General features: G+C 63.5%; 56 protein-coding genes and 1 pseudogene. 51 read left to right on the top strand and 6 right to left on the bottom strand.

Annotated elements, in window-relative coordinates; genetic code table 11:
* Window positions 1–72 precede the first annotated feature (72 nt).
* From rpsJ to BN1233_RS19895, 42 genes are all read left to right on the top strand, one after another.
* Window positions 73–381, top strand: coding sequence for a 30S ribosomal protein S10 (gene rpsJ, locus BN1233_RS20100; protein ID WP_009764298.1), 309 nt, complete (start codon window positions 73–75; stop codon window positions 379–381).
* A 46-nt stretch (window positions 382–427) separates the two neighbouring features.
* Window positions 428–1,159 carry a 50S ribosomal protein L3 gene (gene rplC, locus BN1233_RS20095; RefSeq protein ID WP_046865496.1) on the top strand — a complete coding sequence of 244 codons (732 nt, stop codon included), beginning with the start codon at window positions 428–430 and terminating at the stop codon, window positions 1,157–1,159.
* Complete coding sequence (gene rplD / locus BN1233_RS20090) at window positions 1,159–1,779, top strand: 50S ribosomal protein L4 (protein ID WP_046865357.1); 621 nt, start codon at window positions 1,159–1,161, stop codon at window positions 1,777–1,779. The genes rplC and rplD overlap by 1 nt, the downstream gene beginning before the upstream one ends.
* Window positions 1,776–2,072, top strand: a complete 297-nt coding sequence (locus BN1233_RS20085; RefSeq protein WP_046865356.1) for a 50S ribosomal protein L23 — start codon at window positions 1,776–1,778, stop codon at window positions 2,070–2,072. Before rplD ends, BN1233_RS20085 begins: the two co-directional genes overlap by 4 nt.
* Window positions 2,073–2,092: 20 nt before the next feature.
* Window positions 2,093–2,938 (top strand): 50S ribosomal protein L2, encoded by an 846-nt coding sequence (gene rplB, locus BN1233_RS20080; RefSeq protein ID WP_046865355.1) that lies wholly within the window; start codon window positions 2,093–2,095, stop codon window positions 2,936–2,938.
* Between the two features lie 9 nt (window positions 2,939–2,947).
* Window positions 2,948–3,226 (top strand): 30S ribosomal protein S19, encoded by a 279-nt coding sequence (gene rpsS / locus BN1233_RS20075; RefSeq protein WP_046865354.1) that lies wholly within the window; start codon window positions 2,948–2,950, stop codon window positions 3,224–3,226.
* Between the two features lie 2 nt (window positions 3,227–3,228).
* Window positions 3,229–3,615, top strand: a complete 387-nt coding sequence (gene rplV / locus BN1233_RS20070; RefSeq protein ID WP_046865353.1) for a 50S ribosomal protein L22 — start codon at window positions 3,229–3,231, stop codon at window positions 3,613–3,615.
* A gap of 10 nt (window positions 3,616–3,625) precedes the next feature.
* Window positions 3,626–4,339 carry a 30S ribosomal protein S3 gene (gene rpsC, locus BN1233_RS20065; RefSeq protein ID WP_046865352.1) on the top strand — a complete coding sequence of 238 codons (714 nt, stop codon included), beginning with the start codon at window positions 3,626–3,628 and terminating at the stop codon, window positions 4,337–4,339.
* Window positions 4,340–4,363: 24 nt separating this feature from the next.
* Complete coding sequence (gene rplP / locus BN1233_RS20060; RefSeq protein WP_046865351.1) at window positions 4,364–4,777, top strand: 50S ribosomal protein L16; 414 nt, start codon at window positions 4,364–4,366, stop codon at window positions 4,775–4,777.
* Window positions 4,778–4,787: 10 nt separating this feature from the next.
* A complete protein-coding gene (gene rpmC, locus BN1233_RS20055; protein ID WP_046865350.1) occupies window positions 4,788–5,000 on the top strand; it encodes a 50S ribosomal protein L29 in 213 nt (70 codons plus the stop codon).
* A gap of 13 nt (window positions 5,001–5,013) precedes the next feature.
* Entirely contained in the window at window positions 5,014–5,253 is a 240-nt protein-coding gene (gene rpsQ / locus BN1233_RS20050) for a 30S ribosomal protein S17 (RefSeq protein WP_046865349.1), read from the top strand.
* Window positions 5,254–5,427: 174 nt separating this feature from the next.
* Entirely contained in the window at window positions 5,428–5,796 is a 369-nt protein-coding gene (gene rplN / locus BN1233_RS20045) for a 50S ribosomal protein L14 (RefSeq protein WP_027317113.1), read from the top strand.
* A complete protein-coding gene (rplX, locus tag BN1233_RS20040; RefSeq protein ID WP_046865348.1) occupies window positions 5,796–6,113 on the top strand; it encodes a 50S ribosomal protein L24 in 318 nt (105 codons plus the stop codon). Before rplN ends, rplX begins: the two co-directional genes overlap by 1 nt.
* Complete coding sequence (rplE, locus tag BN1233_RS20035; RefSeq protein WP_046865347.1) at window positions 6,106–6,672, top strand: 50S ribosomal protein L5; 567 nt, start codon at window positions 6,106–6,108, stop codon at window positions 6,670–6,672. The genes rplX and rplE overlap by 8 nt, the downstream gene beginning before the upstream one ends.
* A 38-nt stretch (window positions 6,673–6,710) precedes the next feature.
* The gene (rpsN, locus tag BN1233_RS20030) at window positions 6,711–7,016 is read left to right on the top strand and encodes a 30S ribosomal protein S14 (RefSeq protein WP_046865346.1); all 306 of its coding nucleotides are present in this window, start codon (window positions 6,711–6,713) and stop codon (window positions 7,014–7,016) included.
* A gap of 12 nt (window positions 7,017–7,028) precedes the next feature.
* On the top strand, window positions 7,029–7,427 hold the full coding sequence (gene rpsH / locus BN1233_RS20025) for a 30S ribosomal protein S8 (RefSeq protein WP_046865345.1): 399 nt from the start codon (window positions 7,029–7,031) through the stop codon (window positions 7,425–7,427).
* A gap of 36 nt (window positions 7,428–7,463) precedes the next feature.
* Entirely contained in the window at window positions 7,464–7,997 is a 534-nt protein-coding gene (gene rplF, locus BN1233_RS20020; protein WP_046865344.1) for a 50S ribosomal protein L6, read from the top strand.
* 12 nt (window positions 7,998–8,009) lie between these two features.
* Window positions 8,010–8,372 carry a 50S ribosomal protein L18 gene (gene rplR / locus BN1233_RS20015; protein WP_046865343.1) on the top strand — a complete coding sequence of 121 codons (363 nt, stop codon included), beginning with the start codon at window positions 8,010–8,012 and terminating at the stop codon, window positions 8,370–8,372.
* 77 nt (window positions 8,373–8,449) lie between these two features.
* Window positions 8,450–9,019 carry a 30S ribosomal protein S5 gene (gene rpsE, locus BN1233_RS20010; protein ID WP_046865342.1) on the top strand — a complete coding sequence of 190 codons (570 nt, stop codon included), beginning with the start codon at window positions 8,450–8,452 and terminating at the stop codon, window positions 9,017–9,019.
* A gap of 11 nt (window positions 9,020–9,030) precedes the next feature.
* On the top strand, window positions 9,031–9,240 hold the full coding sequence (rpmD, locus tag BN1233_RS20005) for a 50S ribosomal protein L30 (protein ID WP_046865341.1): 210 nt from the start codon (window positions 9,031–9,033) through the stop codon (window positions 9,238–9,240).
* Window positions 9,241–9,250: 10 nt separating this feature from the next.
* Complete coding sequence (gene rplO, locus BN1233_RS20000) at window positions 9,251–9,724, top strand: 50S ribosomal protein L15 (protein ID WP_046865340.1); 474 nt, start codon at window positions 9,251–9,253, stop codon at window positions 9,722–9,724.
* Window positions 9,725–9,905: 181 nt separating this feature from the next.
* Window positions 9,906–11,243 carry a preprotein translocase subunit SecY gene (gene secY, locus BN1233_RS19995; RefSeq protein WP_046865339.1) on the top strand — a complete coding sequence of 446 codons (1,338 nt, stop codon included), beginning with the start codon at window positions 9,906–9,908 and terminating at the stop codon, window positions 11,241–11,243.
* A 50-nt stretch (window positions 11,244–11,293) separates the two neighbouring features.
* Entirely contained in the window at window positions 11,294–11,875 is a 582-nt protein-coding gene (locus BN1233_RS19990; protein ID WP_046865338.1) for an adenylate kinase, read from the top strand.
* Between the two features lie 190 nt (window positions 11,876–12,065).
* The gene (locus tag BN1233_RS19985; RefSeq protein ID WP_046865337.1) at window positions 12,066–12,245 is read left to right on the top strand and encodes a hypothetical protein; all 180 of its coding nucleotides are present in this window, start codon (window positions 12,066–12,068) and stop codon (window positions 12,243–12,245) included.
* A gap of 334 nt (window positions 12,246–12,579) precedes the next feature.
* Entirely contained in the window at window positions 12,580–12,948 is a 369-nt protein-coding gene (gene rpsM / locus BN1233_RS19980; RefSeq protein WP_046865336.1) for a 30S ribosomal protein S13, read from the top strand.
* Window positions 12,949–13,022: 74 nt separating this feature from the next.
* Window positions 13,023–13,412 (top strand): 30S ribosomal protein S11, encoded by a 390-nt coding sequence (rpsK, locus tag BN1233_RS19975; protein WP_046865335.1) that lies wholly within the window; start codon window positions 13,023–13,025, stop codon window positions 13,410–13,412.
* Between the two features lie 34 nt (window positions 13,413–13,446).
* The gene (locus tag BN1233_RS19970) at window positions 13,447–14,517 is read left to right on the top strand and encodes a DNA-directed RNA polymerase subunit alpha (RefSeq protein WP_046865334.1); all 1,071 of its coding nucleotides are present in this window, start codon (window positions 13,447–13,449) and stop codon (window positions 14,515–14,517) included.
* A 117-nt stretch (window positions 14,518–14,634) separates the two neighbouring features.
* Window positions 14,635–15,057 carry a 50S ribosomal protein L17 gene (gene rplQ / locus BN1233_RS19965; RefSeq protein ID WP_046865333.1) on the top strand — a complete coding sequence of 141 codons (423 nt, stop codon included), beginning with the start codon at window positions 14,635–14,637 and terminating at the stop codon, window positions 15,055–15,057.
* A 134-nt stretch (window positions 15,058–15,191) separates the two neighbouring features.
* The gene (locus BN1233_RS19960; RefSeq protein ID WP_046865332.1) at window positions 15,192–16,595 is read left to right on the top strand and encodes a Do family serine endopeptidase; all 1,404 of its coding nucleotides are present in this window, start codon (window positions 15,192–15,194) and stop codon (window positions 16,593–16,595) included.
* A gap of 48 nt (window positions 16,596–16,643) precedes the next feature.
* A complete protein-coding gene (locus tag BN1233_RS19955) occupies window positions 16,644–17,957 on the top strand; it encodes a replication-associated recombination protein A (RefSeq protein ID WP_046865331.1) in 1,314 nt (437 codons plus the stop codon).
* Between the two features lie 208 nt (window positions 17,958–18,165).
* A complete protein-coding gene (locus BN1233_RS19950) occupies window positions 18,166–18,525 on the top strand; it encodes a DUF190 domain-containing protein (RefSeq protein ID WP_046865330.1) in 360 nt (119 codons plus the stop codon).
* Window positions 18,522–18,926 (top strand): fluoride efflux transporter CrcB, encoded by a 405-nt coding sequence (crcB, locus tag BN1233_RS19945; protein ID WP_244470617.1) that lies wholly within the window; start codon window positions 18,522–18,524, stop codon window positions 18,924–18,926. The genes BN1233_RS19950 and crcB overlap by 4 nt, the downstream gene beginning before the upstream one ends.
* A 128-nt stretch (window positions 18,927–19,054) precedes the next feature.
* Entirely contained in the window at window positions 19,055–19,492 is a 438-nt protein-coding gene (locus tag BN1233_RS19940; RefSeq protein ID WP_046865329.1) for an EamA family transporter, read from the top strand.
* A 126-nt stretch (window positions 19,493–19,618) separates the two neighbouring features.
* Window positions 19,619–20,836 (top strand): RluA family pseudouridine synthase, encoded by a 1,218-nt coding sequence (locus BN1233_RS19935; RefSeq protein WP_046865494.1) that lies wholly within the window; start codon window positions 19,619–19,621, stop codon window positions 20,834–20,836.
* A gap of 3 nt (window positions 20,837–20,839) precedes the next feature.
* Window positions 20,840–21,445 carry a GNAT family N-acetyltransferase gene (locus BN1233_RS19930; RefSeq protein WP_046865328.1) on the top strand — a complete coding sequence of 202 codons (606 nt, stop codon included), beginning with the start codon at window positions 20,840–20,842 and terminating at the stop codon, window positions 21,443–21,445.
* Window positions 21,446–21,533: 88 nt separating this feature from the next.
* Window positions 21,534–22,118 (top strand): DUF2939 domain-containing protein, encoded by a 585-nt coding sequence (locus BN1233_RS19925; RefSeq protein WP_046865327.1) that lies wholly within the window; start codon window positions 21,534–21,536, stop codon window positions 22,116–22,118.
* Window positions 22,119–22,270: 152 nt separating this feature from the next.
* Window positions 22,271–22,978, top strand: coding sequence for an HAD-IA family hydrolase (locus BN1233_RS19920; protein WP_046865326.1), 708 nt, complete (start codon window positions 22,271–22,273; stop codon window positions 22,976–22,978).
* On the top strand, window positions 22,975–23,763 hold the full coding sequence (locus BN1233_RS19915) for an ATP12 family chaperone protein (RefSeq protein WP_046865325.1): 789 nt from the start codon (window positions 22,975–22,977) through the stop codon (window positions 23,761–23,763). The genes BN1233_RS19920 and BN1233_RS19915 overlap by 4 nt, the downstream gene beginning before the upstream one ends.
* A gap of 99 nt (window positions 23,764–23,862) precedes the next feature.
* On the top strand, window positions 23,863–25,395 hold the full coding sequence (locus BN1233_RS19910; protein WP_046865324.1) for an acyl-CoA carboxylase subunit beta: 1,533 nt from the start codon (window positions 23,863–23,865) through the stop codon (window positions 25,393–25,395).
* Between the two features lie 10 nt (window positions 25,396–25,405).
* Window positions 25,406–27,406, top strand: coding sequence for an acetyl-CoA carboxylase biotin carboxylase subunit (locus tag BN1233_RS19905; RefSeq protein WP_046865323.1), 2,001 nt, complete (start codon window positions 25,406–25,408; stop codon window positions 27,404–27,406).
* Window positions 27,407–27,539: 133 nt separating this feature from the next.
* Window positions 27,540–27,908: a hypothetical protein gene (locus BN1233_RS19900; RefSeq protein WP_046865322.1), complete on the top strand. Its 369-nt coding sequence runs from the start codon at window positions 27,540–27,542 to the stop codon at window positions 27,906–27,908.
* A 195-nt stretch (window positions 27,909–28,103) separates the two neighbouring features.
* A complete protein-coding gene (locus BN1233_RS19895) occupies window positions 28,104–28,397 on the top strand; it encodes an acylphosphatase (protein WP_046865321.1) in 294 nt (97 codons plus the stop codon).
* 9 nt (window positions 28,398–28,406) lie between these two features.
* Here BN1233_RS19895 and BN1233_RS19890 read toward each other — a convergent pair whose 3' ends face one another.
* A complete protein-coding gene (locus tag BN1233_RS19890; protein WP_147707395.1) occupies window positions 28,407–28,691 on the bottom strand; it encodes a hypothetical protein in 285 nt (94 codons plus the stop codon).
* 443 nt (window positions 28,692–29,134) lie between these two features.
* Here BN1233_RS19890 and BN1233_RS19885 point away from each other — a divergent pair, with 443 nt between their 5' ends.
* The 8 genes from BN1233_RS19885 (at window position 29,135) to soxA (ending at window position 35,415) form a co-directional block, all read left to right on the top strand.
* Window positions 29,135–29,602: a (2Fe-2S)-binding protein gene (locus BN1233_RS19885; protein WP_046865319.1), complete on the top strand. Its 468-nt coding sequence runs from the start codon at window positions 29,135–29,137 to the stop codon at window positions 29,600–29,602.
* A gap of 23 nt (window positions 29,603–29,625) precedes the next feature.
* A complete protein-coding gene (locus BN1233_RS19880; RefSeq protein ID WP_046865318.1) occupies window positions 29,626–31,800 on the top strand; it encodes a xanthine dehydrogenase family protein molybdopterin-binding subunit in 2,175 nt (724 codons plus the stop codon).
* A gap of 178 nt (window positions 31,801–31,978) precedes the next feature.
* Entirely contained in the window at window positions 31,979–32,092 is a 114-nt protein-coding gene (locus tag BN1233_RS51145) for a c-type cytochrome (RefSeq protein ID WP_425311728.1), read from the top strand.
* A 10-nt stretch (window positions 32,093–32,102) separates the two neighbouring features.
* Window positions 32,103–33,371: an NAD(P)/FAD-dependent oxidoreductase gene (locus BN1233_RS19870; RefSeq protein WP_046865316.1), complete on the top strand. Its 1,269-nt coding sequence runs from the start codon at window positions 32,103–32,105 to the stop codon at window positions 33,369–33,371.
* Window positions 33,355–33,816: a sulfur oxidation c-type cytochrome SoxX gene (gene soxX / locus BN1233_RS19865; protein ID WP_425311727.1), complete on the top strand. Its 462-nt coding sequence runs from the start codon at window positions 33,355–33,357 to the stop codon at window positions 33,814–33,816. Before BN1233_RS19870 ends, soxX begins: the two co-directional genes overlap by 17 nt.
* A gap of 21 nt (window positions 33,817–33,837) precedes the next feature.
* Window positions 33,838–34,302 (top strand): SoxY-related AACIE arm protein, encoded by a 465-nt coding sequence (locus BN1233_RS19860; RefSeq protein ID WP_046865314.1) that lies wholly within the window; start codon window positions 33,838–33,840, stop codon window positions 34,300–34,302.
* Between the two features lies 1 nt (window position 34,303).
* Window positions 34,304–34,624, top strand: a complete 321-nt coding sequence (gene soxZ, locus BN1233_RS19855; RefSeq protein WP_046865313.1) for a thiosulfate oxidation carrier complex protein SoxZ — start codon at window positions 34,304–34,306, stop codon at window positions 34,622–34,624.
* Window positions 34,621–35,415: a sulfur oxidation c-type cytochrome SoxA gene (gene soxA / locus BN1233_RS19850; RefSeq protein WP_052763857.1), complete on the top strand. Its 795-nt coding sequence runs from the start codon at window positions 34,621–34,623 to the stop codon at window positions 35,413–35,415. The genes soxZ and soxA overlap by 4 nt, the downstream gene beginning before the upstream one ends.
* A 189-nt stretch (window positions 35,416–35,604) precedes the next feature.
* On the opposite strand, the gene BN1233_RS19845 is transcribed toward soxA, so the two are convergent.
* From BN1233_RS19845 to mgtE, 3 genes are all read right to left on the bottom strand, one after another.
* Complete coding sequence (locus BN1233_RS19845) at window positions 35,605–36,777, bottom strand: isovaleryl-CoA dehydrogenase (RefSeq protein ID WP_046865312.1); 1,173 nt, start codon at window positions 36,775–36,777, stop codon at window positions 35,605–35,607.
* Between the two features lie 117 nt (window positions 36,778–36,894).
* Window positions 36,895–37,755 (bottom strand): glycoside hydrolase family 25 protein, encoded by an 861-nt coding sequence (locus BN1233_RS19840; protein WP_244470619.1) that lies wholly within the window; start codon window positions 37,753–37,755, stop codon window positions 36,895–36,897.
* A gap of 211 nt (window positions 37,756–37,966) precedes the next feature.
* Window positions 37,967–39,376, bottom strand: a complete 1,410-nt coding sequence (gene mgtE, locus BN1233_RS19835; protein ID WP_425311731.1) for a magnesium transporter — start codon at window positions 39,374–39,376, stop codon at window positions 37,967–37,969.
* A gap of 186 nt (window positions 39,377–39,562) precedes the next feature.
* On the opposite strand from mgtE, the gene BN1233_RS47105 reads away from it, so the two are divergent.
* Window positions 39,563–39,700, top strand: a complete 138-nt coding sequence (locus BN1233_RS47105; protein WP_154678279.1) for a hypothetical protein — start codon at window positions 39,563–39,565, stop codon at window positions 39,698–39,700.
* A gap of 50 nt (window positions 39,701–39,750) precedes the next feature.
* Here the strand turns inward: BN1233_RS47105 and BN1233_RS51140 are convergent, their stop codons facing one another.
* Window positions 39,751–39,969 carry a NepR family anti-sigma factor gene (locus BN1233_RS51140; protein WP_425311726.1) on the bottom strand — a complete coding sequence of 73 codons (219 nt, stop codon included), beginning with the start codon at window positions 39,967–39,969 and terminating at the stop codon, window positions 39,751–39,753.
* A gap of 347 nt (window positions 39,970–40,316) precedes the next feature.
* Window positions 40,317–40,638: pseudogene (locus BN1233_RS48460) on the bottom strand (hypothetical protein); the annotation flags it as partial.

Raw genomic sequence — 40,638 nt, 5'->3', positions numbered from 1 at the left:
AATCAGAGGACGGGTTTGGGGCGCGGCCGGCACGGTCGGCCGCGCCTTTCCTATTGAACAGGGCACGCCCAAATGAACGGTCAAAATATCCGCATCCGCCTCAAGGCGTTCGATCACCGGATCCTGGACGCTTCGACCCGCGAGATCGTGTCGACGGCGAAGCGGACCGGCGCCCAAGTGCGCGGACCCATCCCGCTGCCGACGCGCATCGAGCGTTTCACGGTGCTGCGCTCACCGCACATCGACAAGAAGTCACGCGAGCAGTTCGAGATGCGCACGCACAAGCGGGTGCTCGACATCGTGGACCCCACACCCCAGACCGTGGACGCGCTGATGAAGCTCGACCTCGCCGCGGGCGTGGACGTTGAGATCAAGCTCTGAGCCATTTGGCTTGGGGCTCTGGACATCGCGCCGAGAGGATATGCACATGCGCTCAGGCGTTATTGCACAAAAGGTCGGGATGACACGCATCTTCACGGATGCGGGTGAACACGTCCCTGTAACCGTCCTGAAGGTCGATCACTGCCAGGTGGTCGCCCACCGGACCAAGGACAAGAATGGCTACACCGCGCTGCAGGTCGGCGTCGGCAAGGCGAAGGTGAAGAACGTATCGCGCGCCGAGCGCGGCCGCTTCGCCGTCGCGAAGATCGAGCCGAAGCGCAAGCTGGCCGAGTTCCGCGTGTCCGAGGACGCGCTGATCCCGGTCGGCGCGGAGATCACGGCGGACCACTTCGTGGCGGGCCAGTTCGTCGACGTGACGGGCACCACCACGGGTAAGGGTTTCGCCGGCGGCATGAAACGCTGGAATTTCGGCGGTCTGCGGGCGTCGCACGGCGTGTCGATCTCGCACCGCTCGATCGGCTCCACCGGTGGTCGCCAGGATCCCGGCAAGACCTTTAAGAACAAGAAGATGCCGGGCCATCTCGGCGTCGAGCGGGTGACGACGCAGAACCTGCGCGTCGTCTCCACCGACGTGGAGCGCGGACTCATCCTCGTGGAGGGTGCGGTTCCGGGAGTGGCCGGCGGTTGGATCTACATCCGCGACGCGGTCAAGCGGAAGCTCCCGAAGGAGGTTCCGATGCCGGGCGCCTTCCGGGCCCCCAATGGGGACGCTGCCCCTGCGGCGCAGGCGGAGACAGTCTCTGAGGAGAATGCGTGATGAAACTCGATGTCACCACGCTCGAAGGCACCAGCGCCGGATCCGTCGAGCTCGACGAGGCCATCTTCGGTCTCGAGCCCCGGGCTGATCTGATCCAGCGGTGCGTCCGCTGGCAGCTTGCCAAGCGCCGCGTCGGCACGCATGCCGTCAAGAACCGCTCGGATATCAACCGCACGAGGCGGAAGATATACAAGCAGAAGGGCACGGGTAACGCTCGTCACGGTGCTGCGAGCGCTCCCCAGTTCCGGGGCGGTGGCCGCGCTTTCGGCCCGCAGGTCCGCAGTCATGAGCACGACCTTCCCAAGAAGGTCCGGGCGCTTGCGCTTCGGCACGCGTTGTCGTCGAAGGCCAAGGACTCCTCGCTGATCGTCGTCGACGACGTGAGGCTGGACGACGCGAAGACGAAGAGCCTGCGGGAGCGCTTCGGCAAGATGGGACTCGAGAACGCGCTCATTATCGGTGGCGCCGAGATCGAGACCAACTTCCAGCGGGCCGCGCGCAACATCCCGAACATCGACGTCCTGCCGGTGCAGGGCATCAACGTCTACGACATCCTGCGTCGTGAGAAGCTCGTTCTCACGAAGGCCGCTGTCGATGCGCTGGAGGCGCGCTTCAAATGAGCCTGGACCCGCGCCATTACGATGTGATCCTCAGCCCGGTGATCACCGAGAAGGCCACCAACCTCTCCGAGCAGAACAAGGTGGTGTTCCGCGTCAGGGCTGATGCGACGAAGCCGCAGATCAAGGAAGCGGTGGAGAAGCTGTTCGACGTCAAGGTGAGGAGCGTCAACACGCTCGTCACCAAGGGCAAGGTGAAGATGTTCCGCGGAATCCGCGGCCAGCGGTCGGACGTGAAGAAGGCGGTCGTGACTCTCGACGAGGGCCACTCCATCGATGTCACGACGGGCCTCTGATCGGTTGAGAGAGTGATCCGATGGCTTTGAAGACATTCAAACCGGTCACCCCCGGCCTTCGCCAGCTGGTGATCGTGAACCGCGGCGAGCTCTACAAGGGCAAGCCCGTCAAGGCGCTCACCGAGGGCAAGTCGGGGTCTGGTGGCCGCAACAATCTCGGTCGTGTGACCGTTCGCTTCCGTGGCGGCGGACACAAGCGTACCCTGCGGAACGTAGACTTCAGGCGGCGTGCCCGCCTGGGCGAAGTGGCGACCGTGGAGCGGATCGAGTACGATCCGAACCGCACGGCCTTCATCGCGCTCATTCAGTACGCCGACGGTGACCAGTCCTACATCCTGGCGCCGCAGCGCCTTGCGGTCGGAGACCAAGTCTCCGCCGGCGAGCAGGTCGACATCAAGCCCGGGAACGCAATGCCGGTCGGCAACATGCCTGTCGGCACGATCATCCACAACGTGGAGCTCAAGATCGGACGAGGTGGAGCGATCGCGCGGTCGGCTGGAGCCTATGCGCAGATCGTCGGCCGCGACCAGGGTTATGTCACGGTGCGTCTGAACTCGGGCGAGCAGCGCTTGGTCCACGGCCAGTGCTTCGCCACGGTGGGCGCGGTTTCGAACCCCGACCACATGAACACCAAGATCGGCAAGGCCGGCCGCAGCCGCTGGCTCGGCAGGCGTCCGCACAATCGTGGTGTCACCATGAACCCGATCGACCACCCCCATGGTGGTGGTGAAGGACGCACCTCCGGTGGCCGCCATCCGGTGACCCCGTGGGGAATTCCGACGAAGGGAAAGAAAACCCGTTCGAACAAGCGGACCGATAGATTCATCATGTCGAGCCGTCACGACCGGAAGAAGAAGAGAGGCTAAGAGGGCGTCATGGCACGTTCGCTTTGGAAGGGCCCGTTCGTCGACGGTTATCTCCTCAAGAAGGCCGAGGCCGCCCGTGGATCGGGCCGCAACGAGGTCATCAAGATCTGGAGCCGCCGCTCGACGATCCTGCCCCAGTTCGTGGGCCTCACATTCGGGGTCTACAACGGTCACAAGCACATCCCCGTCTACGTGAGCGAGGAGATGGTCGGGCACAAGTTCGGTGAATTTTCGCCGACCCGCACGTTCCATGGCCACGCCGCGGACAAGAAGGCCAAGAGGAGATAATCATGGGAAAACCCGCGACTCCTCGCGCGCTGGGCGACAATGAGGCGAAGGCCGTTGCCCGCATGCTGCGCGTCAGCCCGCAGAAGCTGAACCTCGTTGCCCAGTTGATCCGGGGCAAGAAGGTCTCGACGGCGCTGGCTGATCTCGAGTTCTCGCGCAAGCGGATTGCCCGTGATGTGCGCAAGTGCCTCGAGAGCGCCATCGCCAACGCGGAGAACAACCACAACCTCGACGTCGACGATCTCATCGTCACGCAGGCTTACGTCGGCAAGGCGCTCGTGATGAAGCGCTTCCATGCCCGGGCTCGCGGTCGGGGCGCCCGCATCATGAAGCCGTTCGCGAACCTCACGATCGTGGTTCGTGAAGTCACTGCCGACGCTGCGGCATAAGGAGATCCAGATGGGTCAGAAGGTTAACCCGATCGGTCTTCGGCTCGGCATCAACCGCACCTGGGATTCGCGCTGGTTCGCGGGCAAGGGCGAGTACGCCAAGCTGATGCATGAGGACATGGCGATCCGCGAAGCCCTCATGAAGCAGTTGAAGCAGGCGGCGGTGTCGAAGATCGTCATCGAGCGTCCGCACAAGAAGTGCCGTGTCACGATTCACTCCGCCCGGCCGGGTGTCGTGATCGGCAAGAAGGGCGCTGATATCGAGAAGCTCCGCAAGCTCGTCACGAAGATGACGAATGCGGATGTGGCGATCAACATCGTCGAAGTCCGCAAGCCCGAGATCGATGCCACGCTTGTCGCAGAGTCGATCGCTCAGCAGCTCGAGCGCCGCGTTGCCTTCCGGCGCGCGATGAAGCGCGCGGTGCAGTCGGCCATGCGCCTCGGCGCCGACGGTATTCGTATCAACTGTTCCGGTCGCCTCGGCGGCGCCGAGATCGCACGTCTCGAGTGGTATCGCGAGGGTCGCGTCCCGCTGCATACCCTGCGTGCGGATGTCGATTACGGCACGGCGACCGCCTTCACGACCTACGGGACGTGTGGGATCAAGGTGTGGATCTTCAAAGGCGAGATCCTGGAGCACGACCCGATGGCTCAGGACCGGCGCCAGAGCGAAGAGGGTCAGGGCCGCTCCGGTGGCCGCCGCGAACGCGAACACGCGGCGTAAGCTGGACGGCAGGAGAGGTTTGCCATGCTGCAACCGAAGAAGACAAAATTCCGCAAGCAGTTCAAAGGCCGGATTTCCGGCGTCGCGACGGCTGGGGCGGAGCTCAATTTCGGCCAGTTCGGCCTCAAGGCCATGGAGCCGGAGCGTGTGAACGCCCGGCAGATCGAGGCGGCGCGCCGCGCGATCACCCGTGCCATGAAGCGCGCTGGCCGGGTCTGGATCCGTATTTTCCCGGACATTCCGGTTTCGTCGAAGCCGACGGAAGTGCGTATGGGTAAGGGCAAGGGGTCGCCGGAGTTCTGGGCGGCTCGCGTCAAGCCCGGCCGTATCATGTTCGAGATCGACGGCGTCCCGGAGGACATCGCCCGTGAGGCACTGCGCCTCGGGGCGGCGAAGCTGCCGATCCGAACCCGGTTCATTCAGCGTATCGCCGAGTGAGGAGGAGACCATGAAGACTACGGAGAGGATCTCCAACCTTCGCTCGATGACGCCGGATCAGCTTCAGGACGAGCTCCTTCGTTTGAAGAAGGAGCAGTTCAACCTGCGGTTCCAGCGCGCCACCGGGCAGCTCGAGAACACCCGGCGCGTCGCCGAGGTTCGTAAGGACATCGCGCGCCTGAAGACGCTTCAGCGCCAGAAGGCCCTCGAGGCCAAGGCTTAAGAGGACTTTTGAAATGCCGAAGCGGGTTTTGCAGGGCGTCGTCGTCAGCGACAAGCAGAACAAGACCGTCGTCGTGAAGGTCGAGCGCCGGTTCACGCACCCGGTTCTGAAGAAGACGGTGCGCCGGACGAAGAATTACCACGCTCACGATGAGAACAATACGGCGAAGGTGGGCGATCTCGTGTTCATCGAGGAATCACGTCCGCTCTCCAAGCTGAAGAGCTGGGTCGTTGTTCAGGAGCCCGGGACCTAAGGTCCCGAGCCAAAGGATCAGCCTCCGGAAGGGGGTTGTCTTGAGTGGGCGGCCGGTATATACGGCCGCCTTTCGCAAAAAGGCAGGGGACGTCAGATCCCCATCAGGCGTAGTCCGGCGGGCAATCGTGCTCCGGAGCGGAAACCTGTCTGAAACAATGGAAAGGATCAAGCCATGATCCAGATGCAGACGAATCTGGACGTCGCCGACAATTCCGGCGCGCGTCGCGTGATGTGCATCAAGGTTCTGGGTGGCTCTAAGCGCAAATATGCTTCGGTCGGCGATATTATCGTCGTGTCGGTGAAGGAAGCGATTCCGCGTGGCCGCGTGAAGAAGGGCGACGTCATGAAGGCGGTCGTCGTGCGCACCGCGAAGGATATCCGGCGCCCGGATGGATCGGTGATCCGGTTCGATCGCAACGCCGCGGTTCTGATCAACAATCAGAAGGAGCCGGTCGGCACCCGCATCTTCGGGCCCGTTCCGCGCGAGCTGCGCGCCAAGAATCACATGAAGATCATTTCGCTGGCGCCCGAGGTGCTCTGATGGCCGCGAAGATTAAGAAGGGCGACAAGGTCGTCGTCCTGACCGGTCGCGACAAAGGCAAGACCGGCGAAGTCATCCAGGTTATGCCGAAGGAACAACGTGCGCTCGTGCGCGGCGTCAATCTCGTCCGGCGGCATCAGCGGCAGACGGCGAGCCAGGAAGGCGGCATCATCACGAAAGAGTCGCCGATCCACCTGTCGAACATCGCGTTTGCCGATCCAAGCACCGGCAAGGCGACCCGCGTCGGGTTCCGGATCATGGAAGACGGACGCAAGGTCCGGTTCGCCAAGCGTTCGGGAGATGTGATCGATGGCTAAGGCCCAGATGGACGGCTACACGCCGCGTTTGAAGAAGCACTACGAGGAAGTGGTGCGTCCGGCCCTGATCGAGGAGTTCGGCTACGCGAACCCGATGCAGGTTCCGACGATCGAGAAGATCACGCTCAACATGGGCGTGGGCGAGTCGACCGGTGACTCCAAGAAGGCAACAGTCGCGGCTGCCGACCTCGCGCTGATCGCGGGCCAGAAGCCGGTGATCACGCGCGCCCGGAAGGCGATATCGACCTTCAAGGTTCGCGAGAACATGCCGATCGGGTGCAAGGTGACCCTGCGCCAGGCGCGCATGTACGAGTTCCTCGATCGCCTGATCACGATCGCGCTGCCGCGCGTCCGCGACTTCCGTGGCCTGAACCCGAAGTCCTTCGACGGACGTGGCAACTACGCTCTCGGGATCAAGGAGCATATCGTGTTCCCCGAGATCAACTACGACAAGGCCGAGTCGGTCTGGGGTATGGACGTCGTCATCACGACGACGGCAAAGACGGATGCGGAGGCTCGCGCCCTGTTGCGTCATCTCAACTTCCCGTTCCGGCAGTGAGGATATCCGTCCTCAAACGCGGACACTGGAGATACTAAATGGCTAAGAAGAGCTCGATAGAGAAGAACAAGCATCGGCGGGCGCTCGTGAAGAAATTCGCGGGCCGGCGCGAGCGGCTGCTCGCCATCGCCAACGATGAAAGCAAGTCCATGGAGGAGCGCTTCGAGGCGCGCCTCAAGCTGGCAGAGCTTCCGCGCAACTCGGCTCCTTCACGGATCCGGAATCGCTGTGAGGTCACCGGACGCCCGCGGGCCTATTACCGCAAGCTCGGCATGTCGCGCATCGCGCTCCGCGAGCTCGGCTCCAAGGGGCTCATTCCGGGCCTCGTGAAGTCCAGCTGGTAAGGAGGGCACCCGATGTCGATCAATGATCCTTTGGGCGATATGCTCACCCGTATCCGCAATGCCCAGATGCGGCGCCGCGGAACGGTTATGACCCCCGGTTCCCGGCTTCGCGCTCGCGTGCTGGATGTGCTGAAGTCGGAAGGGTATATCCGCGATTATTCGCAGACCGATTACGGCAATGGCCGGACCGAGTTCGCGATCGAGCTCAAATACTATGACGGGCAGCCGGTCATCCGGAAGATCGAGCGTGTGTCGAAGCCAGGACGGCGCGTCTACACCTCGGTCGATACGATGCCGCGCGTCGCCGATGGGCTCGGTGTGATGATCATCTCGACGCCGCAGGGCGTGATGGCCGATCACGAGGCTCGGGAGAGGAACGTGGGCGGTGAAGTGCTCTGCCGGGTCTTCTGACCGGGCGGCGCTGCGATCAGCCACGGGAGATTTGCTATGTCTCGAGTAGGTAAGAGGCCGGTTCCGGTTCCGTCCGGAGCGACGGCTACCGTCGACGGCCAGACCGTCAAGGTGAAGGGGGCAAAGGGCGAGCTGTCGTTCGTCGTGCCCGAGGAAGTATCGGTTGCTCTGGAAGACGGAGCAGTCGTGGTCAATCCGCGTGATGATTCGAAGGTTGCGCGGGCCAAGTGGGGAATGTCGCGCTCCCAGGTGGAGAACCTCGTCGAGGGCGTCACCAAGGGCTTCGAGCGGCGTCTCGAGATCAACGGCGTGGGCTACCGTGCCGCGGTGGCCGGGAAGGTCCTCAAGCTGTCGCTCGGCTTCAGCCACGACGTGGACTATGAGATCCCGGCCGGCATCACGATCACGACTCCGAAGCCGACCGAGGTCGTCGTTGCCGGAATCGACAGGCAGCGCGTCGGACAGACCGCCGCCGAGATCCGCGAATTCCGCTCCCCGGAGCCCTACAAGGGTAAGGGCGTGAAGTATTCCGACGAGTTCATTTTCCGCAAGGAAGGCAAGAAGAAGTAAGGACGACGGGCCATGGCTGAGAAGAAAGGTGCCGAGGATCGGCGCAAGGCGCGTGTGCGCCGCGCGATCAGGAAGGCTGCCAACGGACGCCCGCGACTGTCGGTCTTCCGGTCCTCCAAGCAGATCTATGCTCAGGTCATCGACGACGCGCAGGGACTCACCTTGGCAGCGGCTTCGACCCTCGAGAAGGATCTTCGCGGAAAGCTGAAGACCGGGGCCGACGTTGCCGCGGCAAAGGAGGTCGGCCGGCTCATTGCGGAACGGGCGACCCAGGCAGGTGTCAAGCAGGTCGTCTTCGATCGCTCCGGCTATCTGTATCACGGCCGGGTGAAAGCCCTGGCCGATGCCGCTCGCGAAGGTGGCTTGGACTTCTGAGGATCCCGACGACGGCGCAGGGATTTTTCCCGAGCGAGCGGGGCCGTCGCCCGCGCAAGTGAGGACGTGAGAAGGAAATGGCGAGAGAACCCAGAGAGAGGGCTGATCGCGAAGAGCGCGACAGCGAGTTCGTCGACCGGCTGGTACACATCAACCGCGTCGCAAAGGTCGTGAAGGGCGGACGGCGCTTCGGCTTTGCTGCCCTCGTGGTGGTCGGCGACCAGAAGGGCCGCGTCGGCTTCGGCCATGGCAAGGCCCGCGAGGTGCCCGAGGCAATCCGCAAGGCGACCGATGCCGCGAAGCGGTCGATGATCCGAGTACCGCTGCGGGAGGGCCGGACGCTTCATCATGACGTTCAGGGTCGCTGGGGTGCAGGCAAGGTAGTGCTCCGGGCAGCCCCCCAGGGAACCGGCATCATTGCTGGTGGTCCGATGCGCGCTGTTTTCGAGACCCTCGGCATGCAGGACGTCGTTGCGAAATCGCTCGGCTCGTCCAACCCGTACAATCTTGTCCGGGCAACCTTCATGGCTCTCAAGAACGAGGACAGCCCCCGCGCGATCGCAGCACGCCGCGGCTTGAAAGTCTCGACCCTGCAGTCGCGCCGTCATGCGGCCGGCGAGGCCGAGACGGCTGGCGCCGAAGCGTAAGGGAGTGGATCATGGCCAACAACCCTAACGTATCCGCGGGCCAGACCATCACGGTCCAGCAGATCGGCTCGCCGATCCGCCGCGAGGCATCCCAGCGGCAGACCCTGATCGGGCTCAAGCTCAACAAGCTCCATAGGACCTCGACCCTGCCCAATACCCCAGAGGTGCGCGGCATGATCGCGAAGGTCAGGCACCTCGTGCGCGTTGTCGACGGGCAGTGAGGAGGGCACTATGAGACTAAATGGTATTCGCGACAACGAAGGCGCGACGAAGAGCCGGATGCGGGTTGGCCGCGGCATCGGCTCCGGCAAGGGCAAGACCGGCGGTCGCGGCGTCAAGGGGCAGACCAGCCGCTCCGGCGTGTCCATCAAGGGCTTCGAGGGCGGTCAGATGCCGCTTCATCGGCGGCTCCCGAAGCGCGGCTTCAACAAGCCGAACCGGCGTGAGCTGAACGAGGTCAATCTCGGTCGGATTCAGCAGGCCGTCGAGGCTGGGAAACTGGACGCCAACTTGGCGATCACAGTAGAGTCCCTCGTCGCGGCCGGCGTCGTTTCGAAGCCGCGGGACGGCGTGAAGATCCTCGGCGTTGGCGACCTCTCGTCCAAGCTGTCATTCCAGGTCGCCGGAGCGTCGAAGTCTGCCATCGCTGCGATCGAGAAGGCCGGCGGCTCCGTGACGATCCTTGGGGAAGTTGCACAGGCTTGAGCCCGGGCCCATATGGCGGGAGCAGCGGACGCCGGTTGTCCGGAAGGGTTCGCAAAATGCAGACGACATTAGCGCCTGGTTTGATTCAACCGAGTAGAATCGCGCTTTAGGATCAAGGCGGCGGCCCGCGTGAATCGTGTGGCCGCCGTTCGCGTGATGGGCGCAGCGTAAGGACAGGAACATGGCCTCAGCAGCCGAGCAGCTTGCGGCAAACATCAACTTCGGCGCGCTTGCCAAAGCCGAAGAGCTCAAGCGCCGTATTTGGTTCACCCTTGGCGCGCTCATCGTCTATCGACTCGGCACGTATATTCCGCTCCCGGGTATCGACCCGGAGGCGCTTCGGCAAAGCTTCCAGAACGCCAGCGGCGGCGTTCTCGGCCTGTTCAACATGTTCTCGGGCGGCGCGGTCGAGCGCATGGCGATCTTTGCCCTGAACATCATGCCATATATCTCGGCCTCGATCATCATTCAGCTGCTGACGTCGGTGATGCCGACGCTCGAGACGCTGAAGAAGGAAGGCGAGTCCGGCCGGAAAGTCCTGAACCAGTATACGAGGTATCTCACCGTTTTCCTGGCCGTCTTCCAGTCCTGGGGGATTGCGGTAGGGCTCCAGAGTTCCGGCTCGATCGTCCGCGACCCCGGGCTGTTCTTCGTCATCTCGACCGTGATCACCCTCACGGGCGGAACGATGTTCCTGATGTGGCTCGGAGAGCAGATCACGGCACGTGGGATCGGCAACGGCGCCTCGCTCATCATCTTCGCGGGCATCGTGGCGAACTTGCCTTCGGCCATTGCCGGCACACTGGAGCTTGGTCGTCAGGGTGCGATCTCGACCCCCCTGATTCTGCTCGTGCTCGTCATGGCGGTCGCCGTGATCTACTTCGTCGTCTTCATGGAGCGGGCACAGCGCCGGCTGCTCATCAACTACCCGAAGCGGCAGGTGGGCAACCGGATGTATGAGGGGCAGACGTCGTTTCTGCCGCTCAAGCTCAATACGTCGGGCGTGATTCCGCCGATCTTCGCCTCATCGCTTCTGCTGCTTCCCGCGACGGTCGCGAGCTTTCAGGCAACCCAGGGCGGGACCGGGATCGTTGCGACCCTGACGGCATATCTGAGCCACGGGCGGCCCGCCTATGTCATCCTCTACGCGGCCCTGATCGCGTTCTTTACCTTCTTTTATACCGCGGTCGTCTTCAATCCGCAGGAAACGGCAGACAACCTGAAGAAGCATGGCGGCTTCATCCCCGGCATTCGTCCGGGCGAGCGCACGGCCGAGTACATCGATCGGATTCTCACGCGCATCACGGTGATTGGGGCGGCCTATCTCGTCCTGATCTGCCTTATCCCGGAAATCCTGGTTTCGTATGCCGCCCTGCCATTCTATTTCGGCGGAACGTCGCTCCTCATCGTGGTCTCGGTGACGATGGACACGATTGCGCAGGTGCACGGGCATCTGCTGGCGCACCAGTACGAGGGCTTGGTGAAGAAGGCCAAGCTCAGGGGAGCGAGGCGGCGTTGAATCGCCTCTCGGGGAACGCTACAGGTTAGAGACGCGCAAGGGGGGCACCGTTGAGGATCATTCTTCTTGGACCACCGGGGGCCGGCAAGGGCACGCAGGCCGTGCGTCTCGTGGAGCGTCTCGGAATCCCGCAACTCTCCACGGGAGACATGCTGCGCTCTGCGGTCTCAGCCGGCACTCCGATCGGGTTGCAAGCCAAGGCGCTCATGGACCGGGGCGATCTCGTCCCGGATGAGGTCGTCGTCGGAATCATCGCGGACCGGATTCGCGAACCCGATGCTGTGGGTGGGTTCATCCTCGACGGCTTCCCTCGAACTGTCGCCCAGGCGGAGGCATTCGACGCAATGCTCGCCAAGAACGGGTCGAAGCTCGACGCCGTCGTCGAGCTCAAGGTTGACCAGGAGGCGCTCGTCGACCGCATCGTCAAGCGTGCGAAGGAAGCAGAGGCGCGCGGCGAGCCCGTCCGGAAGGATGACAATCCGGAGGTCTTCAAGACCCGCCTGGATGCATACCGGACTCAAACCGCTCCCCTATCGGAATATTACGTGGCCCATGGAATGCTTCGGCCGGTCGACGGAATGCGTTCCGTCGACGAAGTGACCGAGGCCATCCGGAACGTCCTGGGACGCTGAACCTCACCCACATGGGGTAATTGTGCAGGCCGGCTGGTCGGTTTCGTGGCTGGCCGGATTCTGGCTCCAGCCGCACAGGCCGAATAAGGCGCATCCGGCGGCGAGGTTCGGAAAATTTGTCCTACTGTTGTTTAGCAAACGGTAGCGCGGATATTCCACACTGGCCTTACATCGCAAGATGGAGGTCGGAATGGATATCTTCGCCACGTCCGTGGGCCAGATGTTCTGCAACGCTGCGATCGGGCTGACAGGCGCAGGAATTGGGCGCTGCTACAACGCCGCCGATATGCGCTCACTGGGCTTCGGGCTGATCGCGCTCATCGCCATGACCTTCGTCTCGACGCGCCTGATGGCGCGACGGAGCCGGTGAGGGGCGGAGAGGCATCCCGCTCCGCGCGTCAGGAGTCCGTGCAGAGGTGCTCGCTGTCCTGGCGTGCCGGAGGAGGGGCCGAGCCCTGCAAAGCTTCCTGGCAACGCACGACCTGCAGGCAGCTTGTCGCGGGCTCACGAATTGTGTTGACGCCACGGGTCGACCGCGCTATGGGCGACGGCTCATGCTCATGAGCCGGACAGGTCCCGGGAGCTTCGTAAGAGGCCCCTAAGGGCTCCGTTCGGTCTTTGGCATTCGCGCAAGGGCCGGCCTCCACCGGACGCGCGAGTCACCCTCCGGGCCCGTTTTCGGGCCCATTTACATGGAGTTGAAGATGGCCCGCATCGCAGGCGTCAATATCCCGACGAACAAGCGCGTCGTAATCGCGCTTCAATACATTCACGGAATCGGGTCCAAGAAGGCTCAGGAAATCACGGAGAAGGTGGGTATCCCGGCAGAGCGCCGCGTCAACCAGCTGACCGATGCCGAGGTTCTGCAGATCCGCGAGACCATCGACCGGGATTATGTCGTCGAGGGCGATCTTCGCCGCGAAGTATCGATGAACATCAAGCGGCTGATGGATCTCGGCGCCTATCGCGGGCTCCGCCACCGTCGCAGCCTCCCGGTGCGTGGCCAGCGGACTCACACGAACGCCCGCACCCGCAAGGGCAAGGCAAAGCCGATCGCCGGCAAGAAGAAGTAAGCATCGGCCGCATCCGGTCGAGAACGAGGCTCCCGAGCGCCTGGCATCACGGGCGCGCCTGAAGGATCAGAAATATGGCAAGAGAAGCAACACGCGTCCGCCGTCGCGAACGCAAGAACATCGTTTCCGGCGTGGCGCACGTGAACGCCTCGTTCAACAACACCATGATCACGATTACGGACGCTCAGGGCAACACGATCTCCTGGTCGTCCGCTGGGTCGATGGGGTTCAAGGGCTCCCGGAAGTCCACTCCCTATGCAGCCCAGGTCGCTGCCGAGGACGCCGCCCGCAAGGCGGCCGAGCACGGAATGCGCACCCTCGAGGTCGAAGTTTCGGGCCCGGGTTCCGGCCGCGAGTCGGCTCTACGCGCTCTCCAGGCCTCCGGCTTCACGGTTACGTCGATCCGTGACGTGACTCCGATCCCGCACAACGGGTGCCGGCCGCGCAAGCGCCGCCGCGTCTGAGACATCTTCGTCCTCAGATCGATTCCGCGAATCCATGGGAGTGCCTTGGTCGAGGCACTCTTCAATCCAGACCTCAAGAGGTGTGGTTGTGATCCAGAAGAACTGGCAAGAGCTTATTAAGCCGAACAAGCTCGAGGTCTCTCCCGGCGACGATCCGAAGCGGGTCGCAACCCTCGTGGCCGAGCCTCTCGAGCGCGGCTTCGGAACGACGCTCGGAAACGCGCTCCGCCGCGTTCTGCTGTCCTCGCTGCAAGGGGCGGCCGTCGCATCGGTCCACATCGATGGCGTTCTCCACGAGTTCTCGTCCATCCCGGGCGTGCGTGAGGACGTCACGGATATCGTGCTGAACGTGAAGGCGGTCGCCATCCGCATGCATGGTGACGGACCCAAGCGCATGAGCCTGCGCAAGACGGGTCCTGGCGCCGTCACCGCCGGCGACATCAACACGGTTGGAGACGTCCAGATCCTGAACCCGGATCTCGTGCTATGCACGCTCGACGAGGGTGCGGAGATCCGGATGGAGTTCACCGTGAACACCGGGAAGGGTTATGTCCCGGCGGAACTCAATCGCGCCGAGGACGCTCCGATTGGGCTCATCCCGGTCGACAGCCTCTACAGCCCGGTGAAGAAGGTCTCCTACCGGATCGACAACACGCGTGAGGGTCAGAAGCTCGACTACGACAAGCTCACGATGACGATCGAGACGAACGGCGCCGTGTCGCCGGAGGACGCGGTCGCCTATGCCGCGCGCATCCTTCAGGATCAGCTTGGCGTGTTCGTCAACTTCGAGGAGCCCCGCAAGGAAGAGGCCGCCTCGGCTGCACCGCAGCTGCCGTTCAACCCGGCTCTCCTCAAGAAGGTGGACGAGCTCGAGCTTTCGGTCCGCTCGGCGAACTGCCTGAAGAACGACAACATCGTCTATATCGGCGATCTCATCCAGAAGTCCGAAGCGGAAATGCTTCGCACGCCGAATTTCGGACGCAAGTCGCTCAACGAGATCAAGGAAGTCCTCGCGTCGATGGGCCTGCATCTCGGCATGGAAGTGCCGGGCTGGCCCCCGGAGAACATCGAGGACCTCGCGAAGCGCTTCGAAGAGCATTACTAAGACATTGACCGCCGACTCTGCCGGCGGTCGACCTTTTCCAACCTCCCGCAAGAGCGCGGGACTTCAAGAGAGACGGCCGACCCTTGGCCCGGCGGCCGCAAGAACCAGGAGAGAGCCATGCGTCACGGTTACCGCGGTCGTCGCTTCAATCGCAGCTCCGAGCACCGGAAGGCGATGTTCGCGAACATGTCTGCCGCTCTGATCAAGCACGAGCAGATCATCACGACGCTTCCCAAGGCGAAGGACCTGCGTCCCGTTGTCGAGAAGCTGATCACCCTGGGCAAGCGTGGTGATCTCCACGCGCGTCGTCTGGCGATATCTCAGATCCGCGACGAGGCCATGGTCAAGAAGCTCTTCGACGTGCTCGGCCCGCGCTACAAGGAGCGTCCGGGCGGATATACCCGCGTGCTCAAGGCCGGCTTCCGGTATGGCGATAATGCGCCGATGGCCGTGATCGAGCTGGTCGATCGCGACGTCGATGCCCGCGGCCAGGATTCCGGCCCAACCCAGGACGAGGCGCCCGAGAGCGAAGCGGCTTGAGCCACGCCGCTCATTCGACGTTTTCCGAGGGCAGCCCGAGACGGCTGCCCTTTTTATTTGCCCGATCCAGCGCCGGAGGTTTACGGGGATCGGATAATCGATTCGGGCATCCGCTCCAGGATGGGTGAAGAGACATGCGTCTACTCGTGAGATCCGCCGCCGTGCTGGCGATTCTCGTCCTGACGGCACCTGCGCCGGTCGCCGCGCAGACTAAGGTGGCGCCACAGTCCCGTGCAGAGGTTCAGCTCTCCTTTGCGCCCATCGTTCGGGAGAGCGCCCCCGCGGTAGTGAATGTCTATGGGGCGCGAGTCGACCGGCGGCGTCAGTCTCGCGAGATGGAGGAGTTCTTCCGGCGCTTCTTCGGTGAAGGCGTTCCCGTTCCACCGGGTCGTTCGCAGACTTCGGTCGGCTCGGGTGTCATCGTCGATCCGAGCGGTCTCGTGATCACCAACAATCACGTGATCGAGAACATGACCGAGGTGAAGGTCGCGCTGGCGGACCGGCGCGAGTTCGAAGCGGAGATCGTGCTGCGGGATCCACGCACCGATCTTGCCGTGCTTCGGCTCAAGAACGCCAGCAACCTTGCGGTTCTGCCACTTGGAAACTCAGAAGCCCTCGAGGTCGGGGACATCGTTCTGGCGATCGGGAATCCCTTTGGCGTCGGTCAGACAGTGACGCAGGGCATCATCTCGGCGCTTGCGCGCACGCAGGTCGGGATCACCGACTATCAGTTCTTCATCCAGACCGATGCCGCCATCAACCCCGGCAATTCGGGAGGCGCGCTCGTGGACATGCAGGGCCGTCTCGTCGGGATCAACACCGCGATCTTCTCCCGATCGGGGGGAAGCCACGGCATCGGATTCGCGATCCCCTCGGCCATGGTAAGAGCCGTTCTCGACTCGGCGAAAGGCGGTGCCCGGGTCGTGCGGAGGCCTTGGCTGGGAGCGAGCCTCCAGGCCGTCGATGGCGAGATCGCGATGGGGCTCGGTCTCGAGCGACCGACGGGTGTGATCGTCAGCGGCGTGAATGAGACCGGTCCTGCCGCGGAAGCCGGGCTGCGCCGGGGCGACGTTATCCTGGAAGTCGATGGGCAGCCGGTCGATAACCCGGAAAGCTTCGGATATCGCTTCACTCTCAAAGGCCTGAGCGGCCAAACCAACCTCACCGTCCTCAGGAACAGCCAACGCCAGACCATGCGCGTGGCTCTGATGCCCGCGCCGGAAACGCGGCCACGCGATCCTGTTCGGGTCCGGGGTCGAACGCCCCTGACCGGCGCAACGCTCCTGAACATGTCGCCGGCCGTCGCCGAGGAGCTTCAGCTCGATACGTCCTCCGAAGGTGTTGTCGTGGCGGATCTGGACGACGGCGCCATTGCAGGCCAGGTCGGCTTCCAGAAGGGTGATCAGATCCTCGCCATCGATGGGCGGCGGATCGCCTCGACCCGCGAGATCGAGCGGTCGCTCCGAAGTGGGGGGCCCTACTGGGAGATCACCGTCAACCGTGGTGGCCGGATCTTCACGAGCGTCCTCGGCCTTTGATCATGTCCCACAGCACAGGGGCGATCCGACGTGTAACTGGCTGTTCCCATGAGTGATCTTTTCGAGAGGGCGGAACTGGGGCGAGACGCGCCTCGCCCATTGGCAGACAGGCTCCGCCCGACGACGCTTGCGGAAGTGGTCGGCCAGGAACATCTCGTCGGCCCGGGCGGGATCCTCACGCGTCTGATCGCGTCCGGCAGCCTCGGCTCGCTCATCTTCTGGGGGCCGCCGGGCACCGGCAAGACGACCGTCGCCCGCCTGCTCGCGCGGGAGACCAGCCTCCACTTCGAGCAGATCTCCGCAATCTTTTCGGGTGTTGCGGAACTCCGGAAGGTCTTCGATGCGGCGCGCGCTCGTCGCATGGCCGGGCAGGGCACGCTGCTCTTCGTCGACGAGATCCATCGCTTCAACCGGGCGCAACTCGACGCGTTCCTGCCCGTCATGGAAGACGGGACCGTGACGCTGATCGGGGCGACGACCGAGAACCCTTCCTTCGAGCTCAATGCAGCGCTCCTGTCGCGGGCGCGTGTGCTCGTGTTCCGTCGCCTCGATGATGCAGCCATTGCAAAGCTCTTGGCCCGTGCGGAATCCGTAACGGGACGCCAGCTCCCGCTCGACGAGGAGGCGAGGGCTTCCTTGGTACGGATGGCCGATGGCGACGGCCGGGCGGCGCTCACGCTTGCCGAGGAGGTCTGGCGGTCTGCGACCCATGGCGAAATCTTCGGAGCCAAGGAGCTTCAGGAGATCGTGCAGCGCCGTGCCCCTATCTACGACAAGGGTCAGGAGGGGCACTACAATCTCATCTCGGCCCTTCACAAGACGATCCGGGGCTCCGATCCCGACGCAGCCTTGTACTATCTCGCCCGCATGCTCGATGCCGGTGAGGACCGGCTCTTCATCGCTCGCCGCCTCGTGCGCGCCGCCGTCGAGGATATCGGCCTCGCGGACCCGCAGGCTCTGGTGATCGCGAATGCCGCGAAACATGCATTCGATTTCCTGGGGTCCCCCGAGGGCGAGCTCGCCCTCGCGGAGGCGACCGTCTATCTCGCCACGGCTCCGAAATCGAACGCGATCTACACGGCCTTCAAGGCGGCAACTCGCACCGCCAAAGAGGCTGGCTCCGTGATGCCGCCCCCGACGATCCTGAACGCGCCCACCAAGCTCATGAAGTCGCTCGGCTACGGCGAAAGCTATCGATACGATCACGACGAGCCGGATGCCTTCTCGGGCCAGGATTACTGGCCGCGCAGCCTCGAGCCGCAAGTGTTCTACGATCCTCCGGATCGCGGGTATGAAAGGGATATCCGGCGGCGGCTCGAATGGTGGGCGAGGCTCCGCGCGGAACGTCGCGGCGGCACATGAGTGCCGCTCGGCGCGTGGTTGGCGCACCAGATTGGGTAGCGCCTGACACGAACCGGTCCTGCACCTCCTGGAGTCAGGCGTGCCCCGGATGCAGCCGGGGTGCTGGTGTTCGCCTACCGAACCATTCGCAAAGCTGATTGACGGATCACATCTTGCGAGAGGTACCTTGGGCAGAAGCGGCCTGTCTTGACGACATGGGAGCACGCCGATGCAGATACCGAGGAACGCGACCCTGTTGCGGATATTCACAGGCGAGAATGACCGCTGCGGTCATCAACCCTTATACGAGGCCATCGTCCTGAAGGCGCGCGAAATGCACCTGGGCGGGGCAACGGTGCTGCGCGGGCCGATGGGGTTCGGCCATTCGAGCCGCCTGCACACCGCGAAAATCCTGCGCCTATCCGAAGACCTGCCGCTCGTAATCGAGATCGTGGACAGCGAGGAGAAGATCGATGCCTTCCTTCCAGTTCTGGACCGAATGATGAGCAGCGGTCTGGTCACGCTCGAAAAGGTGCAGGTCCTGCAATACGGCACCGAGCGCACGGCGCCATCAGCCGAGCCCGCATGATCATGGCGGCGTATTTCTGGATCACCCTCGGCAGCGCGTTGGGGGGCGCGGCCCGCTACTGGTGCTCGGGTATGGTCGCCAATGCCTTTGGGGCGACCTTCCCGTGGGGAACATTGGTCGTCAATGTCGTAGGCTCGTTCATCATCGGGTTCTTCGGCACGCTCACCGGGCCGGACGGGCGGATGTTCGTTCCCTCCGAATACCGGCAATTCGTGATGGTCGGGTTCTGCGGCGGCTACACGACCTTTTCCAGCTTCAGCCTCCAGACCCTCGCTTTGATGCAGGATGGGGAATGGGGCCACGCCGGGATCAATATCGGGCTGTCCGTGGTCCTGTGCCTTGCCTCCGTTTGGCTGGGCCACATCGCCGCCGCCAGCGTCAACCAGTTGAGGGGAGCTTAGGGATGCGACGGACTTCCTCTCCTCGGTTGCCAATTACGGCTGCCGTCCACGCGAGATAGTCGGACATACTCCGAACACAGCGTGGTTCGCCGGTCTGCCCTTGTGCGCAACGAAAGAGGTAGACGGGAATGGGCCTGCTTCTCCTGTCCTGGCAATTCTGGGCCATTGGTTCGGCAGCATTCGCGGCGCTCACTGCCATATTCGCGAGGGTCGAGATCGAGAGCGTCAACCCCGATTTTGCAACCTTTATCCGCACCATCATCATACTCCTGGCGCTTGAAGCCATCCTGGTCGGGACAGAGCAGTGGCAGCCGCTCAGCTCGGTGTCGGGCCGCAGCTACCTGTTCCTGGTGCTCTCCGGACTTGCAACGGGCAGGTCGTGGCTCTGTTACTTCCGCGCTCTCAAGCTTGGGGATGCCGCACGGGTAGCACCCATCGACAAGTTGAGTGTGGTTCTCGTTGCCCTGTTCGGAGTCGTATTCCTTGGCGAGAGACTGCCACCTCCGAACTGGCTTGGGGTCGCTCTCATTACAAGTGGTGCTGTGCTGGTGGCCTGCAAAGGCTGAGGCGCTCTGCAACATGCTCGCCATCGAGGCCAGCCTCGGCCCCGTGTGGAGCATCGTGGAGTGACCGCGAGCAAATGCTTGCAGGAGCGCGTTGTCGCCATCGCGGCTCGGTGCTACCCACCGCTCATGGCACGGGATCAATCTGGTCGAGAGGGCGGGCGCGGCGGACGCGCCGGAGCCAGGCAGGGCTTCAGGGCCGGCAAGACGCCGTCAAAGGCAACTCCGCGATCCGCTCCTTCGAAACCCGAGGCAGGGAAGAAGGCGGGGACAGGGAGGGGGCGAGCGCTGGAAGCGCCTGCCAAGCCGACCCGGGCACAGGCGCGAGCCGCGGCCAGCGAGACGGTTGCGACCGGTGTCCAGACGCTGGTCGTCGAGCCCGACGAGGCCGGCATGCGCGTCGACCGCTTCCTGGTCGCGCGCTTCCCGCAACTCGCGTTCACGCATGTCCAGCGCATCGTCAGGACGGGCGAACTCCGGATCGACGGCCGCCGCGCCAAGCCGAACGAGCGGCTCGAGACCGGCAACAAGGTGCGGGTGCCGCCCCTGCGCCTCGATCAGCCGCGCCCGACCAGGCACGCGCCCGGCGAGGCGGAGGACGAGCGTGCTTTTCTCAAGTCGATTACCCTCTATGAGGACAGCGACGTCCTCGTGCTCAACAAGCCCGCGGGACTGGCCGTCCAGGGTGGCTCGGGCACGAAGCGCCATGTCGATGGACTGCTCGATTCATTGCGGGACGAAGAAGGACAGAAGCCGCGTCTCGTTCATCGCCTCGACAAGGATACGGCGGGTTGTCTCGTCGTCGCGAAAACGCGCTTCGCCGCCTCGGCGCTCGCAAAATCGTTCCGGGCCCGAACCACGCGCAAAATCTATTGGGCGCTCGTCGCCGGCGTGCCGCGGGTTCGGCAGGGGCGTGTTTCCACGTATCTCGCGAAGGATGAGGTCGGCGAGGCGGATTCCCGCATGAAGGTGGCTCACCATGGTGACGAAGGCGCCAGCCATGCGCTGACCTATTACGCCGTGGTCGATACGGCCGCACAGAAGCTCGCCTGGCTGTCACTCAAACCCGTCACTGGCCGCACACATCAGTTGCGGGCGCACGCGGCCCATATCGGGCATCCGATCATCGGCGATCCGAAATACTTCAATGTCGAGAATTGGGAGCTGCCAGGTGGGTTGCAGCAGCGGCTGCATCTTCTCGCTCGTCGGATCGTGATCGCCCATCCGCGCACCGGACGGCCGATCGACGTGACCGCACCATTGCCGCCACACATGCAACAGAGCTTCAACCTGCTCGGGTTCGATATATCCCGGTACGACCCGATCATCGATGCGCCGGAAGTCTGAGTGATGCTCGAGATTACGCCCGTCACCCTTTCGACTAACCGGTTGCTGCTTCGGCCGCTCGAGCGCTCGGACGAAACCGCGCTCATCAGCGCCGCCAGTGACGGATCCCTTTGGGAGAAGCGAACGACGACGGTACCGCGCCCGGAAGAGATGCGTGTTTGTATCGAGAAGGCGCTCTCGCAGGCGGCGGCTGGAATGGCGCTGCCCTTCACGATCATTGTCCGGGACGGAAATCTTGTGGTGGGTTCCACCCGCTACATGAACATCGACGCGGTGAATCACCGCGTCGAGATCGGCACGACGTGGATCGCGCAGTCGTGGCAGCGCAGCTTCGTCAATACGCAGGCCAAGTTTCTGCTCTTGCGCCATGCCTTCGAGACGCTCGGATGCATCGCGGTCGAGCTGCGGACCCATTCCCTGAACCACCAATCCAGACAGGCGATCGAGCGTCTCGGTGCGAAGCAGGATGGATTGTTCCGTCGTCACATGATCATGCCGGACGGGCATATCCGGGACACCGTCGTCTACAGCATCATTCGAGAGGAGTGGCCTCTCGTGAAGGAGGAACTGTCGCGGCGGCTCGGAGTTGACGCGCTCGCGGCCCCGTAGGGTCGTTTGCGCTGACAAGCTGCCACGAAAACATCGGATTGGAGCGCTCTACGGCTCTCCCTCCCGAAGGTTTTCTGAAGTTCTTGTCATGCGTTGGTTGTTTCGTGCCCTCCTGGCTCTCGTTTTCGCCTGGGCTGTCTTTCTGATCTCGCCCTACTTTGCGCTCTACCAGATCGCCGAAGCCGTGCAGACGCGCGATCTCGCGACGCTCGAGGAGCGGGTCGATATGCGGGCTGTCCGCCTATCGCTGACCCGACAGCTCGTCGACGGCTATCTCGATGCGACCGGCCGGACAAAGCAGAGGGGAGGGCTGGTTGCGAATGTCGGAGCCTCCATCGCGGATCCGATCGTCGCCGAGATCGTGACACCGGAGGCGCTTCTAGATCTCCTAGGCCAAGGGGGGCAAGACCGCATGGGATCGGCCTCGATCCCGGATTTGGCTCTGGATCGCGACTCGGCCCGCAAGGCCTGGCAGCTGTTTCTTTCCACGGAGAGCAACGGGTTCCGGATGGTCTCGTTCGGAGTTCCCATCGAAGCCCCGCGACACGAGCAATTCCGCCTGCAGCTCCGGCTTAGTTCCCTGACGTGGCGTCTTACAGGGATCGTCCTGCCCGAGCCCATCAAGCAGCGTCTCGTCGAGGAGATTATCCGCCGCAACCCGAGCGGTGCGTAAGGGCGCGCGCCCGCGCAGCTCACGCCTGAAGCCCTCATGGAAATTGCTGCCGATTTGTGAGACGTGATTGCCGTTCTGCGCGAGCCGGGGCATGGGGCAGGGCCTGGCGTTCCGAAACGAGCCAATCGGCTCCCCATACAGGCTGGAATCCCTTGAGACTCATCATCTTCGACGTCGACGGCACCCTGGTGGACAGCCAGAACATCATCGTCGAGGCACAATGTCGTGCCTTCATACAGCACGGCCTAGAGCCTCCGACACGCGAGCAGGCACTCGCCATCGTCGGGCTCTCGCTCCATGAGGCCTTCACGACACTCGTCGGCCCGAAGGGTCCGGTTTCCGCCATCGCAGAATCTTATCGCAGGGCCTTCGCGGATCTCCGCACCGGCGGTTATCACGAACCTCTCTTCTCCGGCATCGACGCTGTCTTGCGGAGACTCGCCGTGCATCCGGACACGATGCTCGGAATTGCCACGGGCAAGTCGCAGCGTGGGGTTCGACATCTGCTGGAGCGAGAGGGTTGGCACGATCTTTTCGCGACGATCCAGACGGCTGACGATGCCCCCTCGAAGCCACATCCGGCAATGATCCTGCAGGCTCTTGCGGCGACGGAAGCCTTGCCGGAGGAGGCCATCATGGTCGGCGACTCCACGTACGATATGGAAATGGCTCGCGCGGCCGGAACCGACGTCATCGGCGTCTCCTGGGGTTATCACTCCCCCGAGGCTTTGATCGAGGCCGGAGCGCGCCACATCGTCGAGACCGTGCCGGATCTCGAAGCCGAGCTCGTCGCGAGGCTGGCGCGACATCAGCCGGCGACCTCGCAACCGGACGGTACGGCTCCTATCTCGATCCCATGAGCGATCCATTTTCGAGGGACTGGTTCCCGTCAGCCGAAGATCCGAACCCGGTCCGAGCCGCACAGGCCGGAATGAAGCGAGCACTCCCGAAGCGCTTTTACCGAGAGGCTGCCGTCGAGGAGCATGATGGAGGCTTTCGCCTCATCCTCGACAACAAGCCGGCGCGCACCCCGGCCGGGAAGCCGTTGAGCCTTCCAAAGCGTGAGCTGGCCCAGGCCCTAGCGTCGGAGTGGAGCGAGGTTCGAGACGAGATCGACCCCACTTCGATGCCAATCACGCGGCTCGCCAATACGGTCATCGACGGAGTTTCGGAGCGCCGCGCCGAGATCGTCGAGGATCTCGTGGGTTTCGCCGGCTCGGACCTCGTCTGCTACCGTGCCGGTGAGCCGGCGAGGCTTGCGGAGGAGCAGGAGCAGGCATGGGCTCCGGTGCTCGCATTCGCCCGGGAGCGCTTCGGTGCAAGGTTCGATCTTGCGGAAGGGGTGATGCACATCACGCAGCCGGCCGAGAGCCTCGATGCGGTTCGTGCGGCGCTCGAGCAGATCGAGTCGCCCTTCGCGCTGGCCGCCCTGCATGTGATGACGACTCTGACAGGGTCCGTGCTCATGGCACTGGCCCATGCAGGCGGAGCCCTCGGAGCCGACGAAGCGTGGTCCGCCGCCCATGTCGACGAGCACTTCCAGGAGAGCGTCTGGGGAGCCGATGAGGAAGCCCAGGCCCGCCGGGCGCAACGCTGGCGGGAATTCGAGGCTGCCTCCATTGTTTACCGGCTGAGTTCGGAATAAGGCGCCTGAACGGCCGCGCTTTCAGGAGATTTGTTCTCGGTCACCCGCGGCCATGCTAAGGCCACCGCAATCCGGCGGCACGGCCCGGGTGAGGTGTCCATGAAGAATATCCTGGAACGGCTGGAAGACCGTCGCGCGCAGGCACGTCAGGGCGGTGGCGTGAAGCGCATCGAGGCGCAGCATGCGCGTGGCAAGCTTACGGCCCGCGAGCGCCTCGAGCTCCTCCTCGACACGCATTCGTTCGAGGAGTTCGACATGTTCGTCGAGCACCGCTCCAGCGATTTCGGGATGGATCGGACGAAGATTCCGGGTGACGGCGTCGTGACCGGCTGGGGCACCATCAACGGCCGCAAGGTCTTCGTCTTCGCCAAGGACTTCACGGTCTTCGGGGGCTCGCTCTCCGAGGCCCATGCCCAGAAGATCATCAAGATCCAGGACATGGCCCTGAAAGTCCGGGCGCCGGTGATCGGCCTCTTCGATGCCGGGGGCGCGCGCATCCAGGAAGGCGTGGCGGCACTCGGCGGCTATGGCGAGGTCTTCAAGCGCAACGTGATCGCCTCGGGCGTCATCCCGCAAATCTCGGTGATCATGGGCCCCTGCGCGGGCGGCGACGTCTATTCGCCGGCGATGACCGACTTCATCTTCATGGTCCGCGACCGCTCCTACATGTTCGTGACCGGGCCTGACGTCGTGAAGACTGTTACGAACGAGACCGTCACCTCCGAGGAGCTCGGCGGGGCGAAGGTTCACACGACCAAGTCCTCGGTCGCCGACGGCGCCTATGACAACGATGTCGAGGCGCTTCTCCAGATCCGGCGGCTGATGGACTTCCTGCCGTCCAACAATCTCGACGGCGTGCCGGAAATCCCGAGCTTCGACGATCCGAACCGGGGCGACGAATCGCTCGACACCTTGATCCCTGACAACCCGAACCAGCCCTACGACATGAAGGAGCTGATCCTGAAGGTCGTCGACGAGGGCGACTTCTTCGAGATCCAGGAGGCCTTCGCGAAGAACATCGTCACGGGCTTCGCCCGCATCGAAGGCCGCACGGTCGGGATCGTCGCCAATCAGCCGATGGTGCTGGCCGGCGTGCTCGATGCCGATGCCTCGCGCAAGGGCGCGCGGTTCGTGCGCTTCTGCGATGCCTTCAACATCCCGATCGTGACCTTCGAGGACGTACCTGGCTTCCTGCCCGGTACGGCGCAGGAATATGGTGGCCTCATCAAGCACGGGGCGAAGCTGCTCTTCGCCTATTCCGAAGCGACGGTGCCGCTCGTGACCATCATCACTCGCAAGGCCTTCGGCGGCGCCTACGACGTCATGGCCTCGAAGCATATCGGCGGCGACGTGAACTATGCCTGGCCGAGTGCGCAGATCGCGGTGATGGGCGCCAAGGGAGCGGTCGAGATCATCTTCCGGCAAGATCTCGGCAATCCCGACAAGATCGCCGCCCGCACGAAGGAATACGAGGACCGCTTCATGTCGCCCTTCGTGGCGGCCGAACGTGGCTATATCGACGAGGTGATCGTGCCGCACTCGACGCGCCGGCGGATCGCCCGGGCGCTCGCCATGCTGCGCTCCAAGCAGAGCGAGCGGCCCTGGAAGAAGCACGACAACATCCCGCTGTAAGGCTTGCCGCATGTTCGAGAAGATCCTGATCGCCAACCGGGGCGAGATTGCCTGCCGGATCATCAAGACGGCGCGGCGGATGGGCATTCGCACCGTCGCGGTGTTCTCCGATGCGGACCGGGACGCCATGCATGTCGCGATGGCCGACGAGGCCGTCCATCTCGGGCCCCCGGAAGCGGCGCGCTCCTATCTCGTGATCGAGAAGATCGTGGCGGCCTGCCGCGAAACCGGTGCGCAGGCGGTGCATCCAGGCTACGGCTTCCTCTCGGAGCGCGAAGCCTTCCCGCAGGCGCTCGCCGCGGCCGGCATCACCTTCATCGGGCCGAACCCGCGTGCGATCGCCGCGATGGGCGACAAGATCGAGTCCAAGAAGGCGGCCGCCGCCGCGAAGGTCTCGACGGTGCCAGGCGTCCTCGGCGTGATCGATTCCCCCGACCAGGCGGTGCAGATCGCGGACGAGATCGGCTATCCCGTGATGATCAAGGCTTCCGCGGGTGGCGGCGGCAAGGGCATGCGCATCGCCTATTCGGCCGGCGAGGTCGCCGAGGGCTTCGCCCGCGCGAAGTCAGAAGCCGCATCGTCCTTCGGCGACGACCGGGTCTTCATCGAGAAGTTCATCACGGATCCGCGCCATGTCGAGATCCAGGTGCTCGGGGACAAGCACGGCAACGTGGTCTATCTCGGTGAGCGCGAATGCTCGATCCAGCGCCGCAACCAGAAGGTGATCGAGGAGGCGCCGTCGCCGCTTCTCGACGAGGCGACGCGCCGGAAGATGGGCGAGCAGGCGGTCGCGCTCGCAAAGGCGGTCGGCTACGACTCCGCCGGCACGGTCGAGTTCGTGGCCGGCCAGGACCGCTCATTCTTCTTCCTCGAGATGAACACGCGGCTGCAGGTCGAGCATCCCGTGACCGAGATGATCACCGGAATCGATCTCGTCGAGGAGATGATCCGGGTCGCCGCCGGCGAGCGCCTGCGGCTCACGCAGGCCGATATCCAGCTGAACGGCTGGTCGGTCGAAAGCCGCATCTATGCCGAGGATCCGACCCGCAATTTTCTGCCCTCGACAGGGCGCCTGATCACCTACCGGCCGCCCCCAGAAGGAAGCTTCGGCGACGTCACGATCCGCAATGACACCGGCGTTGGAGAGGGCGGCGAGATCTCGATCTATTACGATCCGATGATCGCCAAGCTCGTGACCCATGCCCCGACACGCGAGCGGGCGATCGAGGCGCAGGCAAACGCTCTCGATGCCTTCGCGATCGATGGTATCCGCCACAACATTCCCTTCCTCTCGGCTCTGATGCAGCATCCGCGCTGGCGCGAGGGGCGGCTTTCCACGGGGTTCATTGCCGAGGAGTTCGCGGACGGCTTCAAGGCGCCGCAGCCGCAGGGAAGCGTTGCCCTCCGGATGGCTGCCGTCGGGGCCGCGATCGATCACCTCATAAACGAGCGCAAGCGGCAGATCACGGGTCAGATGCGGCCCAGCCGCTTCGTGCGCTTCGAGCGCGAGCGAGTCGTACAGCTTGGGGATGAACGCTTCGAGATCGTGATCGGGGAGTCCGACACAGGCGTCGAGATCCTCATGAACGGCGACACCTGGCCGGTGATCTCGGAGTGGCGTCCGGGCGATCCCGTCTGGACCGGGACCGTCGGCTCAGAGGTGATTTCGGTCCTGGTGAGGCCGGTGCTGAATGGCATGTGGTTGTCCCATGCCGGCGCGGCGGCCGAGACCCGCGTCTATACCCGGCGGGAGGCGGCGCTCGCCGCGCTGATGCCGGAGAAGATGATTGCGGATACCGGCAAGCAACTGCTGTGTCCGATGCCCGGTCTCGTCAAGGCGATCAGCGTCAGTCCCGGCCAGGAGGTGAAGGTCGGAGAGGCGCTCTGCATCGTCGAGGCGATGAAAATGGAAAACGTGCTGCGCGCCGAGCGGGACGCTACCGTGGCCCGCATTCTCGCCAAGGAGGGCGAGAGTCTCGCGGTCGACGCCGTCATCATGGAGTTCGCCTGAGTCGGATAGAGCTCCTGATCAACGATATTGGTTCGGGAGACATCGTCGGCTAGGCTGAAGGGGTTGGGAAAAGGGGCGTAGCGTGGACCCTTGTCGGACCGAGATCGAGCCAGGGGCGTACGATGATGCTGCCATGTCGATCGTTGTCGTGGAATGGCGTATCCGGAAAGGGCAGGAGGATGCCTTCCTGGATTACTGGTCCACGCGCTCACGCGTCATGGACCGGACCGGCCTCGTCGCAGAGTTCCTGAGTCGAGCGGAGAGCCCCGAGGCCCGTCCCTGGATCCGGTGGGAGATGGATCCGAGCTGGACGACATATGTGAATGTCGGGATCTGGAGCACCGCCTCTGCTTTTCAGGAGAACTTCGGCCAATTCATCGACGACAGCCAACCCATCCTGGATTTCGAGGCTGAACGTCGCCGCAGAGTGCTCCTGGAAACGGAACGATGGAGGGTTGGCGCAGCGACAATCCCGAGGTCGGATCACCCGAAGGTGCTGTAACGATTTTGAGCGGCATCCTTGGCTGCCCGACAAGAGGTTCCGGCCGATCTTGCCCTGTGGCGCATGGACTCGCCACCACCTTTCGAAGCGCTCGTTCTCCTCTCGTGCGAACTTCCATTGCTGAAGGCGTTTGTCCCAATGCGTGCTGCGCGTAGCGGCAGCTCGGAAGTTTTTGGCTAATCGGGAGGGCGCAACATGAGTGAACCGACGATCACCAAGCGGGTGTTGATCAGCGGGCAGGTGCAGGGTGTGGGATTTCGCGCCTGGACACAGGATGAGGCCGAACTACGGAGCCTCTCGGGCTGGGTGCGGAACCGGCGAGACGGATTCGTGGAGGCGCTTTTCGTCGGTCCTCCCGACCTCGTGGCCGAGATGGTCGAGACCTGCCGGAGGGGGCCCCGGCATGCCCGGGTGGAGACGGTCGAGACGATCTACGGGGAGGACCTCCCAGCGACCCCCGGCCGCTTCCGGATCCTGCCAACGGCCTGAACGGCGGCCTCAAGCAGCCTTTCCTGGGGAGCGGTGCCGTGGTCGATTCTGCCGGTCCGCATAGCGGATCAACCAATCGAGGATGTTCCGGTCGACGGTCTCGCTGGTTTCGAGGTCCTGCAGCCGGGAGATCCGATCTGCCCGGAAGCCCCGATAGGCTTGAGTCGTCTCATCAATCCCGCCAAGCAGGACCTTTCCCGGGCCTACCTTCAATTCCAGCGCCTGGAGCGCACGACGCGTCCGGCGCCCTGTCACATCGCGATAGTCGAGTTGGAAGTGACCAGCAAGCGGCATGACGCGCCACACTCCATCGGTGTGAACCGCGTTCGCCCGGTCTTGGTCAGCAGGTGGAAAGTCGTATTCCAGCATGTGCCGGATATGGGAATTCCTGGCTGGTTTTCAATATCTTAGGGTCGATTCGTGGTCAGGCGCACCAGCCGTTCGGCATGTCTCTGCAACTTGCCACGAACGTCCCCTAGCCACTGATCGTCGTGAGCCGAGAGATCGCGGTCGAGAGTTCTAAAACCTCCAAAACTAGGCTGCCTGGCGGCGTCGACCACTGAACTGCCCGATCAAGAACAGTTGCCTGGACGGGTGGGATTCCCTGCGACTAAGCTGACGCTTTCATCGGGCCGTTCCACGTTTCTCGGTGGAGTCGCCGAATCGAGTCCGATGATCCTGAGCTTCTATGTCCCGTCTTGTGGATGGGCGAGGTTACCGGTGTCGGGAGAGAACCAATGGCAAAACTGAACGTGAACGGCCGGATGGTCGACGTCGACGTGGATCCGGACACACCGCTGCTGTGGGTGATCCGCGAGCAGATCGGGCTGACGGGCACAAAATACGGCTGCGGTGTTGCGCAGTGCGGCGCATGCACGGTCCACGTCGACGGTGTCGCAACGCGTTCCTGCTCCATGCCGGTCAGCGCGTTCAATGCGGATCAGAAGATCGTGACCATCGAAGGCCTGTCACCCGACGGCTCGCATCCGGTGCAGAAAGCTTGGCTCGAACTGGATGTTCCACAATGCGGCTACTGCCAGGCAGGCATGATCATGTCGGCCGCGGCACTTCTTCAGCAGAATCCGAAGCCGACCGACGACGACATCAATTCGGAGATCACGAATATTTGCCGGTGCGGGACCTACAATCGTGTCCGTGCTGCCATCAAGCTCGCCGCCAATGGCGGTGAGGTCGGCCGCGGTTGAGGCAGGAAGCACAGGAGGACATCATGACGACTGCTCTTCGCGTTTCCCGCCGCGCTTTCCTGGCCGGGTCGGCCGCCGCGGTCGGTGGTCTGAGCTTCGGTTTCCACATCCCCTTCAGCGATGCCGTTGCGCAGGAGGCAGCCCCTGAGATCAATGCCTGGGTCGTGGTGAGACCAGACGATACCGTCTTAATCCGGATCGCCCGATCGGAGATGGGGCAGGGGACTCTGACCGGCCTCGCACAGCTTGTCGCCGAGGAGCTCGATTGCGATTGGTCGAAGGTCACGACCGAGTATCCGACGCCCGGCCAGAATCTCGCCCGCAGCCGCGTCTGGGGCAATTTCTCGACGGGTGGGAGTCGGGGCATCCGCGATTCGCATGATTACGTCCGGAAAGGCGGCGCAACGGCGCGGCAGATGCTGATCCAGGCAGCCGCCGACAGCTGGGGCGTGCCAGTCTCAGAATGCAGCGCGGCCAACAGCGTGATCAAGCACGGTCCTTCCGGCCGCACCGCCCGATATGGCGAGGTCGCCGAAAAGGCTGCGAAGATCACGCCTCCGTCCGACGTCACATTGAAAGACCCGAAGGACTGGAAGATCGCAGGCAAGCCGCTCAAGCGGCTCGACACGGCCGAGAAGCTGACAGGCAAGCAGGTCTACGGAATCGACCTCAAGCTACCGGGCATGCTGAACGCCGCTATCAAGGACTGCCCTGTCTTCGGTGGCCGCGTGAAAAGCTTCGATGCCGCTGCCATCCAAGGCAGGCCGGGCATCAAGAAGGTAGTCCCGGTCGGCGAAAGCGCCGTCGCGGTGGTGGCGGATACTTGGTGGCGCGCGAAGAGCGCGCTCGATGAGCTTCCCATCGTCTGGGACGAGGGACCCAACGCAACGGTGTCCAGCGCGACGATCGCCGAAATGCTCAAGGAAGGACTAGACGCCGAGCATGCCGTGGACGGTAACCGGGTCGGGGATGCTCGTGCCGCCATCGCGTCTGCCGCGAAAAAGGTAGAAGCGGTCTACAGCTACCCCTTCCAGAACCATGCCACCATGGAGCCCATGAACGCCACGGCTCTCTGGACGCCGGATCGCTGCGAGGTCTGGACTCCGACGCAGAACGGCGAAGCGGCCTTGGCTGCGACTGCCGAGGCAGCCGGGCTGCACCCCTCGAAATGCGACGTCCACAAGATCCACCTCGGCGGCGGATTCGGGCGGCGTGGCGCCGTGCACGACTGGGTCACCCAGGCCGTGACGATCGCAAGGCAGTTGCCTGGGACACCCGTGAAGCTGATCTGGTCGCGTGAAGAGGACATGCTTCACGGCCGCTACCATCCGATCACGCAATGCAAGCTGACGGGCGCGCTCGACGATCAGGGCAATCTGACCGGGCTGCACATGCGCATCTCCGGGCAGTCGATCATTGCGTCGATCTTCCCACAGAATATCCAGAACGGGAAGGATCCCGCCGTTTTCCAGGGGCTCAATCCCGGAGGCGCGGAAGCGGCAATCGGCTACACGATCCCGAACCTGCTGATCGATCATGCGATGCGCAACACGCATGTGCCCCCGGGATTCTGGCGCGGCGTGAATCTGAACCAGAATGCCATTTACCTGGAGTGCTTCATCGACGAACTGGCGCACACCACGGGTCAGGATCCGCTGGAATTCCGGCGCAAGCTGATGACTCAGCATCCGAGGCACCTCGCCGTGCTGAACGCCGTTGCCGAGCGAGTCGGGTGGGGGACACCTCCACCTGCCGGTATCTATCGGGGGCTCGCGCAGACCATGGGGTATGGCAGCTACGTGGCCGCCTGTGCGGAGATCTCCGTTAGTGACGACGGTAAGCTGAAGATCCACAGGATCGTCGCAGCCACCGATCCGGGACATGTCGTGAACCCGCAGCAGGTCGCTGCGCAGGTCGAGGGCTCCTTCGTCTATGGTCTGTCGGCAGCGCTCTATGGTGAGTGCACGGTCGCGAGCGGCCGGATCGAGCAGGAGAACTTCGATACCTATCCGGTCATGCGGATCGACGAGATGCCAGCGGTGGAAGCCCTGATCGTGCCATCGGGCGGCTTCTGGGGCGGTGTTGGCGAGCCTACCATTGCCGTTGCCGCGCCGGCTGTGCTGAACGCGATCTTCGCCGCAACGGGCAAGCGCGTGCGCTCGATACCGATCAAGCACGCGGATCTCCGCAAGGCGTAGCATGAGACCCTCGAGGGCGAGCCTCGCCCTTCTCCTTGTTGCCGCGGCCCCCGCCTCAGGGATGGCCGCGGCGCCTCCCGGCGCATCCTCATGTTCCGGGTGTCATCCGCCTGCGGGAGTCAGAAACGCTCCCGTCCCGGCGCTGAATGGCCGCCCCGCAGGAGAGATCGTCTCCTCCATGAAGGCATTTCAGGAGGGTACCAAGCCGGCAACGGTCATGGACCGTATCGCCAAGGGCTTCTCCGATGAGGAGATCGCTGCAATTGCCGCCTGGCTGAGCAGGACACCTTAAGGAGGGACAGATGCAACCCTGGCGGCCGAACCGCCGAGCGTTCCTCGGCACCCTCTCCGGTCTGGCCCTCGGCTCGCTGGCGCGCCGTTCCTTCGCGCAATCGAGCGCGCGGGTAGTCGTCGTCGGCGGAGGATTCGCTGGGGCGACCTGCGCGCGCGAGTTGCAACGTACAGGGCTCGAAGTCGTGCTCATCGAGGCGAGCCCGACTTATGTCGCGTGCCCACTCAGCAATCTCGTGCTGGCGAGCCTTCGTGACCTTCGAAGCCAGGAATTCGGTTTCGATGCGCTGCGTCAGCAGGGCATCACCATCGTTCAGGAGACGGCGGAGCGCGTAGAGCCGGCGGCGCGCCGGATCTTCCTGAGCGACGGATCCGATCTGTCATACGACAGGCTCGTCCTCGCCCCCGGCATCGATCTCCGGTTCGACGCGCTCCCGGGTTACGATCGCGCCGCGGCGGAGAACATGCCTCACGCCTGGAAAGCCGGACCACAGACGGAACTCCTGCATGCCCACCTCCGGGAGATGCAGGACGGCGGAACCGTGGTGATGTCCGTCCCGCCGAATCCCTATCGCTGTCCCCCTGGTCCCTACGAACGGGCAAGCCTGATCGCGCATTATCTCAAGACGCATAAGCCGCGTTCGAAGATACTCGTGCTCGACGCGAAGGACATGTTCTCGAAGCAGCGCCTGTTTCAGGCTGCCTGGCGTAAACTGTATCCCGACCTGCTCGAATACGTGCCGCTCGCGGAAGGCGGGAAGGTCGTGTCCGTCGATCCGGCTTCGAAAACAGTTACGACGGACTTCGGCGAGTACAAGGCAGACGTGGCGAACATCATTCCACCTCAGCAGGCGGGGCGCATTGCGCATGTGGCGGGTGTCGCCGATCGAACCGGCTGGTGCCCGATCGATCCCGTCACGTTCGAATCGACGCTTCAGCGCAACATTCACGTCATCGGGGACGCAGCGATCGGCGGCGCCATGCCGAAATCCGCCTTCACCGCCAATGCCCAAGCGAAATGCTGCGCGGCTGCCGTCGCGTCCCTGATCCGTGGCGAGCAGCCGCCCGCTCCGAAGCTGATCAATACCTGCTATTCCCTCGTGGCTCCCGACTACGGAATCTCGGTGGCGGGTATTTACCACCCGGCAAACGGCCTTCTTTCGGAGGTTGCAGGAGCCGGAGGAATCAGCCCTCTCGACGCCCCTGACTCGTTTCGGGCTCTCGAGGCGACCTATGCCATGGCTTGGTTCGATACGATCACCCATGAAGTGTTCGGGTAACGCCCCGGCGCTCGTAGCGATGATATTGCTCTGGAGTGCTACGGGCCCGGCACGCTCGGAGGAACCCGTCGTGGCCTATGAAGTGACCGGGAACGAGATTTCTGCTTCGTTGACCGGATCCCCGGGGAACCCGGCCCGAGGTCGAGCGATCGTGGTCAACAGGCAGGTGGGCCTATGCCTCCTGTGTCATTCCGGACCGTTTCCGGAAGAGCGCTTTCAGGGCACGATCGCACCGGATCTTGCGGGCTCCGGTACGCGTTGGTCCGAAGGGCAATTGCGTCTCCGGCTGGTCGACGGGACACGGCTGAATCCGGACACGCTCATGCCGTCCTATTACCGGGTCGATCATCTAACGCGCGTAGGGGATGCATGGCGCGGCAAGCCGATTCTTTCGGCGGCGCAGATCGAGGACGTTGTCGCATTCCTGAGCACTCTCCGGGAGTGATGTGTCGAAGAGGTTCACTTGATGACATCGAGCAGCGAGTTTCGAACGAGCCGGCGGGAGGTTCTGAGGGGCGGCATCGCCTTGGTTTCCCTTGCGCTCGCTTCTCCCGCCAAGGCGACTCCGAACGAGATGAAGGCTGCCATTGACGCATTCACGAGCGAGGCAGCTGTTCGCCCGGGCCGCATACATCTCGATGTCCCGCCGCTCGTCGAGAATGGGAATTCGGTTTCGGTGAGGGTTCGGGTCGACAGCCCGATGACAGCTGAGGATCATGTGAAGCGGATTGCGGTTTTCAACGAACGCAATCCACAACCGCACGTTGCGCAATTCTTCTTAGGTCCGAGATCCGGGCGGGCAGATGTCGCGACACGGATCCGACTCGCGACGTCACAGAAAGTGATTGCGGTCGCGGAGTTGAGCGATGGAAGCTACTGGTCGGCCTCGGCCGACGTCATCGTGACGCTCGCAGCCTGCGTGGAGGGGTGACATGGCACGAGCGCTCGTGAATGTACCCAAGACGGCTGCGCGCGGCGACATCATCGAGATCAAAGTCCTGATCTCGCATCCTATGGAAACCGGGTATCGTCCAGGAGCCGACGGTCGGGTCGTCCCCCGCGATATCATCCGACGCTTCACGTGCTCCTACAACGACGAAGAGGTCTTTCGCGCCGAGCTCTTCCCGGCGATCTCCGCCAATCCGTTTCTCGTCTTCACGACCGTCGCAACAGAAAGCGGCACTTTGACCTTCACGTGGACCGGCGACAACGGATTCGTACAGACCGAGAACGCGACCATCACCGTCACATGAAACCGCTTGGGCGTGCGATCTCCTGCGTGCTGGCGGCGGGGTTCACCTGCCTCACCGAATCTCGCGCTCCGGCCGATCCGATTCCTCCGGAGCAGAGGCGCTCCGGTTTCGAGTTCATGAATCCCGAGACCCAGGAGATGCAGCGGGACGACGGCCTCAATCCCGGATTCCTGTGGGTGCTCGATGGAGAGGCTCTCTGGAACCGGGCGGAGGGTCCGGAAGGGAAGTCCTGCCAGGGATGCCACGGCGAAGCGAGTGAGAGCATGCGCGGTGTTGCGGCTCGTTATCCGGCCTTCGATCCGGAGGAGAACCGGCCTATCGACCTGCAGGACAGGATCAACTTGTGCCGACGTCGGCATCAGAAAGCGCCCGCATTAGCCTATGAGAGTCACGATCTCCTCGCGCTGGCGGCGTTTCTCGGGAAGCAGTCTCGCGACATACCGATCACCTCGCCGGACGATTCTCGCCTGGACCCTGCTCGCGAACGCGGGAGGGATTTGTTCAACCAGCGTATCGGGCAGCTCAATCTGTCCTGCAGCCAGTGTCATGACGATCACTGGGGAGAGCGGCTCGGCGGGAGTGTCATCCCGCAGGGCGATCCGAACGGGTATCCCATCTACAGGCTGGAGTGGCAGAGCCTCGGCTCCCTTCAGCGGCGCCTGCGCAATTGCATGATCGGCGTCCGGTCCGAGCCTTTTCCGTATGGGGCTCGCGAGTTCGTGGAACTCGAAGTGTTTCTGATGTCGAGGGCGCGCGGTCTGCCGATCGAGACGCCTGCCGTGAGACCCTGAGGCTGCAGGAGGCCCACGAAGCCATCCATCCTGAAGCGGTAACTTTGATGGCTTCACTGCGTTCGCAATGACGTTGTAGGTCCGGAGTTCATGCCCTCCCCGTCACTGCGAGCCGAAGGCGAAGCAATCCAGGAATCGTACACGCCGCGATCTGAATCACTTCACTCTACTCGCAATAGCGAGCTCGGATCAGGCCGTCTTCTCGAACAACTCGCGCCCGATCAGCATTCGCCGGATTTCGCTCGTACCCGCGCCGATCTCGTAGAGCTTTGCGTCGCGAAGAAGCCGTCCGGTCGGATAGTCGTTGATATAGCCGTTACCACCAAGCAACTGGATGGCGTCGAGAGCGGTCTGCGTGGCCTTTTCGGCCGCATAGAGAATGGCGCCGGCGGCATCTTCGCGTGTGGTCTCGCCCCGATCGCATGATTTCGCAACGGCGTAGACATAGGCCTTGCAGGCATTCATCGTGACATACATGTCCGCGACCTTGCCTTGCACGAGTTGGAAGTTTCCGATCGGCTGACCGAACTGCTTGCGCTCGTGGACATAGGGCATGACGATGTCCATGCACGCTTGCATGATCCCGAGCGGCCCGGCAGCCAGAACGGCACGCTCGTAATCGAGCCCGGACATCAGCACGGTGACGCCCCTGCCGACTGCGCCGAGCACATTCTCCTCGGGCACCTCGCAATCCTCGAAGACGAGTTCGCAGGTATCCGATCCACGCATCCCGAGCTTGTCGAGCTTCTGGTGCGTCGAGAAGCCCTTGAAGCCCTTCTCGATCAGGAAGGCCGTGATGCCGCGTGGGCCAGCGTCCGGATCGGTCTTGGCATAGACGACGAGCGTCTCCGCGATAGGACCATTCGTGATCCACATCTTGTTGCCGTTCAGAACATAGCGATCACCGCGCTTGTCGGCCCGGGTTCGCATCGAGACGACGTCCGATCCGGCTCCGGGCTCGGACATCGCGAGTGCGCCGACATGCTCGCCGGAGATGAGCTTCGGAAGATAGCGCTTCTTCTGATCCTCGTTTCCGTTCCGGCGGATCTGGTTCACGCAGAGATTCGAATGCGCCCCGTAGGAGAGCCCGACCGAGGCCGAAGCGCGGGAGACCTCCTCCATCGCAACCACGTGCTCGAGATAGCCGAGGCCTGCACCGCCATACTCCTCCTCGACAGTGATGCCGTGGAGGCCGAGTTGCCCCATCTCGGGCCAAAGGTCGCGGGGGAAGGTGTTCGTGCGATCGATTTCCTCGGCCCGGGGCGCGATGCGCTCCTGCGCGAAATCCCGCACCGTTTCCCGAATCGCATCAGCGGTCTCGCCGAGGTCGAAATTGAAGTCGCGAGTCGCGTTCGCAAGCACGGCAGCTTTCTCCCTGTTGCCGTCCCGGATCCGCCGCGGCGGCAGTTGCTTGCGCGATGATAGCAGGCTCGTCGCGCCTGTCAGGCCGCTGGGCGGCCGCTCTTCAGAACTCGCGCACTATTTTCCGCAAAGCCCCAGCGGTTCCAGGCGGCGGATATGCCGCGGATCGCAGTTCGTGGCCATCATCGTCCGCCACTGGTTGGTCGTGCCGTAGAATGCGTTCCGGTCGACGTCGCCCCTGATCCCGGGCACTCGGCCCGTCGTGGTGAACTGCCAGAACGTCCAATCGCGATCGGAATATCGTTCATGCGGCTCGGCCGCCACGCTGCGAATCCAGAACGGGTAATCGGAAAACTCGCCCTCCAGCACCTCCTTGTGGAAGGTAATATCGGTGTAGATGATCGGGCGCTTCCCCGTATGCGCTTCCATCTCCCAGAGCATGATGCGGATCATCTCGATCGCTTCTTCCCTGGAGACCTTCTTCGGGCACAGCTTGGAATGCCCGTTCCACTCGAGATCGAGCACAGGCGGCAGCGCATCGGGGTCCTGCGGAATGTGGCGCTTGAACCATTCTGCCTGCTCCTGCGCCGAACGGCACCAGAACGTGAAATGATAGGCGCCACGAGGGACGCCCGCCCGCTTCGCGCCCTCCCAATTCTCCAGGAAGCGATCATCCACATGATCGCCACCCTCGGTGGCCTTGATGAAGGCGAACTGCGTCCCGGCACCCCGGACCGCCGCCCAGTCGACCGGCCCCTGCCATTTGGAGACATCGATCCCATGGATCGGGTACCGGTGTGCATTCTGCACGCCCGGGTGTGGTTTCGCATCGCTTTTATGCGGGTAATAGCTCCCAGGCAGGACGGCACAGGATGCGAGCCCGAGCGCGAGCGATGTGACGAAAGCGAAGCGCCAAGCCCGTGCTGGCGCAATCCGCAGATTAGAATTGCGCTTTCGGTTGGACATACGCTTCGTCATGGTTCCATCGGACAGGGGAGTGAGAGCTTTGCCATAGCGATGCCTGAGAGGCAGTTAATGAAGCCTTGCTTTTGCCATGAGGCAAGCTGCCCTGTTGGATGGTCTATGGCAAAGTCTATGGGCAAAGAGGCCGACTTGGACCTCAACGAATGGGTGAGCCGGCCGCATCGGGCCATCGAGGGCTGCCTCCGGACCTGGCGAAGCGCGCGGCCTACAGCCCGAACCAGAAGGTTGCTATTCCGAGGAATGCGAAGAAGCCCACGACGTCCGTGATCGTGGTGACGAGGGGACCCGACGAGACGGCCGGGTCGATATCGAAGCGGTTGAGGATGAGCGGGATGACGATCCCGCCCAGGGCTGCGGCAATGAGAGTGACCACGAGCGCAAGGCCGATCACCGCCCCGAGTTGGGCCAGCCCGAACCACAGGATGGCGACGCCGGCGAGGAGCATCGCGAAAGTGATTCCGTTCACCAGTCCGACCACCAACTCGCGACGAATGACCCGCCACGCGTTCCCGCGCCCGAGGTCCCGGGTCGCCAAAGCGCGCACGGTGACCGTCATGGTCTGCGTTCCCGCATTGCCGCCCATGGACGACACGATCGGCATGAGGACGGCGAGGGCAACCATCTTCTGCAGGCTCTCTTCGAAGAGGCCGATCACTGATGCCCCCACGATTGCCATGCATAGGTTGACGAAGAGCCAGCTGGAGCGGCTTTTCACGATGTCCCAGACGCTGTCCGAGATCTCCTCGCCCGATTGGACGCCGCCGAGCGCCTTGATCTCGGCGTCCGCCTCATCCTCGATGACGTCGACGATGTCGTCGACCATCATCACGCCGACGAGACGGCCGCTCTCATCCACGACCGCCGCCGAGACGAGGTTGTAGCGCTGGAAGATGCGGGCAACCTCGTCCTGGGGCTGCTTGGCATCGACCCTGTCCGGCTCGTCCGTCATGATTTCATTGATCGTCACGGGCCGCTTGGTCCGCAACAAGCGGTCGAGCGGGACGGAGCCGAGAAGGTGCCCGCCCGGATCGATGACGAAGATCTCGTAGAACGTGCTCGGGAGATCCTCGGTCTCACGCATGAAGTCGATGGTCTGGCCCACCGTCCAGAAGGGGGGTACCGCAATCAGCTCCGCCTGCATCCGGCGGCCCGCCGAGCCCTCGGGGTATTCCAGCGATCGCTGGAGGGCCACCCGCTCCATGGCAGGCAGCTTGTCGAGAATCTCGGCCCGATCCTCGGCATCAAGATCTTCGAGGATGTAGACGGCGTCGTCGACATCGAGTTCGCGCACGCCCTCTACGACGGTCTCCGTCTCGAGTTCTTCGAGGATGTCCTCACGCACCGAGTCATCGACCTCGGTCAGCGCGGCGAAGTTGAAATCCGGGCCGAGGAGCTCGATGAGCCGGGGACGATCATCCGGCTCGAGGGCCTCCAGCAGGGCGCCGAGATCCGAAGGATGAAGGTCCTCGACAAGCGCCCTGAGCGCTGCGGCTTCATCGGCCGCAATGGCTTTCGTGGCAGCCGCGACGAAGTCGGAGTTGATCTCGCCTTCCGCGTCTCGGAACGCGAGCGCTATCGCCGCCAGGGGCGGGTGAAGCGAAGACCCGTTCTCCATGTCCAGCATGGCCGACCCCCCGAGAGCTGGAGCCTTTTAGGAGGCTCGGGTCATGAGCACAACGGGTCGGCGCGAGCCCTTTGGAGGACGCATATTCGGGAATGATGGACAGGTGTTCCGGAGCACATCGGACTTGAGCAGTCAGGGCTAGACACGAGAGGCAGATGATGGACACGGAGGCCCGAGATGCCCCGCCGTAATATCGAAGCCACGACGATGTCACCCGAAGGCCCCGCCCTCCGGTTCATGCCGGCGGTTCTCATCGGTATGCTGGTCCTCTTGAACGTCGCATCCCTGCTCGCCAGCCTCATCGCCCATGGCTGAAAGGCCAGGCCTGCTCTGGACGATCCAATTCGGCTGAGACGAGGTGAAGTTCAGGTGCTGCGGTGACCCGCACCGCTCTTGTCGTAGGTGGCGAGCCGTTCCGCCAAGCCTAGAAGGCGTTCCGGAATCGGCTCCTGAATGACCGGCTGGTATTCCGAGCGAAGCCTGCGACCGAGAGCCGACAAGGTCTCGGAATGTTGCGGCCGTAGCGCCCAGCTTGGAGATCCTGCCGCTTTCTTCTGCCCGTCTTGTCGACGTTTATCGGTCATCTTCAGCCTAAAACGAATCAAAAACTCCGAGGAGCAACTCGGATCGAAGTTTCCAGTTTCAGCTATGCTGTTCACAAATCACAGGAATCGGCTGCAGACACCTGAGGCCGTATCGGCAGGCCACCTGTCTGAGAGCAGAGCAGGCGGCCCAAGCAAAGATGCACCGGGCAGCAATGCTGCCCGGAGCGGTGATGGGAATTGATAAGGGTCTCAAGATGAGACCGCGCTCAGTCAGGTGCGGTCCCGGAGGCCTGCCGTTGGGTCCAGCCCGTTGGATGTGATCTGGCCCGTGAGGCCGACAGCACGCCGGCGATGCGCCAGCCTGCTTCCGACCTGCTTGCCGGGGATCAGGCGGCCGCCTTGCGGTCGACAGTGAGCCGGGCATCGACGAGCGCGACGGTCTCGTCGATCACGGGGTGGCGCATGTTCTGCTGGGCCGCGACCGCCTGCACGAGCCGGTCGACCCGCTCGATGGCCTGCGCGCCGGCAAACAGCGCGCGCGCCGCCGAGGACGGCCGCACCAGCCCCTGGGCCGCGGCCGCATACTTCTCGAACGGCACCAGATCCGCGGGCGCGGCGCCAAGCCGGAGGCAGACCTCGCGCACGAAGTCGTAGACGGCCCGCGACGCCGCGGGATCGGCGTGCACGGCCTGCTGGATCGAACGCGGA

Source organism: Microvirga massiliensis (assembly GCF_001006805.1).
GTDB classification, from domain to species: Bacteria; Pseudomonadota; Alphaproteobacteria; order Rhizobiales; family Beijerinckiaceae; genus Microvirga; species Microvirga massiliensis.
This window is presented reverse-complemented; position numbering and strand designations above follow the sequence as displayed.

Coding starts and splice junctions, on each gene's coding strand:
- BN1233_RS51140 (WP_425311726.1), bottom strand. CDS start 39,969: ATGACCGATAAACGTCGACAAGACGGGCAGAAGAAAGCGGCAGGATCT.
- rpsJ (WP_009764298.1), top strand. CDS start 73: ATGAACGGTCAAAATATCCGCATCCGCCTCAAGGCGTTCGATCACCGG.
- BN1233_RS19885 (WP_046865319.1), top strand. CDS start 29,135: ATGGCAAAACTGAACGTGAACGGCCGGATGGTCGACGTCGACGTGGAT.
- BN1233_RS19890 (WP_147707395.1), bottom strand. CDS start 28,691: ATGCCGCTTGCTGGTCACTTCCAACTCGACTATCGCGATGTGACAGGG.
- rpsN (WP_046865346.1), top strand. CDS start 6,711: ATGGCTAAGAAGAGCTCGATAGAGAAGAACAAGCATCGGCGGGCGCTC.
- secY (WP_046865339.1), top strand. CDS start 9,906: ATGGCCTCAGCAGCCGAGCAGCTTGCGGCAAACATCAACTTCGGCGCG.
- rplX (WP_046865348.1), top strand. CDS start 5,796: ATGGCCGCGAAGATTAAGAAGGGCGACAAGGTCGTCGTCCTGACCGGT.
- rpsK (WP_046865335.1), top strand. CDS start 13,023: ATGGCAAGAGAAGCAACACGCGTCCGCCGTCGCGAACGCAAGAACATC.
- BN1233_RS19910 (WP_046865324.1), top strand. CDS start 23,863: ATGAAGAATATCCTGGAACGGCTGGAAGACCGTCGCGCGCAGGCACGT.
- rpsM (WP_046865336.1), top strand. CDS start 12,580: ATGGCCCGCATCGCAGGCGTCAATATCCCGACGAACAAGCGCGTCGTA.
- rpsE (WP_046865342.1), top strand. CDS start 8,450: ATGGCGAGAGAACCCAGAGAGAGGGCTGATCGCGAAGAGCGCGACAGC.
- soxZ (WP_046865313.1), top strand. CDS start 34,304: ATGGCACGAGCGCTCGTGAATGTACCCAAGACGGCTGCGCGCGGCGAC.
- BN1233_RS47105 (WP_154678279.1), top strand. CDS start 39,563: ATGCCCCGCCGTAATATCGAAGCCACGACGATGTCACCCGAAGGCCCC.
- rplF (WP_046865344.1), top strand. CDS start 7,464: ATGTCTCGAGTAGGTAAGAGGCCGGTTCCGGTTCCGTCCGGAGCGACG.
- rpmC (WP_046865350.1), top strand. CDS start 4,788: ATGAAGACTACGGAGAGGATCTCCAACCTTCGCTCGATGACGCCGGAT.
- rpsQ (WP_046865349.1), top strand. CDS start 5,014: ATGCCGAAGCGGGTTTTGCAGGGCGTCGTCGTCAGCGACAAGCAGAAC.
- BN1233_RS19880 (WP_046865318.1), top strand. CDS start 29,626: ATGACGACTGCTCTTCGCGTTTCCCGCCGCGCTTTCCTGGCCGGGTCG.
- BN1233_RS19900 (WP_046865322.1), top strand. CDS start 27,540: ATGTCGATCGTTGTCGTGGAATGGCGTATCCGGAAAGGGCAGGAGGAT.
- rpmD (WP_046865341.1), top strand. CDS start 9,031: ATGGCCAACAACCCTAACGTATCCGCGGGCCAGACCATCACGGTCCAG.
- rplC (WP_046865496.1), top strand. CDS start 428: ATGCGCTCAGGCGTTATTGCACAAAAGGTCGGGATGACACGCATCTTC.
- rplB (WP_046865355.1), top strand. CDS start 2,093: ATGGCTTTGAAGACATTCAAACCGGTCACCCCCGGCCTTCGCCAGCTG.
- BN1233_RS19925 (WP_046865327.1), top strand. CDS start 21,534: ATGCGTTGGTTGTTTCGTGCCCTCCTGGCTCTCGTTTTCGCCTGGGCT.
- BN1233_RS19935 (WP_046865494.1), top strand. CDS start 19,619: ATGGCACGGGATCAATCTGGTCGAGAGGGCGGGCGCGGCGGACGCGCC.
- BN1233_RS19870 (WP_046865316.1), top strand. CDS start 32,103: ATGCAACCCTGGCGGCCGAACCGCCGAGCGTTCCTCGGCACCCTCTCC.
- rplQ (WP_046865333.1), top strand. CDS start 14,635: ATGCGTCACGGTTACCGCGGTCGTCGCTTCAATCGCAGCTCCGAGCAC.
- BN1233_RS19905 (WP_046865323.1), top strand. CDS start 25,406: ATGTTCGAGAAGATCCTGATCGCCAACCGGGGCGAGATTGCCTGCCGG.
- soxX (WP_425311727.1), top strand. CDS start 33,355: ATGAAGTGTTCGGGTAACGCCCCGGCGCTCGTAGCGATGATATTGCTC.
- BN1233_RS51145 (WP_425311728.1), top strand. CDS start 31,979: ATGAAGGCATTTCAGGAGGGTACCAAGCCGGCAACGGTCATGGACCGT.
- rplO (WP_046865340.1), top strand. CDS start 9,251: ATGAGACTAAATGGTATTCGCGACAACGAAGGCGCGACGAAGAGCCGG.
- rplV (WP_046865353.1), top strand. CDS start 3,229: ATGGGAAAACCCGCGACTCCTCGCGCGCTGGGCGACAATGAGGCGAAG.
- mgtE (WP_425311731.1), bottom strand. CDS start 39,376: ATGGAGAACGGGTCTTCGCTTCACCCGCCCCTGGCGGCGATAGCGCTC.
- BN1233_RS20085 (WP_046865356.1), top strand. CDS start 1,776: ATGAGCCTGGACCCGCGCCATTACGATGTGATCCTCAGCCCGGTGATC.
- BN1233_RS19930 (WP_046865328.1), top strand. CDS start 20,840: ATGCTCGAGATTACGCCCGTCACCCTTTCGACTAACCGGTTGCTGCTT.
- BN1233_RS19955 (WP_046865331.1), top strand. CDS start 16,644: ATGAGTGATCTTTTCGAGAGGGCGGAACTGGGGCGAGACGCGCCTCGC.
- rpsS (WP_046865354.1), top strand. CDS start 2,948: ATGGCACGTTCGCTTTGGAAGGGCCCGTTCGTCGACGGTTATCTCCTC.
- rplR (WP_046865343.1), top strand. CDS start 8,010: ATGGCTGAGAAGAAAGGTGCCGAGGATCGGCGCAAGGCGCGTGTGCGC.
- BN1233_RS19985 (WP_046865337.1), top strand. CDS start 12,066: ATGGATATCTTCGCCACGTCCGTGGGCCAGATGTTCTGCAACGCTGCG.
- rplN (WP_027317113.1), top strand. CDS start 5,428: ATGATCCAGATGCAGACGAATCTGGACGTCGCCGACAATTCCGGCGCG.
- BN1233_RS19960 (WP_046865332.1), top strand. CDS start 15,192: ATGCGTCTACTCGTGAGATCCGCCGCCGTGCTGGCGATTCTCGTCCTG.
- rpsC (WP_046865352.1), top strand. CDS start 3,626: ATGGGTCAGAAGGTTAACCCGATCGGTCTTCGGCTCGGCATCAACCGC.
- crcB (WP_244470617.1), top strand. CDS start 18,522: ATGATCATGGCGGCGTATTTCTGGATCACCCTCGGCAGCGCGTTGGGG.
- BN1233_RS19970 (WP_046865334.1), top strand. CDS start 13,447: ATGGGAGTGCCTTGGTCGAGGCACTCTTCAATCCAGACCTCAAGAGGT.
- rplD (WP_046865357.1), top strand. CDS start 1,159: ATGAAACTCGATGTCACCACGCTCGAAGGCACCAGCGCCGGATCCGTC.
- BN1233_RS19895 (WP_046865321.1), top strand. CDS start 28,104: ATGAGTGAACCGACGATCACCAAGCGGGTGTTGATCAGCGGGCAGGTG.
- BN1233_RS19950 (WP_046865330.1), top strand. CDS start 18,166: ATGCAGATACCGAGGAACGCGACCCTGTTGCGGATATTCACAGGCGAG.
- BN1233_RS19940 (WP_046865329.1), top strand. CDS start 19,055: ATGGGCCTGCTTCTCCTGTCCTGGCAATTCTGGGCCATTGGTTCGGCA.
- BN1233_RS19915 (WP_046865325.1), top strand. CDS start 22,975: ATGAGCGATCCATTTTCGAGGGACTGGTTCCCGTCAGCCGAAGATCCG.
- rpsH (WP_046865345.1), top strand. CDS start 7,029: ATGTCGATCAATGATCCTTTGGGCGATATGCTCACCCGTATCCGCAAT.
- rplE (WP_046865347.1), top strand. CDS start 6,106: ATGGCTAAGGCCCAGATGGACGGCTACACGCCGCGTTTGAAGAAGCAC.
- soxA (WP_052763857.1), top strand. CDS start 34,621: ATGAAACCGCTTGGGCGTGCGATCTCCTGCGTGCTGGCGGCGGGGTTC.
- BN1233_RS19860 (WP_046865314.1), top strand. CDS start 33,838: ATGACATCGAGCAGCGAGTTTCGAACGAGCCGGCGGGAGGTTCTGAGG.
- rplP (WP_046865351.1), top strand. CDS start 4,364: ATGCTGCAACCGAAGAAGACAAAATTCCGCAAGCAGTTCAAAGGCCGG.
- BN1233_RS19840 (WP_244470619.1), bottom strand. CDS start 37,755: ATGACGAAGCGTATGTCCAACCGAAAGCGCAATTCTAATCTGCGGATT.